Below are 57,671 nucleotides of genomic sequence, written 5' to 3'. Positions count from 1 at the left end.
ACCGCCGGAGACAATCCCGGTGACTACCGGCGCACCCGGCGCCTGGGTATCAACGATCAGGTTAACCGGCGTGCTTTCGCTGGTGTTGCCCGCCGCATCCCGCGCCACCACGGTAAAGGTGTGCGGGGCATCGGAGAGCGGGGTGCCGTCGGGGATCGGCAGCGTCCACTGGCCCTGGGCGTCGGTCTGCACCTCGCCCAGCGGTTGTCCGTCAACAGAGACGGTGATGATGCTGAGCGGCTCCCCGGTCCCGCTCAGGGTCGGGGTGCTGCTGTTGGCGTAGAGCTGGCCGCCTGCCAGGGTACTGTCGGAGATCGCCAGCAGCTGCGGGATGGCAGGAGGGAGGGTGTCAATGGTGAAGGCGAAGTCGCTCCCCGCCGCGCTGACGTTCCCGGCAGCATCCACCGCCGCCACGGTCAGGGTGGTGGGGCCATCTCGCAGTTCCGAAGTGGTGATGGTCCAGATGCCGTCAGTGACCTGGCCGCGTCCCACCTCAATGCCGTTGCTGTAGAGAATCACCGTGGTGCCGTTCTCTCCGGTACCGGTGACGGTTGGGGTATTGTCGTTGCTGCTGCCCCCCGCCGCAATGTTGCCGATGACCGGACCGACGTTGTCATCCACGATGCCGATAGTTGGGATCGCTGGCACGACGCTGTCAACGGTGACGGTCATGCTGCCAGATACCGGCGATGCGTTGCCCGCCGGGTCGGTGGCGGTCAGGGTGAAGCTGTGGGTGCCCTCCGTCAGCGGCAGGTCCGGACGCCACGTCCAGTTGCCGTTGATGTCGACCACCACTTCGCCCACCGGATTGTTTCCGTTGAGGGTCTCGTCATAGATGGTGATGATGTCGTCCGGCGTGCCTGTGCCGCTCAGCACCGGACGGGTATCGTTGGTGGCGCCGTTGTTGGCTACCGGGCCAGTAATATCGCTGACGTTATCCGTCACCACCGGCAGCGCTGGTGTCTCTGGCGCTTCGGTATCGATGGTGATGCTTACCGGCTGGGATGGCGCACTCTCGTTGCCCGCGCCGTCGCTGTTGGTCACGGTCAGGCTCAGATCGTAGGTGCCGTTAGGCAGATCCGCAGGCGGCGTCCAGGTCCAGGTCCCGTCCGGCTGCATGGTGGTTTCACCGATAGGGGTGGTACCGTTATAAATGGTGACGAGATCCCCCTCATTCCCGGTCCCGCTCAGGGTTGGGGTGGTATCACGGGTGCTGCCCCCGCCGGTAAGCGGGGTCTCGCCGCTGCCGTCCGGGTTGACGGTGATAGCCGGAATCTCCGGCGTAGCAGGCGGCACGTTATCCACCACCAGGTTAAAGGTGTCGGAGGTGGCGGTGTTGCCTGCTGCATCGATCACCGTGGCGGTCAGGGCGTGGGTGCCGTTCCCCAGCTGCGTGGTGAGCTGTACGCTCCATGCTCCCGTCGCGCTGGTGGTGGCGGTGCCCAGCAGGGTGGTGCCGTCATAGAGGTTAATCTGTGCGTTCGCCGGACCCGTTCCGCGGATCAGCGGCAGATTCTCATCGGTCGGCTGGTCGCTGAGCACGTCGCCGGTGACGCTGCCAGTGTTGTCCACGGCCAGGGTGATGACCGGTGCGGCTGGCGGTACGGTATCGACAGTGATGTTAAAGGCTGCGGAGGGCTCACCGGTGTTACCGGCGGCATCGGTCGCCACCACGGTGATCACGCGCAGCCCCTCGCCGAGCGCCTCCGGCGGTGTGAAGGTCCATTCACCCCCCGCGCCTACCTGGACAGTGCCCACTTCCTCGCCATCCACCCGAATGCTGAGGGTGGTGCCCGCCTCCCCGGTACCGCTCAGGGTTGGCTGGTTGTCGTTAGTGGCGCCGTTATTGTTGATGGCAACCGGGCTGCCGGAGAGATCGTTGATCGCCTGGGTGATAACCGGCGCGTCCGGGGCGGTGGCATCCACTACGATGCTCCAGCTGTTGGACGGCGCGCTGTTATTGCCCGCGGCGTCCGCCGACTGCGCGGTCAGGACATGGCCGCCATCAGGCAGCGGTGCCGTCAGCTGGATCTCCCAGGTTCCCTCTGCGCTGACCTGGGTGGTGCCAACCAGATCCGTGCCGCTGTAGAGCAGGATGGTGGTGTTGGCAACGCCGGTGCCGCGCACCAGCGGCGTGTTGTCATTGGTGGTCTGCCCGTCGTTGACGGTGCCGGTATACGCACTCACGTTGTCCACCACGTCGGTGATCGCCGGAACGGCAGGCGGCGTGGTGTCCGGGGCGACGATCTGGCCTTCCGCGCCGGTGTTCCCGGCCCGGTCGGTTGCTGTCACCGTCAGCAGTTCCCCGTTCTGTTTTGGCGTGGTGAGGGTGAGGGAGAAGTTGCCGGTCTCGTCAACGACCCCGGTGCCAATCACCGTGTCGCCATCGCGCACGGTGATGGTGCTGCCCGCTTCGCCCTGGCCGGTGAGGGTGTTGCCGTTGTTGAGCACGGTGAAGCTGCCCGGCGCACCCGGGGCGATAGTGTCAACGGTGATCGACGTGACCGGTGACCTCGCGCTGAGGTTGCCCGCAGTGTCGGTGGCAGTGGCGGTGAAGTTATGCACCCCGTCGTTGAGAGTGGTGGTGGTCTGCGCCAGGGTCCACTGGCCCTCGGCGTTAGCGATCGTCTCGCCCACCAGGGTGTCGCCGTCGTAAATACGCACGATGGCCCCCGCTTCGGCGGTGCCGTTGAGGGTCGGACGGGTATCGTTGGTCGGGTTGCCGTTGAGAACAGGCCCCTGTACCGAACCGATGTCATCCACAACCGAGACGATGGCAGGCGCTGGCGGCGCGATGGTATCCACGTTGATGACAAATCCGCTGGTCGGCGGGCTGACGTTGCCCGCCGCGTCGGTGGCGGTCACCGTCAGGGTGTGCAGACCGTCGCCCAGTGGGCTCTGCGGGGTAAAGATCCAGGCGTTGTCGGCCCCGACGAGCGCGGTGCCAAGCAGGGTGGCGCCATCGTAAATGTTCACCGTGGTGCCCGCCTCTGCCGTGCCGCGCAGCGTCGGGTTCGCATCGTTGGTCAGCTGGGCGTTGTCGAGGATGCCTCCGTCGCCGACATCATCAGTGACCGAAACCAGCACCGGCGCTGCTGGCGGCTGGGTATCGACGGTCAGGGTGAAGGCGACGGACGGATCGCTGGCGTTGCCCGCGGCATCAATGGCTACCGCCGTGAAGCTGTGCTGAGCGTCGCTGAGTGGCTCGGTGAGCGTGGCCGTCCAGTTTCCTTGCGCATCCGCCACGCCTTCACCCACCAGGGTTTCGCCTTCAAAGATCTGCACCCGGGCATTCGGCTCGCTGGTGCCGGTGAGCACCGGGAGAGTGTCGTTGGTGCTGCTTCCGCTGGCGAGCGCACCGGTGCCCGGGGCGATGTCATCCTGGGCCAGGGCGATCACCGGCGCAACCGGTTTAAGGGTATCGACAATCAGGGTGAAGCCCGGCGAGAGCTCGCTGACGTTGCCCGCCGCGTCGGTGGCGCGGGTGGTAAAGGTGTGGCTGCCGTTGTTGAGCGCCTGGTCTGGGGTGTATGTCCAGTCACCCGCTTCGTTAGCCTGCACGGTATCGATCAGTGCGCCGTTGTCATAAATATCCACCGTGGCATTGGCTTCAGCCCTGCCGCTCAGGGTCGGGGTGGTGTCGTCGGTGGTCTGGCCGGAGGTGGTGATCGGGTTCTGGATCGTTCCGACGTTATCGCTGATGGCGGTGAGGGTCGGTGCCGTTGGGGCCTGTGTGTCCACCGTCAGAACAAACGGCTCGCTGGCATCCCCGGTATTTCCGGCGACGTCAGTGGCGGTAAAGCGAATGCTGCGGGTGCCCTCTTCCAGGGGCTGATCGGGCGTGAAGGTCCAGTTACCCGCGGCGTTAACCACCGCGGTGCCGATCTCCTGATCGTCAACAAGGATACGGATCGTGGCACCCACTTCGCCGCTGCCGGTAAAGGTTGGACGGGTGTCGTTGGTGGTTTCGCCGCTTTCCAGCGTGGTGATCTCCGCGCCGACATCATCCGCCACGGTGATCACCACCGGCGCCAGCGGGGCGGTGGTATCCACGTTCAGCGTAAAGGCTGGCGAGGTGCCTGAGAGGTTGCCTGCGGCATCGGTGGCGCTGACGCGCAGATCGTGCGAGCCCTGCGTCAGATCGGTCCCAGGGATAAAGCTCCAGTTGCCGCTTTCGCTAACGAAGGCGGTGCCGATCTCCACGCCGTTATCCAGAATATGCACGGTGCTGCCCGCCACGCCGGTCCCGGTCAGTTCCGGGCGGGTGTCGTTGGTGACCTGGCCGTTGGTCAGCGGGCCGGTGCTGCCCTCCACATTATCATTGATGCTGACAATCACCGGGGTGGCCGGTGGGGTCATGTCCACGAACAGCGTGTAAGTACCAGATACCGGGCTGACGTTACCCGCGCTGTCGGTAGCGACTGCGGTAAAGCTGTGCTGACCTTCCGCCAGCACGCGGGTGGGGGTGAAGCTCCAGGCGCCCGTGGCGCTGGCGGTGACGGTACCCAGCAGCGTAATGCCATCGTAGATCGCCACGCTGCTGCCCGCCTGTGCTGTGCCCGAGAGGGTAGGGGTGTTGTCGTTGGTGCTGCCGCCGTTAGCCACGTTGCCGCTGACCGGATCGACATTGTCGTTAGCGCCGGTGATAAGCACTTCGCCCGCGCTGGTATCCACCACCAGCGTGAACGGTGCCGAGCGCGGACTTTCGTTGCCCGCCGGATCGGTGGCGCTGAGGGTCAGGCTGTAGGTGTCATCATCCAGCGGCTGGGCAAGGGTAATGCTCCAGGCCCCGGTGTTGCCCACCGTTGCCGTACCGAGCACAGTGTCGCCTGCATAGAGGGTAATGACGTCGCCCGGCGTCGCCGTGCCGTTAAAGGTCGGCAGGTCATCGTTGGTCGGTCTGCCGCTGACGATGGCGCCCGAAACCGGGCCCACGTCGTCCACCACGCTACCGAACGCCGGGACGGACGGCGGGGTGATATCGATATTGACCGTCGCCTCCGGCGACAGGCCACTGGTCTGGCCGTCAACGGTGGCGGTGACGCTGAAGCTATGGCTGCCCTCATCCAGGGCGGTTTCGATCGGGAACGACCAGGCGCCGGTGGTGACGTCGGCGGTGACGGTGCCCAGCGGCGTGGTGCTGCCGTCGAGATAGATTGTCACCTCGCTGCCCGGGATGGCGGTGCCGGTGAGGGTTGGCGTGGTGTCGTTAGAGCTGCCGCCTTTAACGTTGCCGCCGGTACCGTTGTCATCAACAATCTCGTTGATGGCCGGCACCTCCGGCAGCGCTGGCGTAGCCGGAACGTTATACGATCCCGGCTGGCTGGTGTTGCCTGCCACGTCGCTGGCGGTCAGGCTCAGGGTGACCTCGTCGCTTTGCGGCGGGGTCAGGGCGATGGAGAACTGACCCTGGGCGTTAGTGACCCCGGTGCCCAGCACAACGTTGCCCGGGCCGGTCACGGTAATAATGGAACCCGCTTCGGCGGTACCGTTCAGCGGCGTACCGCCGGAGACAATCCCGGTCACCACCGGCACACCCGGTGCCTGGGTATCAACGATCAGGTTAACCGGCGTGCTTTCGCTGGTGTTACCCGCCGCGTCGCGCGCCACCACGGTGATGGTATGGCTGGCATCGCTCAGCGTGGTGCCTTCCGGCAGCGGCAGCGTCCACTGGCCTTCGGCATCGGTCTGCACCTCGCCCACGGCGTTGCCGTCGATAACGACGGTGATGGTGCTGAGCGGTTCCCCGCTGCCGCGCAGGGTCGGGGTGCTGCTGTTGGCGTAAAGCTGGCCACCCGCCAGGGTGCTGTCAGAGATGTCAAGCAGCTGTGGGTTACCTGGCGGTTGGGTGTCGATGGTGAAGGCAAAATCGTTGCCCGCGCCGCTGACGTTCCCGGCAGCATCCACCGCCGCCACGGTCAGGGTAGTCGGGCCATCTCGCAGTTCCGGAGTGGTGATGCTCCAGCTGCCGTCAGTGACCAGGCTGCGTCCCACCTCCACGCCGTTGCTGTAAAGGATCACGGTGGTGCCGTTTTCGCCGGTGCCGGTGACGGTCGGGGTATTGTCGTTGCTGCTGCCGCCCGCCGGGAGGTTTTCATCCACGCTGCTGATAACCGGGATCGCCGGTACCTCGCTGTCGACGGTCACGGTGATGGTGTTTGAGATCGCCGAGACGTTACCCGCTTCGTCGGTGGCGGTCACGGTGAAGCTGTGCTGCCCCTGGGCCAGCTCGTCATCAGGTCGCCAGCCCCAGTTGCCGTTGATGTCGACCACCGCTTCACCCACCTTGACGTTGCCCGTGGCGGTCAGGTCGTAGATGCTGATGGTGTCATCTGGCGTGCCCGTGCCGCTCAGTACCGGACGGGTATCGTTGGTGGCGCCGTTGTTGCCAACCGGGCCGGTAATTTCGCTGACGTTATCGGTAATAACCGGGGCGGCGGGCTGATCCGGCGCGTCGGTATCTATGGTAATGCTCACCGGCTGCGACGGGGCGCTCTCGTTGCCCGCGCCATCTTTGTTGGTTACGGTCAGGCTGAGATCGTAGGTGCCGTTAGGCAGTCCCTCCGGCGGGGTCCAGCTCCAGCTCCCGTCTGGCTGGACGGTGGTTTCGCCGATTTTGGTAGTGCCGTCGTAGATGGTGACGATGTCGCCTTCCGTACCGGTACCGCTCAGGGTTGGGGTGGTGTCGCGGGTGCTGCCGCCGGAGGTGAGGATCGCTTCCTCGCCGCCTTCAGGATTGACGGTGATCTCCGGTAGCGCCGGGGTGTCCGGCGCGAGGGTATCCACCACCAGGTTAAAGCTCTCAGAGGTGGCGGTGTTGCCCAGCGCATCGCTGACGGTGGCGGTAATGGTGTGAGTGCCATTCCCCAGCGGGGCGGTCACTTGCAGGCTCCATTCGCCTTGCGCATTGGTGGTGGTGCCCAGCAGAGTGGTGCCTTCATAGAGGGCGATCTGCGCGTTCGCCGGGCCGGTGCCGTAGAACACCGGACGGGTTTCATCGGTGGGCACGTTGTTGCCCACATCACCCTGCACGCTGTCGGTGTTATCTGCCACCCGGGTAATGACCGGGGCGGCGGGGGCGGTGGTATCAACGGTCAGCGTAAAGGCGTCGGAGGCGGCGCTGTTATTCCCGGCGGTATCTTTCGCCACCACCGTGATGGCGTGCTCCCCATCTTCAAGCGCTGTCGTCGGGGTGAAGTTCCACTCGCCGCCTCCGCCCACCAGCGCGGTGCCCACCTCCACGCCATCCACCAGAATAGTGATGGTCGACCCGGCTTCACCGGTGCCGTAGAGGGTAGGGCGGTTGTCGTTGGTGGCGCTGTTGTTATCGATCACGCCAGCGGAGTCAGGCAGATCGTTGATCACCTGGACGATGGCAGGCGTACCCGGCGCGGTGGCATCGAGAATAATGCTCCAGGTGTTGGACGGGACGCTGCGGTTGCCTTCACTGTCCACCGCTTCCGCGCGCAGGACGTAGCCGCCGTCCGCGCCCAGCGTGACGTTGGTAGACCAGGTGCCGTCTGCGTTCACGTTGGCAGAACCGACCTCCTCGTCGCCGTTATAGATGTAAATGGTGGCGCCCGGCTCACCGGTGCCAGTGATGAGCGGTTGGCGGTCATTGGTGACCTGCCCGTCATTGACCACGCCGGTGATGTCGTCCATGTCATCCACCACGCTTACGATAACCGGCGCCTCGGGTGGGGTGACGTCCGGGGCGGTAACGCTGCTTTCCGGCCCGGTATTGCCCGCGGCATCGGTGGCGGTAACCGCCAGGTTCTCACCGTTCAGCCGCGGGGTGGTGAGAATAATGGTGAAGTTGCCGTCAGCGTCCGCCGGGCCTGCGCCAATCACGTCGTCGCCATCGCGGATGGTCACGGTGCTGCCCGCTTCCGCCTTACCGGTGACGGTGGCTCCGTCCAGGGAGATTTGAAGATCGGTTGGCGCGTCAGGCGGGGTGATATCGCTGATTACGGCGGTAGCTGGCCGGCTCTGGTTTCCGGCGGCATCGGAAGCTACCGCGCGGATGCCATCCCCCACGGCCTGCGTTTCAGTGAGGGTAATGCTGAACTGGCCGCGAGCGTTGGCTGTGGCGCTGCCAATCGACTCCCCGGACGCGTTGTAGATGGTGACGGTGCTGCCTGGCTCGGCGGTGCCTATGACCTGGGTGCCGTAAGGGATCTGGTCGATGGTCGGCTGGTCCGGTGGCGTACTATCGACAGTAAAAGCAAACGGCTCGGAGGGGGCGCTGGTGTTGCCGGTGAGATCCGTTTCCGTCAGGGTGAGGGAGTGTGGCCCGTCGGCAAGGGGCGTCTCCGGAGTAAAGCTCCAGGTGCCGTCTGTGCCGACAACGGTCTCGCCCACGAGCTGGCCGTTATCATAAATCCGGATGGTGCTGCCCGCTTCACCGCTACCGTTCAGGGAAGGACGGTTGGCGTCGGTGGTCTGCCCGGCGGCAATGACCCCCTGTATCGTGCCGGTGGTGTCATTCACCGTCACGCCGGATGGCGCATTCGGCGCGACGGTATCCACGGTAAAGCTGAAGGCCGGGGAGGCCGGTCCGGTGTTGCCCGCGCCGTCGGTGGCCCGGGTGGTGATCTGATGCGCCCCTTCGCCCAGCGCGCTGGCCGGGGTGAAGGTCCAGCTACCGTCGCTGTTGACCGGCGCGGTGCCGATGGCGTTGCCGTTGTCGTAAATCGTGATGGTGGTGCCGGGTTCACCGCTGCCGTTAAAGGTAGGGCGGGCGTCATCGGTGGTCTGGCCGCTGGTGAGTGACCCCGTTACGTTGCCCACGTCATCGACCACGCTGGCGACAACTGGCGCAGCAGGTGGGGTGGTATCTGCGGCGGTCACCGGGGTGCCCGGGCCGACGTTGCCTGCGCCGTCGGTTGGCGTGACGGTCAGGGTTTCCCCGTTGGTGTAAGGCTTGCCGAGATCGACGGTGAACTCGCCGTTGCCGTTGGCCTGGCCCCGACCGATGACGTTGCCGTTGGCATCGGTAACGGTGAGGGTGCTGTTGGGTTCGGCGCTCCCGCTAAGCTGGGTGCCATCTGCTGAGAATCGGAGGTTGGCGGGTGCGCCCGGCGGGGTAGTGTCGTTCGGGCTGCCCGGCAGGGTGGGGTTGCCGCCGTTGTCGCTGCCACCGCCGTTATCGCTGCCACCGCCATTGTTGCTCCCACCACCGTTGTCGCTGCCCCCGCCGTTATCAATGCCGCCGTCACCGTCGCCATTACTTCCGCCACCACCACCGCCGCCACCGCCACCAGCGGCCAGCGCAATGCCCCCTGCGACCGCCACTCCGCCCAGTGCCCACGGCCAGATCGCCGCTTCGCCCGCGGAGGCGGTTGTGGTTCCTGCCAGCAGGGCATCAATGGAGGCTATCGACTGGTAGTGCTCTGCTGCCATCGGATCAGCAATCCACCACAGCGCACCGTTGTCCTCTTCCAGCACCAGTTGGCTGATACCGTTATCGCCGCTGACGAAGAAGTTTTTAACGGTAATGGTTTCGCCGTCGGTCAGCTTAACGATCAGGTCATTCCCGCTGCGGTTGTACTCGAGAATGTCGGCCCGATCAGCGTTGATTTTTACAATGGAGGAATCCTTCAGCGTCACCTGAGACCCGTCTGTTACTGATTCAACGTGCGTCAGTTTGGAGATGACAGTGATTTTACTCATGTGTATTACTCCCGGCAGAGTGCAGAGAAATGGCGTGCAGTTTTTACCATTTCTTTTCAGCAGATTAAGCGCCACCCAAAGGGGAATTGTTTATTTCAAACAATGACCCTGGGTAATTATTTAAAAGTGATTAAAAGCTGCCGATATAGCGATGGTGGCAGCGACATTTAGCCTTTGTTACTCAAGAGATAATGCGGTTGGGAATATATTTTGGGTGGTAAAATCCTTGTCTTTAATAATGGTAAGAATTTGTGATTGACTGAATTTGATATAGCCAGAAAGTACCAGAAGTGCAAATTAAGCGTGAGTTAATAGTTGATTAGCCTTATTTAAAATATCGCTTTCTGTGAGGTGAAAATATCGGGATCAGGCGTGGCGCGGCTTGCGGGCGGTGGTTAAACGAGGCGCAAGTACGGGTTTTTGTTTTTAATTTAATGAGATAGGGATATTTGGTAAGGGGGCGTTTTTTTATGGGGGTATTTTAGCGTGGCTGTGTAAATAATTAAGCGGGAGTAAAGTTGATATTGAATATGATATATTTGAAGAGATTTTTAATATTGCCGGATGTGGGTTGAATTAATAAAGAGTTGTGCTATTTAGATGAGCGTATAAGTTAAGGCAACCAGGTTATTTGGTAGAAATGTTATTAGGGTGGGGGAGGTCACATTATTTTCTTTTTTGGGGAGTATATGTGGCGAAGGTAGGGGTTACGTTCACCTTACTTTCTCTGCTTTTCTGTAAACCACGTCACCAGTGAACGTGTTAAGGGGGCTATCGCCGCCCCCTTAACAATCCCGGCTCCCGGCAAGAAAATCGCCGCTTCGCGGTGCCTTCGGCTTATTCCCTTCGGCTATCGGGTCGGGCGTGATCCTACATCCATGTAGGTCACGCCCTCTCGGCGCATCCTTGCGCCTCGCCCCGGCCTGCGGTCAACGCCTCAGCGATTTTCAGCCGGACACGGTAGTTGCTGTAAGCTATTTATTTTATTTGACTTTTTCATTGCTGTTGTCGTTTTTGGGTTTTTGGTTTTGTAGGCCGGGTTAGGCGTAGCCGCCACCCGGCGGGGTTGAGTTAACCGGTGATAATATGATTCTGGTTCACCAGCTCCTCGTAGGTGGTCTGCACGTTATCGAGCGTCACCAGCGTGGCCGGGGCAAAGCTGGTGCCTGCACCATCCCGGTCGAGCGTGACTGTCGTGCTGCCATCGCTGTTGCTGGCGACATGGAGATAATCCCCCAGCGTGTTGCCATCGCCATTCCAGCCCACCAGCAGCTGGCTGATGTCGATTTTATCGCCCTGCGCCAGCGAGAAGTTGCTGACGTGTTCTCCGCCATTATCGCTGAGCACGTTGTAAATCAGCGTCTCGCCGGTGGTGCTGGCGCTCAGGGTGCTCACCATCGGCTCCTCGCTCTGGGCAAACGCCGCGGTTGCCACTGATGTCGTCGGTGGGTTCGGGGCCAGCGGGTCGACGTCAATCGTCCAGGTTTCGGAGATCAGGCTGTGATTGCCGCGGCGGTCAACCGCATCGGCGGTCAGGGAGTGGAGCCCATCGGTCAGACTGGCGGGCACCTGGAACGACCAGTTACCCGCTGAATCGACCTCCGTAAAGCCGATCTGCATCTGCTCGCTGTAGACATAAATTTTGGTGCCGATCTCACCGGTGCCGGAGATGAGCGGCGTGCGGTCGTCGCTTAACGAGCCGCTCGCGATGGTGCCGATGGTATCCGGTACGTTATCCACCACGTTGGTGATGAGCGGTGTGGCCGGTGGGGTCGTGTCGTCGGCTTCTACCGTACTGGGGGCGCTGGTGTTGCCCGCCTTATCGGTGGCGGTAAGACTCATGATCTCCCCGTTCAGCTTGGCGGTGGGCAGCGTGAAGGAGAAGCTGCCCGATTCGCCGACAGTCAGCTCGCCGAGTTTAGTGGTCCCTTCCATGATGACCACGGTGCTGCCCACTTCCGCCGTGCCGGTGAGCGCCAGGCCATTATCGGAGACATCCAGCTCTGCAGGTGGCGCCGGTGGCGTGGAGTCAAGGGCGGTGGCCTGCGCCGGCTGGCTCGGGTTTTGGGCGGTATCGAAGGCGTAGACCGTCAGCACTTCGCCGTTGAGCTGGTTTGGGGCGATATTGACGGTGAATTTGCCGTCGGCACCCACGGTGCCGGTACCTATCTCCTGGCCCGTGGCATCGCGTACCGAGATACGGGCATCCACTTCCGCTTCACCGCTCACGCTGTCACCCGTCGCGGCGACGGTGAGGGCTGTCGGTGCCGCTGGCGGGGTGATGTCCGGCACAGGCAGCGAAGAGGCCGGACCTTCGTTACCCGCCCGGTCAGTAGCCACGGCGCTCAGGGTTTCGCCATTGGTCTGCGGGGTGGTCAGGGTCAGCGAAAATGCCCCGTTGACGTCCGCGATGGCCTCACCCAGGCTGTCACCCACGTCGTTGGTGACCGTAACCGTCGAGTTGGGCTCGGCGCTACCGGTGAGGATAGTGCCAGTGGCATTGATGGCGAGGCCACTCGGCGCGGCAGGCGGCGTGCGGTCGACGGTAAATTCAAACGGCGTGGAAGAGGGGCTCAGATTGCCCGCAACATCCGTCTCCGTCAGGGTAAAGGTCTGTAGTCCTTCCGTCAGCGGCTCGGCAAGCTGGTAGCTCCAGGAGCCGTTATCCGCGACGATGATCTCCGCCACCAGCAGATCGTTGTGGTAGAGGGTAATGGTGCTGCCGGGATCGCCCGTGCCGCTCAGCACCGGTTGGTTGTCATCGGTAAACCCCCCGGAGGTGATGAATCCCTGGATGTTGCCCACCTCATCCATCACCTGTAGCACCGGCGCATTCGGAGCGATGGTATCGATGGTGAGGTTGAACGCGGGAGAGTCCGGGCTGGTATTGCCTGCCGGGTCGGTGGCGCTGGTGGTGATCTGATGCAAGCCGTTAGCGAGATCGGCGGTTGGGGTAAACGTCCAGCTACCGTCACTGTTCACTACCGTGCTGCCGATGTTCTTCCCGTTATCATACACCGTGATGGTCGAACCGGCCTCGCCGCTGCCGCTAAAGACCGGGCGCGGATCGTCGGTGGTCTGATCGCTGTTCAGCGCCCCGGTCAGGCTGCCGGCATTGTCGTCAGCGATAATAATCATGGGCGCATCTGGCGGGGTGGTATCCGCAGCGGTAAGGCTGGTGGGCGGGCTGACGTTGCCGGAGCTGTCGGCGGCTGTGGCCGTCAGGGTCTCGCCGTTGGTGTAGGGCACCCCCAGCTCGACGGTAAATTCGCCATTGCCGTTGGCTTTGGCTTTGCCCACCACGTTACCGCTGGCATCGGTGATGGTTACCATGCTGTTGGCTTCGGCGCTGCCGAGCAGCTGGGTGTTACCGTTGGCGAAATGCAGGTTAGTGGGCGCGTCGGGCGGCGTGGTATCCTGCGCTACCGGACCCGGATCGATGCGATCGTCACCGCCCCCACCGCCGCCGCCACCACCGCCTGCTGCCAGCGCAATGCCCCCCGCTGCGGCCACGCCACCCAGCACCCACGGCCAGATAGGGGTATCACCCGATGAGCTGCTGACGTTACCGGCAATCAACGCGTCGGTTGACGGGATCGACTGGTAACGCTCAACCGCCAGCGGATCTTCAATCCACCACAGCGCGCCGTTTTCATTCAGTACCAGCTGATGATCGTTGACGTAGTAGTTCTTCAGCGTCACGGTTTCGCCGTTGGTCATCCTGACCAGCAAATCGTTATTGCTGCGGGAATAACTGGCAATATCGCCCCTGCCTGCATCGAGCTCAACAACGGAATCCTCGCCCAGAATGATCTGGTTACCTTCTGCGACTGTTTGTTGATGCGTCAGTCTGGAGATAACAGTGAATTTACTCATTTGTATGACTCCCAACAGAGTGTAATGAATGCTGTGTGTAAAAATCGTTTTTCTTTCAGCAGATTTTAAGCGTCCCGAAGGAGACACTATTTGTCAGAAATAATGTCCTGCTGTAATAGTTTTTCTGCGACTTTTTTGTTTTTGCGCAGGCGTGATGATTGCCATCCCTGTTATTTATATTGCTGGCTTTTTATAAGTGCATTAAAGGATATAGTCAGAAAGAACCAAAAGCGCAAATGACGAAGCGGTGAAATAAAGTATAGCCGATTGCTAAACTGCGCTGAAACCCAATTAACAAGTGAGTAATTGGCAGGTTCATTGCTTAACTTGCTGTTTTATTGCGGTTTTATTATGTTTTGTTGACTTGTGTTAGTGCAGGTAATGAATCGGAGAATGCGAGAGATCACAAATTTCAGTGCTCGATTAGCTTTTTATTTATTAAATGTGAGGGCGCGATAACACTCTGTTCATGCTATTTTTGCAACGGGTAATAGAAGCGTTGCTGAATTTTTGAATAATACAAAGGTATGGTTTTTTCTCTCTTGGATAACGCCTTTCAGGAAATGCCCTACGACATTCGTACTATTTTTTTACGTGTTTATTATTTTCAGAAAGGCAGTATAGAACAGGCGGGATTTTTTACCGGGGCAATTATTAATAAATATTATTTCCTCAGGTCAAAAAATTACTGACGCCGCATCGCCTGGATCTCAATGGCAATGGCGATGCGATCGTCCACCACCAGCGCAAAGCGATCCATCTTGTACGCGGAACGGGAGATGGCGGTGGTGGCATGCAGCGCGATCGCCTCGCCAGGCAGACGATCGAGCGTGGCTTCGAGGATCACCGGGCGGCTGAGATCCCGGACGGTGAGAGTGCCGAACGCGCGGTAATGATCGTCCTTAACCTTCACCACCCGGGTGCTGGTAAAGGTGATCGTGGGATAGCGGGCGGCGTCAAAAAACATATCGCTTTTCAACTGCCAGGTGAGCAGATTGTTGGAGGCCTGAAGCGTGGCGACCGGCACCGACACCCGGATGCGATCGTCAAATTCATTGTCCGGGTTCAGCGTGACCGTCCCCGTCACCCCCTGGAGATGCGCCCAGGAGGGTATGCCGCCGAAGGCGCGCCACGACAGCTTGATGGCGGTCTTCTGCGTGTCGATGGCATAAACGACGGGGGCGGCGTAAAGCGACGGGCAAGCGAGCGTGAAGACCAGCAGAAGAATGCGGCGCAGCATTGGGGGCTCTCCCTTTCACAGGTTGCAAGTTAACGCATCAGCGCGCAGGCTTGTTTGGTGTAAGAGGGGTGTTGCCCTGCGTGAGAATAAGCGTAGAAACAGGGAAGCGCGTCGGCAAGGGTTAGCAGGATCCTTCCCCGCATCGCGGGTAAAAGAGCGAACCGGCTTGCCAGATACCCGGGGCAATCTGAATATCTTAACGGAGGGGTTATGTCGTTCCTTGAAGAACTGGATGCAAAAGTCAAAGCCCAGAGCGGGCTTATCGTATCGTGTCAGCCGGTACCGCACAGCCCGCTGGATAAGCCGGAGATTGTCGCGGCCATGGCGCTGGCGGCGGAGCAGGCGGGAGCCGTAGCGCTGCGCATTGAAGGTATTAAAAACCTGCGGGCGGTGCGTGCCGTGGTGAGCGTGCCGATAATTGGCATTGTGAAACGCGATCTGCCCGACTCTCCGGTACGCATTACGCCCTGGCTGGAGGATGTGGATGTTCTGGCAGAAGCGGGGGCCAGCATTATTGCTTTTGACGGTACGCAGCGCCCGCGCCCGGTACCGATTGACGCTCTGCTTGCCCGCATCCGTCACCATCAGCTGACGGCAATGGCAGACTGCTCCTCGCAGGAGGACGGGCTGTATTGCTACCAGCTTGGGGTTGAGCTGATCGGCACCACGCTGTCGGGCTACACCTCAGAGGTGACGCCCACTGCCCCGGATCTGGCGCTGGTATCGAGCCTGAGTCAGGCCGGATGCCGGGTGGTGGCCGAGGGGCGTTACAACTCGCCGGAACTGGCGGCGCAGGCCATTGAACATGGGGCATGGGCCGTGACGGTCGGTTCCGCCATCACCCGGCTGGAGCATATCTGTCAGTGGTATCGGGACGCATTACTGAGGGCGTCAGAATGAGCCCAAACGGCATTATCGCGCGCTGACTGAACTTCACATCACGCGTCATCTTCATGACTTGTCAGGCGTGCCCCGCGCGGACAGTATCCCATCTTCAAGTCGGGCCATTTTCATCTCCCGAGTACAAGTCTTATCGTCGCGAGGCTATTTTTCCCGTCATAGCTACGCTTTACCATCACATTATTGCGACACACACGATAAACGACGGAGAGATTATGAAAGCCATTGCCATTACCCGTTCTGCCCCTGACAACATCGCGTTCCTGCAGGATATCGAATTGCCGCAGCCGCAAGCGACAGGACACGATCTGCTGATTGAAGTGAAAGCCATCTCCGTAAACCCGGTAGATACCAAGGTCCGCGCCGGTTTTACCGGCGATACGCCGCGCGTTCTCGGCTGGGATGCTGTTGGCGTGGTGGCCGCGGTGGGCGAGGCGGTAACGCTTTTCGCGCCCGGGGATGAAGTCTGGTATGCCGGTGCGCTGGGACGGCCGGGCAGCAACAGCGAGTTTCAACTGGTGGACGAGCGCATTGTTGCCCTGAAGCCTAAAACCCTGGATAACGCCTCCGCTGCCGCGATGCCGTTAACCGCTATCACCGCATGGGAGATGTTGTTCGATCGCCTGGGCATTCAGGAGCAGGGTAATGAAGGCGACACGCTGCTGGTTGTCGGCGCGGCGGGCGGGGTGGGGTCCATCCTGGTGCAGTTGGCGCGCAAGCTGACGAAAATGACTGTGGTAGGTACGGCGTCACGCCCGGAAAGCCAGCAGTGGGTGCGGGAAGCGGGGGCGCATCACGTTATCGATCACAGCAAGCCACTGTCAGAAGAATTAGCCGCCGCGGGCATCAAAGAGGTCACTCATGTCGCCAGCCTGACCCATACCGCAGCGCACTATGATGAGATTATTAAGGCGCTAGCGCCGCAGGGCAAACTGGCGCTGATCGACGATCCCGATACGCTGGACGCCCGTCCGCTGAAGGCGAAGAGCATCTCCCTGCACTGGGAGTTTATGTTCACACGGTCCATGTTTGAAACCGCCGATATGATTGCCCAGCACCAGCTGCTGACCCGTGTGGCAAATCTCATTGACGAGCAGGTGCTTACCACGACGCTGGGTGAGCATTACGGGGCGATTACGGCGGCGAATGTGCAGAAGGCCCATGCGCAGCTCGAGACCGGGCGTGCGGTCGGGAAGATTGTACTGGAGGGGTTCTGAGATGGCCTCCTCTGACATTATCTCGCTTATAGCGGTTCTGAAGGCGAAACCCGGCAAGCGTGACGCGCTGAAGACGGCCTTACAGGCGCTGCTGCTGCCGACCCGTCAGGAACCGGGCAACGTTGAATATCAGCTGTTTCAGCTGCGCGATACGCCGGACTGTTTTTACGTCCGGGAAGCCTGGCGAGGCCAGGAGGCGTTAGAGGCTCACATTGCGCTGCCCCATTTCCAGGCCTTTACCCTGCAGATGGATGAGTTGCTGGCGGAGCCGCTGCGGCTGGATTACCTGACGGCGGTAGAGCCTTAAGGGTTCCGTTAAGGGACGTAGGTAAGGTTGGAGTACTGAAATAGAGGGACGGTAGAAACAAAAAAGCCCGCATTGCGGGCTTTCAGGACTTTGTATCAGGCTCTGGTGACCATCAACAAAGAATTTTGGTGGAGCTGGCGGGAGTTGAACCCGTGTCCGAAATTTCGTAACTGACTAATAAAAAAAGCTTAATTACTCGCGAAATTTGCCGCGGCTCCTTTACGGCTCCTTTCGCGTCCCGCCGCTGGCAAGGAGTGGTCTTCGCTCAGTGTTCCCGTCGTATTCTTTCAAATAAGATCCGTAATGCCTGAAGAGCATCTCTGGCCCCTTATGACCCATCTGTCCGGCGAGCCAGAAAAGGTTGGCGCCCTGGCTGATGTGGCGTGTCGCGAAAGTATGCCTGGTCTGGTATGGGTTACGGTATCTGATACCCGCTTTACGTAATGTCGGAACCCAGGCTTTTTTGCGGATTGCGTCCGCGCTGGCCCACGGCTTATTCGTTTTCGGATCCTCGAATATCGTGGCGTCTTTCATAAAGGTGAAGGTTTTCTGATTCGCCAGCACAGCCATCGCCGCATCGTTAAGTTCCACCTTGCGCGTTCCTGCCTTTGTTTTAGTCCCCTTAATAACCCCTACTACACTCGCGTTCTGAACGTGCGCCGTCTTCCCGATGAAATCTATATCGCGCCAGCGCAGCGCGCATAACTCCGAGCTGCGTAAACCTGTCTGGATCGCGAACATAAACAGGTTGCCCCACTGCTTATTTGTGGCAGAGGAGAGGAGGGCATCCACCTCTGCTGGTGAAAGCGGATCGACAATATAATCGCTGTCAGCAGTCGATTTGTCGCTTTGATACCGGGATGCCGTGACCAGGGATACCGGGTTGAGTTGGAGGACGCCATCTGTTACAGCCTCATCAAGCGCTGATCGCAAGAAAGAAAGTTGGTTGCGAATTGTCTTCAGCGTAGTGGTGCGGCTCTGGATCCACGCCTTCATTGCAGCCGGTGTAAGCTCGCTTGCAGGTAGTGAGTGAAGGGCTACCAGCGCGCTACGACATTTTTTATAACCGCCGATGGTGGACGGCGAAAGTTTTCGCGTTTCACAGATGTTAAGGTATTCGTCCAGGTACATTTTTACTGTCTTTCCAGCGGCCGCATTGCCAAATAATTTTAACCGTGCAGATCGCGGGAAATATTCTGCATAAACGAATGTTCCACGCTCGATTTGGTTATGAATTTCGCCGAGGGTCCGCTCGGCGTATTTCAAGTTTTTGACGCTCACATCTAAATTTGAAAGGGGTTCTCTACATTTCACCCCTTTATAAGTGAACGTGATATTTATGGTTTCACCCTGGCTGTGCTTCCTGATGGTCACGCCGCGCGGGAGTTTAGGCGACTCTGTCTTGCCCATTTAGCTACCTCACTTAGATCAATCCATCTCTCCTTAACGCCTTCCACCTTCAGCACCTGAACTCCCTCCCTCCATACACCACGTTGAACGCGTTTATTGATGGCATCGAGAGTCTCGCCAGTTTCTCTGCAATAAGTTGAGATAGGGACACAATCGAGGTTCAGCATAGTTTTCTCCACTAGCCCGGCTGCACCCGGGCGTTTATCTTAGGCAATATTATCGTTGGCGATCGGGGATAGCCGTTGCCATATTGCCGAAACATACTTGGCCTGGTGCCGTGCATCCGCCAGCGCGTTATGCATATCACCCTCGAAGGGAATCTCATAGCGCGGGTTATACCCAACAGCGCGGCCCAGCTCTACGATTGTTCGAACGTCGCGGTCATTCCAGAATTTCCATGGGCAGAAAAGGCCATGACGTTCAAACGAGGCCCGGGTGATCACATTGTCGAATGTCGCCCCGTTACCCCAGACCTGCAGGTGATCCGGTACGCAGTTTTCTTCAATAAGTCGTCTCAGCCCGCCCAGCGCGTTGGTGATATTCACGCGTTTATCGCTAGTGATTTCTGCCCGCGCCTCGGCGCTCTGCTTCATCCACCAGAGAATGGTGCTGGGGTCAGCTGCTGCATCCCGAACCATGGATGATTCCAGATCCACAACGGCGTAATACTCGAGACCCAACTCACCGGTAGAGGGCTCGAACAGTACGGCCCCGATCGCGATGATGGGTGCGGTAGGCTTATTGCCCATCGTTTCAAGGTCGATCATTAAGTGGTTCATGTTTTTCTCTCCTGCTGTGGCGCCGCAGCAATCATTGCAGCCCAGCATAACTTAGTCCGGTGCGCCGCCAGCTCGCAGCCGCTCATTTTTTCGTATGTTTCCAACGCTTCCGGGTCACGAAATTCTTCTCGTAGCTCTGCCTCAAAGCCGTTAATAATCATGTCCTCAGTTGGAATGATCGGCACCAGTGCATAACCATCCGGCACTACCGGCGCTGGCGGGGCATGGCGATAGAGCTTGTCACCAATCCGCAAAGCCCCTTCGTAAAGCTCATGCACCGCTTTCCTGGCTGGACACTCACCAACAAGCTGTGCCGCCGTCACATAATCGCTAGGCTCAACAATTGCCACCGGCTCAGCCCTCAGCGATGCCAGCGCCATTTCAGCCAGGCGCAGGCGTATAGCTGTTTGCTGAGACGGAATTAGCTCGTCACGCTCGCGCCAGAAAGCAACTTCTTCACGAGCCTGATTGATCAACTGCTCTTTGGTGAATTGCATTATTCAGTCTCCGGCAGGCGATACAGTGCGACTACCCGGTACTCATCACTCTCTACGCCGCGTGGCCCGTCGCCACCGCACGCCTCATCGTTCAGACAATCAACATTATCCTGTAGTATCCCCGCATCGCTGCCTACGCACTCTTCATCAAAATGCGGTACCCCGTCAGGGTCAGCAATGCCGTACATGAATGGCCTAGCAGTCAGTGCTGCGAGTGCGATAGCGAACAGCTCGTTATCCATCACCAGACCGGTGGCGTCAGGGTTGGCGTTGATGCGTCGGCGGTTGATTGCCGTGGCTTGCTTAACGCGTGCGATTAACTGCTCTTTGGTGAATTTGGTCATGGGTTAGTCCTCCCAGTAAGTGAGTTCTTCCGCCAGGCGGTCATCTGCCTCGGCCTGATTCGGGATATCAGCATCGGTTTCAATGCTGGCTCCTGCAAAATCACGAGCGCAGGCTTTCCGGTGCTTGCGGTTACCCATGCCCCATTCTGGGTTTTTCAGCTCTTTGTTCCATGCGCGCAGCATGAGTTTCATTGGTGACTTAGCCATATCAGCCCTCCCCGTTGATGCTGACGAGGATGCCAGCGGCTACCAGTTCTGCGGTGTTGGCATCCTGGCGAGCATTAGTCCGATTCGATCTGCATACCAGCGCCCAAAAATTCATATCGCAAATCAGTGCTACGCGCATTTCCGCCGTCAGGCGATAGCCGAGCTTGTTTGACTTGCCGACTGACCGCCGACGCTTGCGCATTAACTTGCGTACGTGCGCCGCGTTCACCTCAACCTGACGCTGCCTTGAGGCATAAACACCCTTCGGTGGAATCTTACGAGCTTGTTTTTGATAAGCGCTTAACAGATCATGCACGTCTGATGATTTAGATCTGCTCATGCTGATGCTCCTTTGCGAAGTTGGGCGGCGAACTCGATAGCATCGGCCTCGCTGATATCTGCGTGCATCTCCCGGGCAAACAACTCCACGCCCTGAGCGCGTACTTCAGCCAGGTAGGCGTCGGTGGCCGGGGTAGAAGGCATGCCATGACCAGCACAGGAATGATGTCCAGTCCTGACGTTCTCCACATAGCACTCCTCGCAAATGTATTTCTTCAGCCCGTCATTCTCAGCCGCCAGCGCATCTCGAAGCTTCGCTGTTTCGCGTTGCGCCACCAGTGCAACATCCAGTCGTGTGGCCAGCTCCCTTACCAGTTCAGCTGATGCTTTCGGCAAATAGCGTGCAGCGTGGTGGGCGGCGTGAATTAACTGAATATTGGTCAGGCGCATTTGCGGATCCCCGTCAGTTCGTTGAACCGGGCCATGAACAGACCATAAGCCTGACGTGGGCGAAGCGGGATGACGGTAAACAGGTCGGTCGTTGGGATGCCTTCGAGCACCGGCCACACGGTACCATCGTCGATATCCAGATCCCGGCGTTCGGTACCGAGCATGACCAAGTCGGCATACTTCACCATATCGTGCTGGTGAGCCGGTAATCCGAACTTAGCGCGGATCTCGCTATCGACATACGCCTCGATATGCTGGTAATCCGGGAGCAGACGTTTCAGTGGTGCCGGAATATCCTGGCAATACGCTTCAGCAGCATCATGCAGCAGCGCTTCGAGCGCGAACTCTGCGGGAACCAGCTGGCTGACAAGCACCGAGTGCTGCGCGACGCTGTAGAACTCCGGCAGGTGGCCGGCAAAGCGGCAGATGTGAGAAAGGGCAGTGGCAATATCCTCGATCACGATATCGTCGTGATGAATATTGAGGTAGTTAATATGCTTCCCGGATAGTGTCTGAATATATGACATTACGTGTTCTCCATTATTACGCGCTGCACCGCGCCTGATTTTTGGTTGCAGCAACCCAACCCATAGACATGGGGTAGGTCACTATTTAGGGGTTATCGTTGGGCTTCGCCGCCCAGCGCCGTCGTCAGGCTATTGAGAAGGGCAGTCAGCTCGCTGGTCATCAGGATAAAATCAGCGTCAAAGCGCGCGGCGGCATCTTCCCGATCGATATCGTCGTTCTGGTCGCGCAGCTCGTCGGCGAACCTGAGTCGCTTAATCGCGGCGGCATCGCTCAGCACGAAACTAATGCGCTGCTGCCAGTCCAGCGAAAGTTGAGTGACCATCTTGCCAGCATCGAGGTGAGTGGCGATTTCGTCGCTGGAAAGCTCCTGCTTTTTGAAGCGGCCGATGCCGCCATCTTCCAGTATTGCTTTCAGCTCGGCCTCATCGCCCAGCGCAAAACCTGATGGCGCTGAAGCGCTACGCACCCACTCGGTGAGGGTGATCTCGATTGGGGTTTCCATGGTCAACGGCACGACGGGCAGAGAACCAAGCGTTTTACGGAGCAGTGCCAGTGAGTCTTCGGCGCGGCGAGCGCTCGATGTATCGACCATCACCATCTCGGCGTTAAGGTTCACCCAGATGCGGATCATACTGCTACGGGTAAAAGCTCGCGGCAAAAGCGAGTGAAGCACTTCATCGCGCAGGGAGTCTTTCTCAGTTTTCTTGAGGCGACGACCCTGATCAGTTTCCAGCTTCGACACCTTCTTATTCAGCTCTTCTGCGATCACCAGCTTTGGCAGAATCTTTTCTTCACGACGGATAACGAGCAGCAGCTGGTCATTCACCAGATGAAAAAGCTGATCGGAATGCTGTCCCAGTGGCGGTACCCAGCCGACTTTTGCCATATCCTGGCTGCCGCACGGCGTAAACTGGAAGTTCTCCAGCTGGCGGGCCAGTTCCTCTGTCTTGCCGTCTTGAACGATGACAATGTCACGGCTGAGGCGGTAGATCAGTAGGTTTTTGAAGAACGGGGTAGACATTACTTTCTCCTCAGGGCGTGGCGGCCATCTGCACTGGCCGCCAGGTTAGTTTCTCCACACAACACAGAAGAGCATCTGCTGGTGGAACAGCCCGTGCGATTGGGTTATGAGCCGTCGCTACGGTGATGCTCTTGTGTGTTGCGTAAAAAAATTGCGGCATCCTCACGGGTAGAGACAGATGCCGCCAAAGACAGCAATGCAGCTTTTACAGGTCTTAGGTTGTGGTGGCCGGTGCCGATCTCCGGCTTTCGGGCTGGTTGTGCCAGTATCCGCACGGATTAAAAGTCCGCTGCACATCGGCCTGTGCATTCACCACAACTGAAAGAGCGCTACCGGTATCCGACTCGAACGGATCATTTGGCTGCCTAACCCCTCCCATCTAAGGGAGCTGTACGGAATCGCACCGTCACTTATGCCTTGCTCGTCAGCGCCCTTTCAGTTGTGTTGGTCTATTCACCCCTCCCGGTCCGGCAGCGCTACCTCGCCGGGAAGAATGAAAAGGGCAATTACGTTGCCAGTCGGCTTGTTGGTCTGGGCTGTAGCGTCAGGTGCAGCCACGCGGGGTTTGCTCACCGCCCCAGGTTCTCCCCGCTATTCTTTAGCGCGAAACCTGAGAGAAACGCCTTCAAGTCTTTCGGCTTTCGCCATGCTCAGCAGGTATCTTCGGGCGGGGTGCTAAGGGGGGGATAAGCCCTTACCCTTAACACTCCTGCTGGTTTTGGTATTCCTGGCTTGGGTATCGCCACCAGCTATAGGAATTTGACTACGAGTAGCGGTTTATCAGGCCGCGACTCTGTTACCCCTCCCGAAGACACCTGACAGCGAATCATCCGGTCATTCATGCGCCACCGGCGGCTACTGCGTGGGCGTCCTGCCTGTTCACTGTTGCTTTCAGGTACATTATGTACCGTTAGGGTACATTGTCAAGCACAAAAAAGCCCGCTTCCGCAGGCTTAAGATTAAAATTTAAATTTTGTTAAGGTACCTTCGCGGTTTTCCTGAAAAGATCACCGTACCGATTATGGAGCAGCTGCCGTCTATCTTAACGTAGGGTTCCGGCCAACTTTGATTCAAGGCCTTCAGGTACTTACTGCCGCCATCCTCAATTAACCTCTTGAAGGTGGTCTCTCCTGAATCGTGCATTAACGCGATAACGTCATCGCCATGGCATGCTGGGATTTCGGGATCTACAAAAATCATGTCGCCCGGACGGTACTCATCGATCATAGAGTCACCAATCACGCGCAAGATATACGTCATGGGTCCGCACGGCACAGGGCACGGATAAGTTTCAACACTACTCAAGTCAACCTCGGCAAAGCCAGCTTCCGTCCATGCTCCTGCCTGCACCCAGGATATAACCGGAACCAATGTTATATTTCTATTAGTGTCTGATACGTCAGGACTTTTTGCAACATTAGTGGTTTGGTGTTCCTGATCCAACCAGCCTAACGGCAAATCAAAGCATTTTTCAATATGACGAGCCATTGCATCGCCAATATTTTTAGACGCGCCATCCCCCATAAACCTGCTGGTTTGGGTAGGTTCTCTGTCGATCATGGTGGCGAAGTAAGTGTTTCCGCCGACACCGTCACGCAGCTTTCTGGCGTTTAACCGCCTAATTTCCTGAATCGTTTTCATCCCAGAATTAAACATTGTGTACCTTAAAGGTACAAGTACCTTGTAGGTTCATATTATTCATGTAATATGTACACAGGAGGTACATATTATGAAAGAGTATTGGGACTCTTTATCGAAAGAGCAGCAGTGCGAATTAGCAGTTAGCGTCAAATCAACCCCCGGTTATCTGCGTTTGGTTTTCAACGGCTACAAAAAGGCAGGATTCGCCCTCGCCAAAAAGCTCGAAGAGATCACAGCTGGCGCAATAACTAAATCTGATTTGCGACCTGACATCTACCCGAAACAGTAACCAAGAACACGAAGAAAAGACACCACAGCATCAAGGAGTTAACCGTGGATAACCAACAACACTGGCAAGTCGAAAAGCAACCCGCATGGCTGGTGGCGGCAATTAAAAAGACCATATCAAGCCTGCCGGGCGGTTACGCCGAGGCGGCTGAATGGCTGGGCGTGACAGAGGATGCGCTCTTTAACCGTCTACGCACTGGTGGCGATCAGATCTTCCCAATGGGCTGGGCGATGGTTCTCCAGCAGGCCAGCGGCACCAAGCACATCGCTGATGCGGTATCGCGTCAGTCGAACAGCGTCAATGTTCCGCTGGTGGATATCGAGGACGTGGATAACGCCGACATCAATCAGCGCCTGATGGAGTCTATCGAGTGGATCGGTAAACACTCGACATACGTTCGCAAGGCTACTGCCGATGGCGTGATTGACCAGGACGAACGCGAGCAAATCGAAGAGAACAGCTATCAGGTCATGCAGAAATGGCAGGAGCATTTAACGCTGTTATATCGCGTTTTTTGTGCGGCAGAAAAGAATGACGCCCGCGAGTGTGCAGCTCCGGGCGCCGTGGCGTGTCGTAACAGTGGAGAAACTAACGCATGAACAGTTTAACGGTAAAGAACCGCTTACCGCAACTTCGGATGATCCCGGTGCCGGGCCTTCCGCTGTTTCGGTATGAACGCAGAGTAGCAAACCGCTGGGTGGCATGTAACCACAGCCGCGCCACTGGAATCGTGGGTGTGTACTACCGGAGGGCAAAGGCCTTATGCGCGAACTCGACCGATGGTTTAAAGACCGCCGGGGGATCCCCGTTCGTGTCATCCGCTGGGAACCAGAAGCGCAGCGTGTTATTTACCTGCGATCTGGCTACCCATACGAGTGCTCAAGCCCACTCCAGGTCTTCAAGCGCGATTTCAGGGAAATTGAGGTAGGTCCAGATGAGCATGGAATTAATGGTCAGAGCCATGAAAGCAAAAGTGGGTAACCCGCTGCGCAAGCTCGTGCTGATCAAACTAGCGGATAACGCCAGCGATCAGGGCGAATGCTGGCCCTCCGTTCCCTATATCGCAGAGCAATGCGAGATATCAGAGCGCTCTGTGCAAAACCATATCAAACAGCTGGTTGAGGATGGTCTGGTATCGGTTGAAGTCCGCAAGGCGGCTACCGGCCTGAACCGCACCAACGTTTACAAACTTAACCTTCCTAGTGGTGCAAATGCTGCACCCTCTGGTGCACGTCCTGCGCCTGGTGGTGAATCTCCTGCACCAGGTGGTGAATCTGCTGCACCGGTTGGTGGTGCAGGAGCTGCACCCGGAACCAGTCAGTTCTCTGAACCAGTCAATGAACCAGTCAATGAAAACTTATTTGATCTGGCCTGGGGGTTATATCCGAAGCGGGCAGGTGGTAACTCGAAAAGCGCTGCGTTGAAAGCCTGGGATGCCCGTGTTCGCGAAGGCGTTTCGCCTCTTGCCATGCTGGAGGGCGTTAAGCGCTATGCCGGGTTTGTCGCTCAAACAGGCAAGACCGGTACCGAGTTCGTCAAACAGGCCAAAACCTTCTTCGGTCCTGACAGGCACTACGAAGACGACTGGATGACTCCAGCAAGTTCCGGCCTCAAAGAGGATCCGCTTTTTAAATCCAGCTATGTCGGCACCGATTATTCGCAGGGAGCCAAAGGCTTCCGGGTGGTGAACGGATGAGATGCGCATCTGTTTGTGACGGTATTACAGCCACACTGCCATCTGAGGAGCCGTCACCGCGAGCCTGGCAGCGTCCGTTCCTCAAGTGGGCTGGTGGCAAATACCACCAGTTGCCTGATATCGACCGCTTGATCCCCGCAGCGCAGCGCCTGATTGAGCCGTTTGTTGGTGGAGGTTCTGTGTTCATCAACTCCCGTAAGCACGACTCTTTCCTGCTGGCGGACATCAACGCAGACCTGATCCACCTGTACCAGATGCTGGCTGTGGTACCGGATGTCGTGATTCATCAAGCCCGCCTGTTGTTCAGCACCAGGAACAGCGCCGCCGGGTATGCCGAAGTGGCTGATGATTTCAACGGGCAGCTGCTGGCCGGGCCGGAACGCGCCGCAGCTTTCCTGTACCTGAACCGGCACTGCTTCAACGGGCTTATCCGTTACAACCTCGGCGGAAAGTTCAATGTTGGCTGGGGCAAATACCCCAATCCATATTTCCCCGAAAAAGAGATCGAGGCGTTCACTGCGCTGGCGAGCAAATGCGTGTTCATGAATGCCGGGTTCCGCCGCACGCTTTCTCTGGCTGGCGAGGGCGATGTCGTTTACTGCGATCCACCGTATGAGCCGCTGCCGGGTACCAGCGGGTTCACCAGTTATGCGCCAGGCGGTTTTAGCTGGGAAGACCAGATCACCCTGGCGGAATGTTGTGTTGCCGCCCATCAGCGCGGCGCCCGGGTGGTGATAAGTAACTCATCAGCGCCACGCATCATTGAGCTGTACCAGCAGCACGGCTTTGAACTCAAATACGTCCGCGCCCGGCGCGCGATATCCAGTAAATCCAGTACACGCGAAACCGTCAGCGATATCGTTGCGGTTCTGTAGGGGGTAGCAGTGGTCAATAAATCATTAACGGTGCGCCAGCAGGAGGTTTTCGATCTGCTGGTGAAATACCAGAGCGAGCACGGTTATCCGCCGACTATTTCAGAGCTGTCCCGCCTGATGGGAGTTGTGTCGCCGAATGCGGCCGCCCTGCAGTTACGTGCGTTGCAGCGCAAAGAGGCAATAACGATAGTCCCGGGCGCGCATCGCGGCATAAAAATCAACAGCCAGCCATCGCAGATGATCCCGGAGGGTAAATGAAACTGGTGCTGCCGTTCCCTCCGAGCGTAAACACCTACTGGCGCGCCCCGAATAAGGGGCCGCTGGCCGGTCGCCACCTCATCAGCGCCAAAGGGCGTGCGTACCAGAGCGATGCTTGCGCTGCGATCATTGAGCAACTGCGCAGATTACCGAAGCCCAGCAGCGCGCCAGCGGCGGTGGAGATCATTCTTTTCCCGCCGGACGCGCGGCGCCGCGACATCGACAACTACAACAAAGCGCTGTTCGATGCGCTGACCCACGCAGGCATCTGGGAGGACGACAGTCAGATTAAGCGAATGCTGGTGGAATGGGGGCCGGTAACGCCCAAAGGCAAGGTTGAGATAACGATCGGCCTGTATGCATAGACAGTGGGGGTGTTGAAAATTATTCAAATCAGCAGTAATGTCAAAAAGTGCAAGCGAAGCGGGCGTGCAGGCCCCTCGCAATACAATCAGTGGAGAACAAAATGAGTCAATTACTCGTAATTGACGGCGTTTCCGTACGCCGTGATATTTTTGGGCGTTACTGCCTTAACGATCTTCATCGTGCTGCTGGTGCTCAGGATAAGCACAAGCCAGCGTTCTGGCTTCGCAACGAGCAAACTGAACAACTAATAAGCGAGTTGCAAATTAGCAACTCGGAAACGCCGGACCCGGTCAGCGTTATCCGCGGCGGCAAAGAGCAGGGCAGCTACGTCTGTAAAGAGCTGGTCTACTCCTACGCGATGTGGATCAGCCCGCAGTTTAGCCTGAGGGTGATCCGTACGTTTGATGCCGCTGTAAATCAGCCTGCCACTCTTCAGAGCCAGGCGGCAGATAAGATGCAGGCAGGCGTTATCCTGCTCGATTTTATGCAACGATCTCTTAATCTCTCCAATTCCTCTGTTCTCGGTGCATGCCAGAAGCTGCAGGATGCTGTTGGTCTGCCTAATCTCGCCCCGCAGTACGCCATTGACGCACCAGTCGGTGCGCCTGATGGCTCCAGTCGCCCCACGCAGTCGCTGAGTGCCCTGCTCAAAGCTAACGGGATCCGCATGTCGGCAACGCTGGCTTACCAGCAGCTGGCCAAGCTGGGGATCGTCGAGCATAAGGAACGCCGCAGCCGTTCGGGTGTGAATGGTGTTAAACGCTTCTGGGCGATGACAGCGAAGGGATGCATGTACGGGAAGAACATCACCAGCCCGGCGAACCCGCGTGAAACGCAGCCGCATTTCTTCGAGTCAAAATTTCAGGAGCTGCTGCGCCTGCTCGAAACCGTACATTGAGGTGTCTGTGAGAGCGTTATTAACCCCTGTCGTCGTAAAAGAGTTCGGGATCGTGGCTTTCCGGCCTGGTCCTGAACTCATGCCGCATTTCCATCGCGGGCGCATTCTGCTGGAGAACGAACCGGAGCGCCTGGCCAACCTGCCAACCGGCGAACTTCCAGCGGCAGGCCAGCCGCTGGCAGAGGACCCATTAATGGTGCCTGTCTTTGAGCATGCCGATGTCATTCAGCGGGCTGGTGGCCTGTCATGCCTTGAGGCCTGGCTAATGCGTGAATCTGGCTGCCAATACCGCCACAGCGACTATCACCATCACGAAATGGTCACCATGAGGCATGCACCCGGCGCGCTGCGGTTGTGCTGGGCCTGTGATATCCGGGTGCGAGAGCAATTTACTGCCGAACTGTCGGGCATTGCACGAAAGAACCTGGTAGCCTGGGTATTGTCGGTTGTTCGCGCCGGTCTGGGTTTCGATGATGCCCACCCGGTGACTCTTCCAGAACTTTGCTGGTGGCTGACGATCAATAAGCTGGCCCACGTCATCCCGGAGGCGGTAGCACGCAAGGTCCTGCGTATCCCGGCTGAGAAATTCCAGTCGGTGACGCGTGAGGCCGACATTGTGCCGTCGGTACCGCCCACCAGCATGGTGGAGGAGGCCGTTGAAAAGGTGCTGGCGCTGCAGGTGGATCCAGAGACGCCGGAATCCTACATGCTGAGGCCGAAGCGCCGACGCTGGCAGAACGAGAAGTACACCTGCTGGGTAAAGGCGCAGCCTTGTGCGTGTTGCCAGAAACCAGCAGACGACCCCCACCACCTTATCGGCCACGGCATGGGTGGGATGGGTACCAAAGCGCATGATTTGTTCGTGATCCCGCTGTGCAGAGCGCACCACGATGAATTACACGCTGACGCCGTGGCATTTGAAGCGAAATACGGCACGCAGCCAGAGCTGCTGCTGAAAACATTAGACCGGGCGCTGGCTATCGGCGTACTGGCGTAGACGGAGTGGAGAACGCGATGAATCTGGATGGAGTTTTAAAATTTTTTGCACCGAAAGGTATGCACATTTCGGACAGCGTCCGCGCAACAGCGGGCGATCAGTTAACCGTAACCGACATTATGGCGGCGCTGGGCATGACTCAGGCAGATGCCGGGATCGGCCTCGCCATGTATCTGGGGAAGGCAGGCATCAGCCCACAGGATAAAGAAGCCGCGATATCCTGGCTGACCGAGTACGCCAAACAGCATGCGCCGATGGCGGTGCGTAAAGCTGCGGGTAAAAAGTTCCCGCTGTGCATGCGGATCCTCGCCCGCTTCGCCTTCAAAGACTACGCCTCATCAGCAGCTGACAGTGTCGACTGTCCAAAATGCCAGGGTAAAGGCATCATCACCAAAACCAGCGTGATTACCAAAAGCCATTACACCATGCGCCTGCCTCAGTTTGCTAAGGATCTGGGCCAGTCTCCATCTGACTTTGAGGTCTTCCGTCAGGTTAAGGATGTGGACCACCAGCTGTGCGGCAAGTGCAACGGCACGGGCCAACTGAGTAAGCGCTGCCAGTGTGGTGGAACGGGGAAAACCCTCGACCGTAAAGAAACTGAGTTTCAGGGCGTACCCGTTTATAAGGAGTGCAAACGTTGCGAGGGAAGAGGGTACAGCAGACCTAAATCCTCAGTGGCGTACCGCGGCGTTCTGGCCGAGCTGGACAGCCTTCCCGATCGTACATGGCGCTACAGCTGGAAGCCGTTCTATGAAAGCCTTGTGACGAAATGCTTTCAGGAAGAGAGCAACGCTGACGCTCAGCTGAAGAAAGTAACAAGAGCGCATAATTCGATATAAATCTCACTATTTAGCGTCACGTTACTTGCAAAGTTGCCGTTTTTGTGTAAATTTGACGTTAACGATGGGCATTGTATGTTCAGAGTTAAGAAACCCGCCACCGAGCGGGTTTTTTTATGCCTGTAATTCTCCGCGCCACGCTCGGCGCAATTCAACCACAGAGCCTTTCAGGGGTGAGCCATAGGGAACGGTCGGTGTGACTGTCTCTGTGGGCTGATCATTCCTGAGCGCTGGCTCACCCGCTAAAAGGAAAGTCACTATGTTCGGTTTCGGTAAAAAAGCCCGTAAAGCAGTAAGCGACATCAAAAAGTTCGAAAAGCGCGATCTGGCGCAGGCGGTCGTTAACGCTGCTTACCTGGTGGCGTATGCCGATGGGGAATGCGAAGCATCAGAAAAAGCGAAGATTGAGCAGGTGCTGCGCAATCAGCCCTCACTGGCGGCGTTCACCTCTGAAATCAACGCTATCAGCGCAACGATCGTCGGTCAGTTGGATACGAACTTCAAGATTGGTCGCCGTGCTGCGCTGCGTGAGATTGAAGATGTTAAGCACGACACCCGTGAAGCTGAAGACGTTCTCGATGTGGCCGTGGCCATCGCAGAGGCTGATGGTGAAGTAGAGCCAGAAGAGCGCAAGGTGCTGGAAGAGATCGCTAACGTCCTCGGCCTTCGCCTGGAAAACCATCTGTGATCGGCAATCTCCGCTGGGTCGCTGCCGGGGTGCTGTTGTTCCTGGTCGTGGCCATCGACTTCACCAGCAAGATGATGTCGATTCTGGCAGATGGTGTGCTGGTGGCTGGAGTGATTGCTCTGCTCTGGCCGCTGATTAAACCCAGTAAATAACACTGTGCAAAAGGTCGCTGCCGGCGGCCTTTGACAGAGTGCATTTGGTTGCCTGCTGGTGGCCACTCTATAACTCCTTCACACAGCACTTCCGACCCCTAAAACGGAGGTGAGAGAAATGCTACGAATGAATACCCAAAACGGATTCTGGTCTTATTTCTGGTCAGCTATTACAGGATTCTTTGCCATGTTGACGCTGCAGGACGTTCTCTTTGCGCTGGGATTCTTAATCACTGGCATTTTTACCTGGCTGACTTATCGGTCCAACAACAGGCGAAACCTCACAGCTGAAGAGGAAGAGCGCAAGCGTACGAAGATTCTCGAAGCAGCGTATGCGCGGGGCGACGTCAGCAATATCCCCGAGGCTGCGAAGGTTGTCAGTGACATCGAGGCGGTGATGCAGCCGCAGGAGAAATAGCATGGCAATGTCTTCTGTACTGAAGCAGCGGATAGTTGCTGCAATCGCTGGTGGCGGCGGTGCCATTGCTATCGCGACAGTGATGGTCTCCGGCAAAGGCAGTCTTGAGGGACGTGAGTATGTGCCTTACCGTGATGTCGTTGGCGTTCTTTCCGTTTGTGATGGGCACACCGGCAGCGACATCATACCCGGTAAGCGCTACACCGACCGGGAGTGTGACGCCCTGACGCGCGCCGACATTACTCGCATCGCCCGGCAGGTTGATCCGCACATCAAAGTGCAAACCACGGATACCCAGAGGGCAGCAATCTATTCGTTCGCTTATAACGTAGGTGCGACAGCTGCTATCAAGTCCACGCTGCTGAAGAGACTGAACGCCCGGGATTACGCTGGCGCGTGCAACGAACTGAAGCGCTGGATCTACGCTGGTGGCAAAAAGTGGAAAGGACTGATGAATCGTCGGGATGTTGAATATCAGGTTTGCACGTGGAGCCAGAAATGAAGATCCGCTACGTGATTGCCCTCTGTGCCGCGCTCTGCGGTTTAACGGGACTGTTCAGCTGGCGATCCGGGTGGAGCGCTCACGCAGAACACATCAACGCCCTGGTCGCCGATAAGCGCGCCAAAGCAGAGAAGTCGCTCCAGCCCGTTGAGCAGAAGGCCGCGCAAGCCAGCGACGAAGGCCGCATCATCTACCGAACCATAACCCGCGACGTGGTGAAATATGTCCAGGATCCGAATCGTACCAGGTGTAATTTTGATGATGAGTCTGTCCGGCTGCGGCAACAGGCTATCGACGCTGCCAACTCCATCAGCGGATTTGATGCAGGAGCCGTGCAGGGCCAGTGACGCTGGCACCAATAGCGACGAAGACCTGCAGGCCGATATCGAGACTGCTGAATGCCTACGCCAGCTGCGGCTTAATACGTATCGCTGGCAGGCCTGGTATAAAGCGGTTAAGTGAGCAGCCCCAGGCGCTTTAGAGTAGAGCGCCTGATGATGTTCCCCACTCTGCACAACACGGTTAGCCACGCTGTGAAGCGTCGCGAAGCTGGCCTTTCAACCAACAGGTAAATCAATGAGCGAAGCTAAACCCCAAGATGGCAGCACTGTTAAGGGCTACCGCACACTAACCCCTGGCGATATTGAACGAATGAACCGCCTGAAAGGTGTCAGTCGTCATTTTTGCAGTCTGCTCGATACCGAACGTGGAGAGCTGCTGGCTGTCCGTAATGGCCCGGCGACGCTTAGCACTGAGCAGGCACGCGAGATTGATGACGCCCTGCGCTGCCTGTCTATTGCACGCACCAAAATGCAGGAAGCGTGTATGTGGGCCTGTCGTGCGGTTGCACGCCCTGACGCTGATTGCTAGCCATTACAAAGCCCATCTGCTGGTGGGCTTGATAATGGATTAAAAAAACAAATCACCAAAGGCACTAATTAGCGTACTGACTGAAACCATGACCGTACCGATAACTATATTCATCGATAACTTTCTGGACTCAGCAGTCGTAACGGAATACTTCCCGTCACTTCCTTTCGGGGGCTCCCACATTTCAGCAGGGTATTGTGGAAACGCCCTATACACCCCTTTATAAAAGATTGGAGCCATTGTTAATAAAATGCCTGGCAATGTGCTAAGAGTTCCAAACTTAGGAAGCCAGGAAGGTTCATGCAAAGTCGCAGTCAGTATAACTCCTGTAAATAATATAAATATTTGCAGGCCAAGCATGAATAATGGCTTGGAGAAGGAAATAAACAGCCAATCGTAGGGGTGTGAGTCATCTTTGCTAGATTCCACAGTGTTCTCCAATAAACATAAGCAATGAGTGTGTGCAATTATAAAACCACGTATTTAACTGAATGAAAACATTGACGAATTCGTCAATAGCACTTTTTGCCATTACCATGGGCAGACCCATCGTAATGGCTACAGGGGATAAATCGTAAATATACCCTATAGGGGATAAATCACAGCCTCGCTTACGCGGGGCTTTTTTATTGGAGCCAACAATATGCCAGCAGCTATCCCGCGCGCCTGCCGTAAACGCGGGTGCTCCGGTACTACAACAGATCGCTCGGGCTACTGCGAGGGGCACCGCAATGAAGGCTGGCAGCAGCACCAGCAGGGCCGCAGTCGCCACCAGCGAGGCTATGGCAGTAAGTGGGACATTATTAGAGCTCGCATCCTGACGCGTGATCGACATCTGTGTCAGGAGTGCCTGAGGAATGGAAAGCCCGTTCCTGCATCAACAGTTGACCATATCAAACCCAAAGCTCACGGCGGCACAGACGACGACATCAACCTGCAAGCGTTGTGCTGGCCATGCCACAAGACCAAGACGGCGAAGGAGCGAAATGGTTCAAATTGAAATCATTTTGATGCAAATGATATCGATTGTCATCAACGGGGAGGGCGGGGCAAAAGTTCAGGGCCATGCCTACTAAGGACCGCCGCCTCAGTCAGATTTTTACACCCGCGAAATATAAAATTTAACTGGAGCGTCTATGGCTGGAGCGACGGGCCGATCCGGACGCCGCGCCAAGCCGACTGCCCGGAAGTTGCTGGCAGGCAATCCGGGTAAGCGCGCCCTCAATAAAGAAGAACCCTCCTTCACACCCATAACCGGCGTTGACCCGCCCGAGTGGCTCAGCGAATCCGCTGCGACAATGTGGAGAATGGTCTCTAATGAGCTGTGCGCGCAGGAGGTTTTGTGCGCCACGGATTTACACAACCTCGAAATGTTTTGTGTGGCCTATGCCAATGCCCGCGCTGCGCAGGTGGACGTTGCTAAAAACGGAATCACCGTAACCGGCGCAATGGGCGGTGTGATCAAAAACCCGGCGCTGACCGTGCTGAATGAAGCAATGCGGCAGATGGCCTCCTTCGGAGGCATGCTCGGGCTGGACCCCAGCAGCAGGCAGCGTCTGATTGGTGGGAACAAAAAACAGTCGGACAACCCCTTTAAAAACCTATGACGCGCAAAGCCTACCCTAACGTGAACGCCGCAAATCAGTATGCCCGTGACATCGTCCGGGGGAAAACTGTGGCGTGCCGCTACGTCATCGATGCGTGCCAGCGGCACCTTGATGATCTGGCGAAAGAGAAAACTAAAAAGTTTCTTTACCGGTTCGATAAAGATCTGGCGGAAAAGGCGGCAAAGTTTATCCAGCTTCTGCCGCATACGAAAGGCGAGTGGGCCTTCAAACGCATGCCCATCACCCTTGAGCCCTGGCAGCTGTTTATCGTCTGCTCGGCGTTCGGCTGGGTACGCAAGGGGTCGAAGCTGCGGCGTTTCCGCGAGGTTTATACCGAGATCCCGCGTAAGAATGGTAAGTCGGCGATCTCTGCCGGTGTGGCATTGTTCTGCTTCACCTGTGACGACGAGTTTGGCGCGGAGGTTTACTCCGGCGCCACGACGGAAAAGCAGGCGTGGGAAGTGTTCCGCCCGGCGCGCCTGATGTGTAAACGCACCCCGGCGCTTTGTGACGCGTTTGGCGTGGAGGTTAATGCCTCCAACATGAACCGGCCGGAAGATGGTGCCCGTCTTGAGCCGCTGATCGGCAACCCTGGCGATGGTGCTTCTCCGAGCTGCGCCATTGTGGACGAATATCACGAACACGATACCGACGCGCTCTACACCACCATGCTGACAGGTATGGGCGCCCGGCGTCAGCCGCTGATGTGGGCCATCACCACTGCGGGCTACAACATTGAGGGGCCGTGCTACGACAAGCGCCGGGAAGTTATTGAAATGCTGAACGGCACGGTACCTAACGATGAGCTGTTCGGTGTGATTTACACCGTTGATGAGGGTGACGACTGGACCGATCCGGCAGTGCTGCGCAAGGCGAATCCCAATATGGGTATTTCTGTCTACAGCGATTTCCTGCTGAGCCAGCAGAAGCGGGCCATGAACAACGCCCGCCAGGCCAACGTTTTTAAAACCAAGCATCTGAACATCTGGGTATCAGCCAGGGCGGCTTACTTCAACCTCGTCAGCTGGCGCAACTGCGAGGATGAAACGCTGACGATCGAGCAGTTCGAGGGTCAGCCTTGCTACCTTTCGTTCGACCTGGCGCGAAAGCTCGATATGAACAGCATGGTGCGCATCTTCAGCCGTGATATTGATGGCAGGCGGCACTATTACTGCATAGCGCCTAAGTTCTGGGTGCCTTATGACACGGTATACAGCACGGACACCGATCATCAGCGTACTGCTGAACGCTTCCAGAAGTGGGTGAACTCCGGCCACCTGGAGGTAACCGAAGGTGCAGAGATCGACTACCGCGTCATCCTGGAGGAAGCGAAGGCGGTCAACCGGCAGAACCCGGTAGAGGAATCGGCCATCGATCCCCACGGCGCCACGAACCTGTCCCACCATCTGGCCGATGAGGGTCTCAGCCCGATAACCATCGTCCAGAACTACACCAACATGTCGGACCCGATGAAGGAGCTTGAGGCGGCGATAGAGGCCGGACGCTTCCACCATGACGGCCATCCCATACTGACATGGTGTATCTCTAACGTAGTGGGCAAGCACCTCCCCGGTAACGATGACGTTGTGCGGCCCATTAAGGAGCACAGCGAGAACAAAATCGACGGGGCCACTGCCCTGATCATGGATATAGGTCGGGCCATGCTGCCGGAGACCCGACAGGATCTTAACGGCTTCTTTGAAAATCCCATCATGGTAGGTTTCTGATGAAGAAAAATAAGCAGCCGGGCAAGGTAAAAAGCGCCTTGCTCAACTGGCTGGGCGTGCCCGTCAGCCTGACTACCGGAACGTTCTGGCAGGAGTGGTATGGCACGAGCAGCAGCGGCAAGGTGGTGACTGCAGATCGGGCGATCCAGCTTTCTGCGGTCTGGGCCTGCGTCCGGCTTCTGAGCGAGTCGGTATCCACACTGCCGGTTAAGATTTACACCCGGCAGGCTGATGGCTCGCGCAAGCTGGCGCAGAATCATCCGGTTTACCAGGTGCTTTGCCGCCGTCCGAATCTGGAAATGACGCCGTCGCGCTTTATGCTCATGGTGGTGGCTAGTATCTGCCTGCGCGGTAATGCCTTTGTCGAGAAGCTGTTTATCGGCAATAAGCTGGTGTCGCTGGTGCCACTGCTGCCCCAGAACATGGTGGTGAAGCGGCTGGATACTGGAAGGCTGGAATACACCTACACCGAGGACGGCAATAAACGCGTTATCTCCGAAAAGAACCTGATGCACATCCGTGGGTTCGGCCTTGATGGTGTCTGCGGCATGATGCCAATGATGACGGGTCGTGACGTGATCGGCGCGGCGATGGCCGTCGAAGAGTCTGCTGCAAAGATTTTCGAAAATGGCCTGCAAAGCTCGGGGTTTCTTTCAGCTGACGCGGCGCTTGATAAGGATCAAAGAGAGCGACTTCGGGGCTATATGCAGGCCTTTACCGGCTCTAAAAACGCCGGAAAAATTATGGTTCTTGAGGGCGGACTGAAATATCAGAACGTCACCATGAACCCGGAAGCCGCGCAGATGCTTGAGTCTCGGTCGTTCAGCATCGAGGAAATCTGCAGATGGTTCCGCGTGCCGCCTTTTATGGTCGGTCACACATCGAAGCAGAGCAGCTGGGCATCGAGTCTTGAGGGGATGAACCTCCAGTTCCTGACCCACACGCTGCGCCCGCTGCTGGTGAATATCGAGCAGGAGATCTCCCGTTGCCTGCTAAATGGCGAAGAGGACCTCTTTGCTGAGTTCTCAGTTGAGGGCCTGCTGCGCGCCGACAGCGCTGGCCGGGCTGCTTACTACACCAGTGCGCTGCAGAACGGCTGGATGTCCCGCAACGACGTACGCCGCCTGGAAAACATGCCACCGATTGAGGGCGGCGATCTTTATACGGTGCAGCTCAATCTGACGCCGCTTGAAGACCTGAAACAAAACAGTCAGGCAGCACAGGCTTTCGCGCTGCGACAGGTTCATAACCACGTATTCCCCGACATCCCCTTCGAACAGTCCCCGCTGAAACAAGCGGCTTAGGAGCATCCATGACAATTAAAAGCCTTCCGGCGGCGCCGGAGGGGCGACCTTTTGCGCGCGAAAAACCTGACCTGCCAGCGGCGGCAATGGAGCGCTGGAACGGCGGCATCCGCGCCGCCCGGGACGGTGACAACAGCATTTCTATCTTCGACGTGATCGGCGCGGACTACTGGGGCGACGGGGTGACGGCCAGCCGCATTGCCGGGGCGCTTCGCTCCCTTAATGGCGCTGACGTAACGGTAAACATCAACAGCCCCGGCGGCGACATGTTCGAGGGCCTTGCGATTTATAACCTGCTGCGCGAGTACGAAGGCAGGGTCACTGTGAAGGTGCTGGGCCTGGCAGCGTCGGCGGCGTCGGTCATCGCGATGGCCGGTGACGACGTGCAGATCGGGCGCGGTGCATTCCTGATGATCCACAACTGCTGGGTTTACGCGATGGGCAACCGTCACGACCTGGCGCAGATCGCCGCTGACATGGCGCCGTTTGATAACGCCATGAGCGATATCTATCAGGCGCGCAGCGGCCTCGATGCCACTACGGTCAACAGGATGATGGACGGCGAAACTTATATCGGCGGCAGCGAAGCGGTGGAGAAAGGTTTTGCTGACAGCCTGCTTTCTGCCGACGAAATCGCGGACGATGACGAAAGCCCAGCTGCAGCGCTGCGTAAGCTCGATGCGTTACTGGCGAAAGCAAACACCCCCCGCTCTGAGCGGAGAAAACTTCTTAAAGCCTTATCAGGCAGCACGCCGGGCGCTGCTGTCACCCCTGACGGTACGCCGAGCGCTGCCACCATCGAAAACGAAACTATAGACCGACTGGAAGCCGCACTCAGCGGCCTGAAAGCGGCTGCCCAGTAAAAACGGAGATGTTATGTCTGATGTAAATGAGATCCTGAAAAAAGTTAGCGCCAGCATTGAAGAGGCGACCGGCAAATTTAATGCCAAGGCAGAAGAAGCACTGAAAGAAGCAAAGAAAAACGGCGAGCTGTCAGCGGAAACCAAAGACACCGTCGACAAAATGGCAGTGGAATTTAATGCCCTGAAAGATGCTGAAAAAACGCTTAAGGCGGCGCTCGGCGAACTTGAGCAGCAGGTTGCTCAGATGCCGCTGGCCAACGCTGCAAAGATTATCGAGACCGTTGGCCAGACCGTTATCAGCAGTGAAGCGCTGAAAGCGTTCGCGGCAAGCGTTGAAGGCGGCAAGCGCGTCAGCGTGCCGGTGAACGCCGCGTTGATTTCCACGGATGTCGCCACCGGCGTGGTTGAGCCGCAGCGTCTGCCGGGTATCGACACCGCACCGAAACAGCGCCTTTTCATCCGCGATCTGATCGCACCTGGCAGAACCTCGGCACCAGCCATCTTCTGGGTGCAGCAGACCGGATTCACCAATGCGGCGAAAGTCGTGCCGGAAGGCACCGCCAAGCCGTACAGCGATATCCAGTTCGCCACGCAGATCACTCCGGTGACCACCATCGCGCACATGTTCAAGGCGTCCAAACAGATCCTGGATGATTTTGCACAGCTGCAGTCCACTATCGACGCTGAAATGCGTTACGGCCTGAAATATGTCGAAGAGCAGGAGATTCTCTTCGGTGATGGTACCGGCGCGCACCTGAAAGGCATCGTCCCACAGGCATCTGCTTATGACGCTGCCTTTACCGTTGAGCAGCAGAACGGCATCGATGATCTCCGCCTCGCAATGCTGCAGGCGCAGCTGGCGCGCTTCCCGGCTTCCGGCCACGTCCTGCACTTCATCGACTGGGCGAAGATTGAACTCACCAAAGACACGCTGGGCCGCTATATCCTGGCGAACCCGGCGGCCCTGACCGGTCCGACCCTGTGGGGCCTGCCGGTGGTTGCGACCGAAGCTGCAGCATTCCAGGGCAAATTCCTGACCGGTGCATTCAACGCTGCTGCCCAGCTGTTCGACCGTGAAGATGCCAACGTGGTGATCTCCACTGAGAACGTCGACGACTTCGAGAAAAACATGATCTCGATTCGTTGCGAAGAGCGTCTGGCGCTGGCGGTGAAACGCCCGGAAGCATTCATCTACGGAGCCTTCACTGCGCCTGCTGCAGGTGGCGGTGCGTAATCCTTAACGGCGGCCTGCGGGCCGCTTTTCTTTTCCTTTAAGGAGACAGCCATGAAGCTGATCGCTATCAAGCCCATTTATTTTGAAGGTAACGTGCTTACCGAAGGCACCGAGTTCGAGACGCTGGAGCAGCATGGTCGCGAGCTGGTGGCGCGCGGTTATGCCTCAGAACCCGGTGCCAAAAAACCGGGACCGGATAAAGACCCCGATCCAAAAGGAAAAGGCAAAGGTAAGTAAGGGGCGCGCATGCTGACTAAAGAGCAGGTGAAGCAACACTGCAATATCGAACAGGATTTCACGGAAGACGACGCCTGGATCGATACGGGCATAAAAGCCGCGGAACGTTACGTTGAAAAATGGACCCGCCGTCGGCTTTATGAAAAGGCTGATGATCCGCTTTATATGGCCGATCCTGACGCTCTGCTTTATGGCGAGGATATCGAAATGGCTATGTTGATGCTGATTGCCCACTGGTACACCAACCGTGAAACGGTCAGCACCGGCAGCACGACATCTGCGCTGGCTTTCTCTACTGAAGCACTCCTTCAACCCTACCGGATTTATGGCCTATGAAAGCGGGACGTCTACGGCACAGGGTAACCCTTCAGAAACCGGCAACCGGGCGATTACCGTCCGGACAACCTGCAACCGGCTGGGTGGATGTTGCTTCGGTTCGGGCAGAAGTCGTGGATGTATCGGGCCGGGAGATGATGGACGGCGGCGCAGAGTTGAGCAGCACCACAACCCGGATCTGGATGCGTCGTTATCTAGGCATTCCCGTAACCACGGGATGGCGAGCCGTTCATCTGCCGCCTACCGGAGGCGGTGAGACATATGACATCAAGTCGGCTATCTCAGCAGAGAACGGCACCAGGCTCGAATTGCTTTGCGAGAAGGGGGTGAAACAGTGATTTCAACGAGTCTTGATTTTTCGGGTCTGGCCGATATCGCGAAGGATCTGGAGACGCTCAGCAGGGCTGAAAATAATAAGGTTCTGCGTGATGCCACGCGTGCTGGTGCAGAAGTTCTGCGACTGGAGGTAGAAGATCGTGCGCCCGTCCTTACCGGGAAACTGAAAAAAAACGTGGTGGTGGTGACCCAGAAGGGTCGCCGTCGCGGCGAAATCGCTTCCGGCGTGCATATCCGGGGCGTTAACCCTGACACCGGCAACAGCGACAACAAAATGAAGGCCAGCAATCCGCGCAACGCTTTTTACTGGCGCTTCGTTGAACTCGGTACATCGAATATGCCTGCGCACCCCTTCGTTCGCCCGGCATTCGATACCCGGCAGGAAGAGGCTACGCAGGCAGCGCTGGCCCGCATGAATCAGGCCATTGATGAGGTGCTGGCGAAATGACAGAGGCTGACATCTATCAGCGGCTCAGTGCGCTGGCAGGCGGAAATGTTTTTCCGTACGTTGCGCCGCAGGGTACCACGGCGCCGTGGGTGATTTATCTGCTCCCGGGTTCAGTCAGCGAGGATGTTTTCTGCGGTCCGGCAGAAACAGCAAGCACGGTTCAGGTTGATGCCTGGGCCTCGTCGATTGATGATGCCCGGGCGCTACGTGATCAGGTTAAAGCGGCTCTGGCCGATCTGCATCCTGCCGGACTAAACGAGATTAACGGCTACGAGCCGGATACCGGACTTTACCGGGCCACGCTTGAAGTTCAGATCTGGCAATAACTCCACACTTCATATTAACTCTGCCGCCTCCAGGCGGCTTTTTTATATCCGGAGATCACTATGTCCTCTAAGTATGAAAAAACGCAGGGTACGAAAATTAACATTTCGGAAAATCCTGCAACCGAACCAAACCCCACTGGCGCCACCTGGCAATCCATCAACTGCTCGACCAAGGAGCTTAGCTACACCGGAGGGCAAAAGTCAGACATCGACACCACCACGCTATGTTCCACCGAGCAGGAAATGACAAACGGCCTGGCCGCGCCAGGTGAAATGACGGTTTCCGGGAACTGGTCTGCTGATGAAGAGGGGCAGAACACATTACGCACCGCTTACGACACTGATACGCTGCACGCTTTTCAGGTGATCTTCCCATCCGGCAACGGTTATGCATTCCTGGCTGAAGTTCGTCAGAACAGCTGGAGCCTGGGCACTGCCGGGGTGGTGACCGCATCGTTTACGCTGCGCATCAAAGGTAAGCCCGTCCCGATCGTTCCGGCACCTTCTGCAGGCTAATAACAGCGGCGAAAGCCGCTATTCCTGATTACAAACTGAGAAAAAATGAAATGGGAAAACAGGTTTCACAGAGTTCACTTCGCTCGCTCGCGTTGGCACCTATGGCAGGCTTTCGCACAAAAATCGTCACCGTTCCGGAGTGGGAAAACGCCAGGGTAAAACTGCGTGAGCCATCAGCGCAGGCCTGGCTTGAATGGCAGCAGGTGCTTAATCCGATGCAGGGAGAAAGCGAGCCAGAAAATCTGACGGCGGCAGAACGTGCGCTGCGCAACAAGAGCGCTGATGTGGTGCTGTTTATTGATGTGCTACTGGAAGAAGATGGCACGCAGGTCTTCAGCGAAGAGGATAAGCCGCAGGTCGAGCAGTTTTACGGCCCGGTGCATTCCCGTCTTCTCAAGCAGGCGCTCGACCTGACCACTTCGGCGGCCGAGGTGGAAAAGCTGTAAGCCAGCCCGGCACGTTCTTCCTTATGACGCTGGCGCTCCGTCTGGGGCGCACTCTGCATGAACTGAAGCAAACCCTGACGGCCAGGGAGTTGCGCATGTGGATCGAATTTGACCGAATCAATCCAATTAGCGATCGGCGCGGCGATATTCAGGCGGCGCAGATTTCCGCTGCCGTGCTTAACTCGCAGGGTGCCAAGGTCAGCATGGATGATGTGATCCTTCAGTGGAGCGCTGAGGAACAGGAAGAGGAAGGCGCCGGGCTGGAGGGGTTCTTTGCGGGACTTGCGGGTTAATAGACATTATTGGTGTGAGGCGCTTTATTTGTTTAACCTCGCGCTCCTGAGAACTTTTGCATAATTCACAATAGTTAACAGTGAAAACATAAACCCGCTTTGGCGGGTTTTTTATTGGGTGAAATATGGCTACTCTGCGCGAACTGATAATTAAAATTTCAGCTAACTCACAGTCATTCCAGACTGAAATAGCTCGTGCTTCGCGCATGGGGCAAGACTACTACCGCACTATGCAAAGCGGTAGCAGACAGGCTACAGCTGCAGCAAAAGAGAGCGAGAAAGCTTTATCTGATTTAACAGATGGATTTGCTTCGGCAGGAAGAGCCGCTGCTACCGCTACGGCAGCATTTGCTACTGGCAAGATTATCCAGATTGCCGACGAGTGGAATTCTGTAAACGCTCGTCTTAAGCAGGCATCATCCTCTGCTGATGATTTTGCTGCATCTCAGCGCCAGTTAATGGAAATCAGCCAAAGAACTGGCACGGCATTTTCCGACAACGCAAACCTTTTTTCACGCGCAGCTGCTTCAATGCGTGAATATGGGTATAGCTCTGACGAAGTTCTGAAAATTACCGAAGCTGTATCTACCGGCCTCAAACTTTCGGGGGCTAATACTCAGGAAGCGAGTTCTGTTATCACCCAATTCAGCCAGGCTCTGGCGCAGGGCGTTCTTCGCGGTGAAGAATTTAACGCCGTTAACGAAGCAGGTGATCGCGTCATCCGCGCACTTGCCGCCGGAATGGGCGTGGCCCGCAAAGACCTGAAGAGCATGGCTGACCAGGGGCAACTTACTATTGATAAGGTTGTTCCTGCATTAATGAGCCAGTTGGGCTCATTACAGGGTGAGTTTGCCAGCATGCCGCAAACAGTTTCCGGATCCCTGCAAAAAGTCACCAACTCCTTCATGGCATGGGTTGGAGGTATCAACCAGGCTACTGGTGCTACTGATGCGCTATCTGGTGGCCTGGACGGAGTTGCCCAGACGCTTGATTCTTTAACCTCTTCGGCAGTAAGTGGCGCACTGAGTGATGTGGCAGACAATATGTCCACGATCACAACGGTGGCGGGAGCGCTTGTTGGCGTCGGGCTGGCAAGATACCTCAGCGGAGTGGTAACCAGTGCCACAAGTGCAACAGGTGCATTAATTTCAGCTGCGAAATCTGAGGTTGCTCTCGCTGTTGCACAGGACAAAGCCGCTCAGTCTGCTATTGCAGCTTCGAGGGCTGAAGTTTATCGAGCCCAGCAAGCTGTTCAGCGAGCGCGAAGTGCGGATGTGCAAGCCGCTCAGCATGAAAAAATCGCAGCAGCTGAAGCAAGAGTCACTGCAGCCCAGACCAGGCTCACTGCCGCTCTTGCAAGTGGCACCGCTACAGAAAAAGTCAGGGCCAGAACAGCGCTTGATCGTGCGCAGGCAGGGCTAGTGGCTGCAAAAAATGCCGATGTCCAAGCTATTGCTGAAAGACGACTGGCTTCTGCTGAGGCTGCCAGAGACCGGAATCTTGCAAATCGTGTTACCACCCAAAGCAACCTCAATAGTGTGACATCTGTAGGTACTCGCCTTATGGGCGGTGCCCTCGGGCTTATTGGCGGCGTGCCGGGGCTGGTTATGCTGGGGGCTGGTGCCTGGTATGCGATGTATCAAAATCAGGAGCAGGCTCGCCGTTCTGCTCAGGAATATGCCAGTACGATCGATGAAGTAAGTAAAAAGTCGAGGGCAATGACTCTGCCTGAAGCTTCAGATAATGCAGAGAAAACTCGTGCCGCTCTGAATGAACAGAACAGGCTGATTGATGAACAAAAAAGCAAGATTGAAAGCCTGAAAGAGGAGATAGCTGGTTATCAGTCAGTGATCAGTAACCCTGGTCCGACCACCAGCGGTGGTTTCATGATTAACCACCTGACATCTTTGGATACTGTGACTCGTGGACTGGCTACGGCTACAGAGCAGTTATCTGTTGAGCAAGAAAGGCTTGCTCAGATGCAGGAAAAATCCGCTTCTATTCAGCAGGTTCTTGAGGGGCTTGAGCATCGACGGGTGGCACTCATCCGAGAAGAGGCGGCCAATCAAAACCGGGCTTATCAATCTCTCCTGCTGATGAATGGGCAGCATGACGAATTTAACCGTTTATTGGGGCTGGGTAATCAACTTCTTATGGCCCGGCAGGGGCTGGCGAACGTTCCAGTAAGGCTTCCTCAGGCAGATCTCGATAAAAAGCAAACCGACGCTCTTGAAAAGAGTCGCCGGGATCTGGAGCTGTCACGACTGAAGGGTGAGGCTAAGGAGCGTTTACGGCTGAGTTATGCCGCAGACGATCTGGGGTTAACCAGTGACCCGCAATTCCAGACTGGCCGTCAGGAGTTGATTAATAACGGTCTGTCTGAATGGCGAAATAATGAGGCCAATAAACCTAAGGCGAAAGGGGTTAAAACCGAAGGCGAAAAAACAGAGGATGTGTATAAGCGCCTTATAAAGCAGCAAAAAGAGCAGATCGCGTTACAGGGTCAGAATACCGAACTGGCGAAGATTAGATATCAGGTTAGCCAGGGCGAACTTGCTTCACTGACCGAGGCTCAGAAAAAGACTGTATTACAAAACGCCGCACTAATTGACCAGGTCAAATTGCGTGAGCAATTACGAAATTACGAAGCAAACCTTGCAGACAATAACGCCAGCGCCCGCGCAGCCAATGATGCACAGCTTCTTGGTTACGGGCAGGGCAGCCGATTTCGCGAGAGGCTTCAGGAGCAATTCAACCTACGTAAGGAGTTTGAGCAAAAGAATAACGATCTTCTCCGCCAGCGACAGGCTGGCGAAATTGATGAGGCATTCTATCAACAAGGGCTGGCGCTTAATAAGCGCTACCTGGAAGAGCGACTTAGTGATCAGAATGGGTATTACGCCGCTTCTGATGCCCAGCGCGGGGACTGGATGACAGGCATGTCCGAAGGTTATGCAAACTGGGTGGATGAGGCGACAGATTATTCCTCCATGGCCGCTGACGGTATGAAGCAGGCGATAGGTGGTGCCGTCACTACGATTACCGATATGCTCAATGGTAACGTCGATAGCTGGAAGGACTGGGGCGTCAGTGTTCTTAAGATAATCCAGAACGTCCTTGTAAATATGATGGTGGCGAATGCGGCCAGTTCTATCGGATCCCTATTCAGTTTCGGCGCTTCTTCTGCGGTAACTGCCAGCAGTGGCGCAGCTATTCAGAATGCCGGTGCGAACTTCACTTTCAACGCTAAAGGCGGAGTTTACGACTCACCTTCGCTCAGTGCATTCAGCAACAGCATTGTCGATACACCGACATTCTTCGCCTTTGCAAAAGGAGCTGGCGTCATGGGCGAGGCGGGGCCGGAGGCGATCATGCCGCTGACCCGCGCTGCTGATGGGTCGCTGGGCGTACGTGCTGTGAGAAATGGCGGCGTAACACCTGGCGGCGGCGGTGCGCCGCAGGTCAATATCCATATCGATGGCAACGGCAATACCCAGACCCAGGCGAGTGGGGGTTATGAGCAGTTCGGGCGTGAAGTGGGCAACTTTGTCGATCGACGTTACCGCGAGCTGATTGGGCGTGATATGTCCCCGGGTGGCGCGCTCTGGAATCTGGCAAAAGGAGGTCGCTGATGGCTCTTGAAACGTTCAGCTGGTGTCCACGAATCAATGCGGAACAGGAGGTGAATTTTCGCCGTCGTACCGCGCAGTTTGGTGATGGGTACCAGCAGGTGTCCGGGGACGGGATTAATCCCCGGTCGCAAAAGTGGAATCTTCAGTTCACCGGTACCGAAGCGTACATCGCGGCGATTAAAGCCTTTCTCGATCGCCATCAGGGTGTGAAAGCATTTCAATGGCACCCGCCACTTGAGTCAATGGGGTTATATCGTTGCGACACCTACACTCCGACTTCGTTGGGCGCCGGACTCTTCAACCTTTCCGCAACTTTTGAGCAGGCTTATAAACCATGAGCTTAAACAGTGATTACCAGAAACTTGAGCCGGGCAATGAGGTCCGGCTTTTTTCTGTAGATGGCACGGCGTTCGGCACCGGAGAAGTGCTGCGTTTCCACAGCTACAACGTTCCGCATACAGAAGCAGAGATTGTGACTGCTGGCGGTGATGAATCGAAACTACCCGCCAAAAGCATATGGTGGCAGGGGCAGGAATACAAAGCATGGCCGTGCCAGATTGACGGGGTCGAAGCGTCAACCAGCGGCAGCAGCGCACAACCGAAATTATCGGTCGCTAACCTGGACGGCTCTGTCACCGCACTATGCCTGGCGTATGACGACCTGCTTCAGGCTAAAGTGACGATTCACGACACACTGGCCCATTACCTTGATGCACGTAATTTCGCCGGAGGAAACCCGGCGGCAGACGCCACTCAGGAAAAGCTGCAGGTCTGGTATATCGACGCAAAAACGTCTGAAACAAACGAAGTGGTGGAGTTCGCATTATCCAGCCCGATGGATCTGCAGGGCCTGATGATACCGACACGCCAGCTCCATTCTCTTTGCACCTGGTGCATTCGTAATAAATACCGTACCGGTGATGGTTGCGATTACGCCGGGTCCCGCTATTTCGATAAAAACAACAATCCGGTCAGTGATCCTTCTCTGGACGAATGCAACGGCACTCTTTCTGCCTGCAAACTTCGGTTCGGTGAAAATAACGAACTCTCATTCGGCGGTTTCCCGGGCACCTCTTTGATCAGGAGTTAACATGCGTAAAAAGACTGTCACGGCCATCATGGCGCACGCTGCGCAGGAGTATCCGCGCGAGTGCTGCGGCGTGGTAGCGCAGAAGAGCAGGGTAGAGCGATATTTTCCCTGCCGTAATCTGGCCACGGCTCCAGAGGACAATTTTGTCCTTTGCCCGGAAGACTACGCCACCGCCGAAGAATGGGGACCCGTGACCGCCATCGTTCACAGCCACCCCGATGCAACCACCCAGCCTAGCGAAATGGATAAGGCACAGTGTGATCTCAACGGGCTACCCTGGCACATCGTCAGCTGGCCGGAAGGTGACTTACGTACCATCTTACCGCGGGGAGAGATCCCCCTCATAGAGCGGCCTTTCGTCCTGGGCGTGTACGATTGCTGGGGGCTGGTGATGAGCTATTTCAGGCAGACGCACGGCATCGAGCTGCATGACTACAGGGTGAATTATCCCTGGTGGGAGGACGAGTACGCGGATAACTTCTACCAGCAATGCTGGTATGAATGCGGTTTCCGTGAGTTCGACGGGCCACCACAGCCTGGTGATATGGTGATCATGCAGGTTCAGGCTAATAAGTGGAATCACGCAGGCATCCTGCTAGAAGGCAATATGCTTCTGCACCATCTGTACGGACATCTGAGCCAGCGCGTGCCCTATGGAGGCTACTGGCAGGACAGAACGATGAAGGTTCTACGTTATAAGTCTCTATGTTAATCTTTCTAAAAATGATTCTAGGGACTAGCTAATGAAAAAAATCATCATTCCACTATTAGTTTTTGGTTTATTTGGCTGCTCGACTGAACCTGTTCCACCTGAAAATGCTAAAGACGTGCAAGCATCATCTCAATTTTTGGAAAAACCAAACACTACTGGCGTTACCATTATTCGTGATAAAGGATATGTTGCTAGTGGTTGTGCCATTACCTCTTACATTAATGGGGTTCGGCTAGCGGAACTTGAACCTGGCGAAAAGGTAACGGCTTTTCTCCCGGCAGGGCAGGTTAACGTTGGGGCAGGTTTCGCTGGCCGCGGCTTGTGCAGCGGACCTCCAAAGAAAGAGCGTGAATTTATAATCAAGGAGAATTCTCCTCGCGTGTTGAGAATTTTTACTGACCAAAGCGGTAACGTAGATATTTTGCCGACGACGATAAATTAAAGGTTTAAACCTTTAATAAGCCTCCATCTGGGGGCTTTTTTTATTTTTGGAGTAAGACATGCAGGAAATCATGGCACGAATAGAGCTTGGTGGCGTTTTGGGTAAAACCTTCGGGAAAGTTCATCATCGCTTGATTAGTACCACACATGAAGCAACCCGCGCACTGGCCGCAACTATCAAGGGATTTGAACAATACATGATTTCAAGCCAGCGTCGCGGATTAACGTATGCTGTATTCAGAGGGAAGACGAATATAGGAGAGAAAGACCTCAGCTACCCAATTAAGGAAGATGTAATCCGTATCGTTCCGGTTATCATCGGCAGCAAAAAAGCTGGTGTTTTTCAGACGATACTTGGCGCTGTTCTAGTTGTGACGGGTGTAGTGTTGAGTTTTACTCCCCTCGCAGCTGCATCACCATATCTGATTTCTGCAGGTGTAAGCATGGTCGCCGGTGGCGTAATTCAGATGCTGTCCCCTCAGCCTTCCGGTTTAGCCAGTAAGCAGGATGCCGATAACCGGGCCTCATATGCGTTCGGCGGCGTAACGAACACCGCAGCACAGGGTTATCCGGTTCCCCTGCTTTACGGACGTCGGCGCATCGGCGGCGCGATCATCTCCGCAGGCATTTACGTCGAAGATCAGCAGTAACAATAATCCTTTCATTCAGGCCACCCCAGTGTGGCTTTTTTTATGGGCGCAATATGGTAAACGCAACCGCTATCAGGGGCCGCAAAGGCGGTGGCTCTAAATCACGCACACCCACCGAACAACCCGATGATCTCCAGTCTGTAGCGAAGGCCAAAATTCTGATAGCTCTGGGAGAGGGAGAGTTCTCCGGCCAGCTCACCGGTAAAAATATTTATCTGGATGGTACCGCGCTGGAGAACGCAGACGGATCGCCAAACTTTAGCGGGGTGGTGTGGGAGTTTCGCCCGGGTAACCAGGCACAGAGCTATATCCAGGGCATACCGGGTACAGAAAACGAAATCACCGTCGGTACCGAAGTATCAAGTGCCACCGCCTGGACGCGCACGTTTACCAATGCCCAGATCTCGGCTGTTCGTCTTCGCCTGAAGTGGCCATCGCTTTTCAAACAGGAGAACGACGGCGATCTGGTCGGTAACTCTGTTAACTATGCGATTGACCTGCAGACCGACGGCGGAGCCTGGCAGACGGTGCTGAATACCAGCGTGACCGGTAAAACCACATCCGGCTATGAGCGCAGCCACCGTATCGATCTGCCTCAGGCGGGCAGCACCTGGACTATTCGCCTGCGCAAGCTGACCGCTGATGCAAACAGCGCGAAAATCGGCGACACGATGACCCTTCAGAGCTTCACCGAGGTGATCGACGCCAAACTGCGCTACCCCAACACAGCCCTGCTGTATATCGAATTCGATTCAAGCCAGTTTAACGGCTCTATCCCGCAGATCTCCTGTGAGCCGCGCGGGCGTGTGATCCGCGTACCTGACACCTACAACCCGGAAACCCGCACCTACACTGGTACCTGGACCGGTGCGTTTAAGTGGGCGTGGACCGATAACCCGGCGTGGATTTTTTACGACCTGGTTGTATCCGACCGGTTCGGCCTGGGGCACCGGCTCACGGCAGCGAATATCGACAAATGGATGCTGTACCAGGTGGCCCAGTATTGCGATCAGCCGGTACCGGACGGGAAGGGCGGCAGCGGTACCGAGCCGCGGTACATCTGCAACGTATACATTCAGGACCGGAACGATGCCTATACCGTTCTTCGTGACTTTGCGGCCATATTCCGGGGTATGACGTACTGGGGCGGCGATCAGATCGTGGCCCTGGCAGATATGCCCCGGGATGTGGATTACAGCTACACCCGCGCCAACGTCATTGATGGCCGATTTACCTACGCCAGCAGCACCACGAAAACGCGCTATACCACGGCGCTGGTGTCCTGGTCCGATCCCGCTAACGCCTACGCTGACGCGATGGAACCGGTGTTTGAGCAGGCGCTGGTGGCGCGCTACGGATTTAATCAGCTGGAAATGACGGCCATTGGCTGCACACGGCAGTCGGAGGCGAACCGTAAAGGCCGCTGGGGCATTCTCACCAACAACAAGGATCGCATCGTATCGTTTGACGTTGGTCTGGATGGCAACATACCTCAGCCCGGGTACATCATCGCCGTCGCTGATGAAATGCTGTCAGGGAAGGTCACCGGCGGGCGAATCAGCGCGGTGAATGGCCGGGTGATCACACTGGACCGCGCACCGGATGCCACGGCAGGGAATCGCCTGATTCTGAACCTGCCTTCCGGGGCATCCCAGAGCCGTACCATTCAGGCGGTAAATGGCAGGGCCGTAACGGTCAGCACGGCATACAGCGAAACGCCGCAGGCAGAAAGCGTCTGGGTGGTGGAATCTGACGAACTCTACGCCCAGCAGTACCGGGTTATAAGCGTCAAAGATAATAACGATGGCACATTCTCGATTGCCGGAGCATGGCATGATCCAGATAAGTATGCCCGTATTGATACTGGCGCCATCATTGACCAGCGTCCGGTAAGCATGATCCCTCCCGGTAACCAGTTTGCTCCGGGAAACATTGTCATCAGTTCCTACTCGATGGTGAATCAGGGAATCAGCATCGAAACCATGCGCGCCAGCTGGGACCCGGCACCGAACGCCATTGCCTATGAGGCTCAGTGGCGCCGCAATGACGGAAACTGGGTAAACGTACCGCGCAGCTCCACCACCTCGTTTGAGGTGGCTGCCATTTATGCCGGGCGCTATCTGGTGCGCGTCCGGGCCATCAATGCAGCCGAGATTTCCTCGAGCTGGGCCACATCGCTGGAAGTCACGTTAACAGGTAAAACAGGAGCGCCACCGGTACCCGTTAACTTTCGGACCACGCCATTACTCTGGGGCGTACAGCTGGACTGGGATTTTCCTGCGAATACAGCGGATACCCTGCAGACGGAGATTCAGTATTCAACGGATGCGGCCGGCACGAATGCGATGTTGCTTACGGATGTGCCTTATCCACAACACATGTATCAGCAGCTGGGCCTGAAAGCCGGGGTGGGATTCTGGTACCGCGCGCGCCTTATCGACCGTACCGGTAACCAGTCGGCCTGGACTGACTTCATTCAGGGCAGCAGCAGCTCGGTTGCAGCTGATTACCTTGTGGATATCGACAACCAGATCAAACAGACAGACGCGTATAAGGAACTCACCGCGGATATCGCCGATCTCAGCGACGATATTCAGTCAGCGCGCGACGACATCAGCAAAGTTACGACAGAGTCGGCGGCAACCAAAGCAGGCCTGGCACAGGAGGTCACGGACCGTAAGAAAGCCATCACCGACGAGGCAACGGCGCGCGCCCAGGCGCTGCTGACCGAGAAGAACGAGCGCGTCGCGGATATCAGCAACGTCAATCAGACGATCCAGACCACCACCGAGTCACTGGCGCAGCAGATTGGGCAGATTTCTGCTGGCACCGGTTCGCAGTTCGACCCGGCAAAAATCTGGTATTTCGATTCGACAGTGGAGGGCTGGACCGGGAACGGGACCCCGACCATCGTTGACGGCTGGATACGCCCGGCGAACCATGCCACCGATCCGTGGGTGCAGTCTCCCGGTTCACTGGGTGTTAACTCGTCGTCCTATCGCTTCGTTAAATTGCGTATCAGGAAGTTCGGGGCACCGGGCTGGGCTGGGCAGCTGCGGTGGCGGGGTACCGGTGGCTTCAACGACACCAATATGGTCACCGTCGCCGAGCCTGCTTATGACGCGAACGGGATCGCCACGCTGGAGTTCGACAATATCCCCTGGCTGACTGAAACCACGATGAATCAGTTCAGGCTGGATCTGTCCACTAAGCAGGACGCGACGAATTATTTCCTGATCGACTGGGTTGCGCTCGGACGGCCTACTCCCGGCGCGGGTATGGCGGCACTGCAGGCGGAAACGACCGCCCGTGTCCAGGGCGACCAGGCGGAAGCCACAGCGCGCGAGACGCTGGCGGCGCAGATCCGGGGCGGTTATACCGGTGATGATCCGTCGAAGCTGGCCTCGGGCTTGCTCTACACCGAACGCCAGGCGCGCATCACGGCGCAGGAAGCGGAAGTGACAGCCCGGACGGCGCTGGAAGCGACCGTTAATGCCAACAAAGCTGCTGTAACGCAGGAGCTGGCAACGCTGACGACAGAACAGGAGGCGCAGGCCACCACGCTGTCGGGCCTGCAGACTACTGTCGGGAAAAATACCGGCGATATCACGCGCATCGATAAAGCCGTCGCTGATAACAACAAAGCGCAGACTTCCGCTCTGGCTGCTGTTAAGGCGACAACCGACCAGAACACGGCTGACATCAGCACGGAAACCACGGCCCGCACGGATGCAGACAGTGCGCTCGGTCGCCGTATCGACAGCCTGAAAGTGGATGTGGACAGTAACACAGCCAGCCGCGACGCAGGCATTGTCGGTAGTGTCAGTAACGCGCTCGCCAACTTCATGGCTTTCTCTGATCAGCGCGTCACGTTTGCTGTTGGCGAAACGAAAACGATGGCCGAGATCACCGAGACCCGGAAGACCGCCGCGGATGCCACAAGCGCTGTGGCGGAGCAGGTTACGACGCTTAAGGCCACGGTTGAGCAAAACGGCCAGACCAACGCCGCCGCCATCACCCGCATTGATAAAGCCGTAACGGATCTGGAGAGAGCTACCGCGACCAGCATTGAGCAGGTGACGGCTGCAATTGGCGATACCAATGCCAGTGTACAGACGACCAGCGAGGCTGTTGCTGATATCAATGGCAAGCTCTCCGCGCAGTGGGGCGTTAAAGTCCAGGTGGAGGCGAACGGTGTTAAACGCATCGCGGGTATCCAGCTGGGCATTGACGGCACAGGGGCCTCAAACTTCCTGATTTCTGCTGACACCTTTGCGGTTTATAACCCGACGACGAACGGACAGGAGCTGGTGTTTGCTTCGACCGGCGGCCAGATGTTCATGCGTTCGGTGTTCATCCAGGACGGTTCCATCGACAACGGCAAGATTGGCAATTATATCCAGTCCAGCAACTGGGACGGGACTGGTAATGTCGGCTGGCATATCAATAAATCCGGGTATGCCACGTTTAACGGCGTGACCGTTCGCGGGACGATTTATGCCACCGACGGGAGTTTCAGAGGCAGGGTTGAGGCGACCAGCGGGAGCTTCAGGGGCACGGTTGAAGCGACATCTTTCATTGGAGATGTCGCCAACACAGGGGTGTATCCCGACTCCAGCAACCGGTCTAACAATGCCGTTTCTACCAGTGTAGCCATGGCATACACCGACTCCAGCAATAACGGGCTGAATAAAAACGCCGTCGTGGAGGCGTTGATATATGTCAGAGGGACTACAGGCGCGGTCGGGAGTACAGTTAACATAACTATCGCGGGTAACGTTCGCACGTTCACTTTTGACGTTCCTGTTGGTGGGCTTTGGTTCACTGCACGTCATGCTGCAACTGGGTTGACCGGGCAACGTATCGACGCAAGCATTTTCGTTTCTTCCAGTAATGCAACCGTGGCAATTTATGCGCCAACTATCACTGTGACCCGCGGTACCGGCTCCTTCTCCTGATCCCTACAACCTCAGACCATCCAACCCAGCTCCGGTTGGGTTTTTCATTTTAAGGACATCACGAATGGCCACACTTGATGACGATTTAGCAAAAGCCGTCTCGGAAGGGTTTCGCCTGGCGCAAAGCAGTATCATCAACCAGGATCTGATTTTATCCGGGACAGGTGACGTCACCGTAACCCTGGCTGACGGGTCTAAAAAAACAGGGCCGAGCTGGTCGAAGCTGATCGCTGCAGCGACCGCAGCAGGAACCAGCGCCGCTGCAGCCAAAACTTCCGAAACGAATGCCCTTGCGTCAAAAAACGCAGCTGCAACCAGCGCCACGAACGCGGCAACGTCTGAGGGTAACGCTCTCGCATCGAAGAACGCTGCCAAAACCAGCGAAACCAACGCGAAAACGTCTGAGACGAATGCTAAAACGTCAGAAAACAATGCAGCATCAAGCGCCAGCAGCGCCGCCGCATCGCTGGCTGCCGCGCAGTTGCTGACGTCCGTACCCTTCGAAACCGCGCCTTTCCCGGATGTTTGGCTGCCGTTTAATGACGATTTGCGCCTGCTGGCAGGGTTCGCACCTTATGACCGGCTGACTATTTCCGGGAAGGTGCTGGAGCTGCCATCGAAGTCAGCGACCTTTATCCGGCAAACAGCTGCGACGTATTTTGACAAATCGGGCGTATTGCAGACCGCTGATATTAATGAGCCTCGCTTCGAGAAAGAAGGGTTATTAATAGAGCCTCAAATCACTAACCTGTATACCTATTCCGAGCAGTGGGGGGCGGGGCAGAGAGCCACCATGACTAATAATAGTGGTAACTCCCCCCGTGGCGATAAAACAATGGGGCTACTGATTGAGGATACCGCAAGTAGTGAGCATTACGCGCAGGATCGCAATATTGTTTTAACAGCGGGAACTACTTACTGTTATTCAGTTTATGTAAAGGCCCATACAAGCTCCCGGCTTTTATATTTGCGCGTCGCATCAGGAAGTACATCAGGGGTTTTTTTCAACCCTGAAACGGGAACATTTACAGGGAGTGGCGGGGTTGGCTCTCAGTACATTGTCCGCGGCTTCGAGGATGTGGGGGGCGGGATTTATCGCGTCTGGATGACGTTCACCGCCGCAGCAAGCCAGAGTACAGTCATTCGCCTGCAACTGGCTAAAGATGGCGTTACAGCGAGCTACACCGGTGATGGGAAGTCAGGCTTATATGTATGGGGCGCGCAATTAGAAGATAGCCCCTTTCCAACATCATATATCCCAACAGCAGAGGCTACAGTTACAAGGGGGGCTGATTACTGGCAAATTCCGAAAGAAAACTGCGGATATAACTCTCTGGCAAATCTATTTAATCGAACTGTGGCGTTTGAATTTTCCCCTAAATATTTTCAAGACGGCGCTGGTTATATTGAGATTGTTAAGGTTCAAGGCCCAAGTAATGATATTGTTTGCCGATGGGTTAATGACAACACTTTAAAAGCATACCGCAGCAGCGGAGCTATAAGCGTGCCTTGTAAAAAAGGCGAAGGCGGGGTGTTCGTTCATGCAATCGAAGGTAACAAAGTATCAACGTTCTACGGGGGGAACACTTCTTCCGCTGATAACGTACAGCCTAACGGTACAACGCAATCCGTTTCTTATATTGGCAATTCGAATCAAACCACATCCGTAAGATTTGTCTACCACATCCGCAACTTCCGCATCTGGCACCGTGTCTTAACTCCTAACCAAATTAATGGACTCCGCTAATGAGAGACTTATATCTGCGCTTTAATGACGCCGACGAAATGCGCACGCAATTAATCGCGGCGGGGTTTGTGGATGATGAAGAGCAGGGTGGTTTATATCACCCGGACATTAGCCTGGATATCATCGGCGTTATCACTGTCCCTGCTGAAGTTATCAATCCCGGTGAAGAAAACGAAATCATTAAGTACACCACCGAACCCGGCTATCACGTCAATTTGCGGGTTATGAATGACTCGCTCGATTTATCCGGGCTGAACGACTTTGTGGTTAAACCGAAAACACCGGCTCGCGTCTGGGCGTAAGGAATTAAGTTATGGCAAACAGAATAGACACGGCTGAATTAAGCAGGGCCATTGCTGCCTGGACATCCACCATCAATGACGCGTCTCTGCCGGGGGTCGGGAGTACGGTTTATGGCGGATACATAAAGTCACAGTACACCGTAAATGGCGTTGAGAAGATATCCGCCCAACTCCAGATCGTGAAACGCATCGAATGGAACTACTCCATTGCCAGACTGGTGGTGTTGCAAAATGCGGGGGGTACTGACTCCGCGCAGAACAACTACTTCGACTTCATGTCCAACGGCAATGTGCAGATCCCGGGACGTTTGTATATGGGCGGTCCAGCCGTGAGTTCGTGGTGGAACTCAGCACAGGCCCACTATGCCTCTTATTACGCGGAGACCGCCACGGATTCTCCGGGTAACGGGGCTATAGCTGGTCTTTCCTGGGGGTATCAACATGGCGGTGGTTATAACCTCCGATCGATGTGGGGTAATGTTGGTAACGGGCTGAGTTCCTGGGCTAACACTGCACTAACACAGTTCGGAGATAGTGGGTCCAAGATACGGTACTGGTACTTCACCCCAGCCAACGGGGACTTTGTAACCTCAGTCAGCGGGGATGGCGGCTTTGCGGGCAACTATACGTATCAGAAGGCCGCAACCTCAGATGCGACGTTGAAACACGATATTGCATATGACGACGGAAAGGCCTCTTACGAAAACATCAGGAAGCTGAAACCCTGTACGTTCGTGTATAACGGCGATTACTTAGAGCGTGTGCGCCGGGGGATCATAGCCCAGGACGCTTTGCGGGATATCGACAGCGAGTATGTGAAGCTGGTTCCTGCGGCGCCTGAATTTGACGAAGAGGGAAATCGTTGTGATAAAGATGACACACTGGCTTTGGATAACAACGTCGTCATGATGGATACGGCGCTGGCGCTGCATCACGCGATTGCCAAAATCGAAACACTGATCGCGCAGGTCGCGCAGTTGCAGGCTGAGGTTCAGGCGCTGAAAGCATAACGGCAGCCGGATGTTCAGATGTAATTATCATTAGCCGCATTCTCGATCACTCTGAAGTAGAGAAAAAAAGCCCGTACGGGAACGGGCACAAATCTCTTAGTTTTGTTATCAACCCCGCGCTCATGACGCAGGTCGTTAACATATCGGCAGCATCAGCCATTACTTTAGGTAGGTAGCATCAACACTTCGTTTAAAATCATCTACCTTTAATGAAGGTGAATCCCCCTTTGCGGCGGGGCA

The 57,671-nt window shown here is 56.6% G+C and carries 57 protein-coding genes and 1 pseudogene (1 of these 58 running past the window's edge); 43 read left to right on the top strand and 15 right to left on the bottom strand.

All coding sequences use genetic code 11. The annotated features are described in order from the left end of the window. The 3 genes from C3406_RS25955 to C3406_RS05065 form a co-directional block, all read right to left on the bottom strand. A protein-coding gene (locus C3406_RS25955) for a BapA/Bap/LapF family large adhesin (protein ID WP_146052337.1) crosses the window boundary here: on the bottom strand, positions 1-9,672 show its 5' portion. Its footprint begins 6,531 nt before the window's first position; 9,672 of the gene's 16,203 nt are visible here — the first part of the coding sequence; its start codon is at positions 9,670-9,672; its stop codon lies beyond the left edge, outside the window. A 1,071-nt stretch (positions 9,673-10,743) separates the two neighbouring features. After that, the gene (locus tag C3406_RS05070) at positions 10,744-13,548 is read right to left on the bottom strand and encodes an Ig-like domain-containing protein (protein WP_103822593.1); all 2,805 of its coding nucleotides are present in this window, start codon (positions 13,546-13,548) and stop codon (positions 10,744-10,746) included. A 685-nt stretch (positions 13,549-14,233) separates the two neighbouring features. After that, entirely contained in the window at positions 14,234-14,788 is a 555-nt protein-coding gene (locus tag C3406_RS05065; RefSeq protein WP_103822592.1) for a YceI family protein, read from the bottom strand. A 210-nt stretch (positions 14,789-14,998) separates the two neighbouring features. On the opposite strand from C3406_RS05065, the gene C3406_RS05060 reads away from it, so the two are divergent. From C3406_RS05060 to C3406_RS05050, 3 genes are all read left to right on the top strand, one after another. Beyond that, positions 14,999-15,688: an N-acetylmannosamine-6-phosphate 2-epimerase gene (locus tag C3406_RS05060; RefSeq protein ID WP_103822591.1), complete on the top strand. Its 690-nt coding sequence runs from the start codon at positions 14,999-15,001 to the stop codon at positions 15,686-15,688. A gap of 215 nt (positions 15,689-15,903) precedes the next feature. Next, positions 15,904-16,905, top strand: coding sequence for a zinc-binding alcohol dehydrogenase family protein (locus C3406_RS05055; protein ID WP_103822590.1), 1,002 nt, complete (start codon positions 15,904-15,906; stop codon positions 16,903-16,905). 16 nt (positions 16,906-16,921) lie between these two features. Beyond that, positions 16,922-17,212, top strand: a complete 291-nt coding sequence (locus C3406_RS05050) for a putative quinol monooxygenase (RefSeq protein WP_199182721.1) — start codon at positions 16,922-16,924, stop codon at positions 17,210-17,212. Positions 17,213-17,431: 219 nt separating this feature from the next. Here the strand turns inward: C3406_RS05050 and C3406_RS05045 are convergent, their stop codons facing one another. The 11 genes from C3406_RS05045 to C3406_RS04995 form a co-directional block, all read right to left on the bottom strand. Then, on the bottom strand, positions 17,432-18,622 hold the full coding sequence (locus C3406_RS05045; RefSeq protein WP_103826509.1) for a site-specific integrase: 1,191 nt from the start codon (positions 18,620-18,622) through the stop codon (positions 17,432-17,434). After that, a complete protein-coding gene (locus C3406_RS26425) occupies positions 18,583-18,789 on the bottom strand; it encodes an excisionase (RefSeq protein ID WP_103826510.1) in 207 nt (68 codons plus the stop codon). Before C3406_RS26425 ends, C3406_RS05045 begins: the two co-directional genes overlap by 40 nt. A 39-nt stretch (positions 18,790-18,828) precedes the next feature. Next, entirely contained in the window at positions 18,829-19,401 is a 573-nt protein-coding gene (locus tag C3406_RS05035; protein ID WP_103826511.1) for a 3'-5' exonuclease, read from the bottom strand. Beyond that, positions 19,398-19,898, bottom strand: a complete 501-nt coding sequence (locus C3406_RS05030) for a hypothetical protein (protein WP_103826512.1) — start codon at positions 19,896-19,898, stop codon at positions 19,398-19,400. The genes C3406_RS05035 and C3406_RS05030 overlap by 4 nt, the downstream gene beginning before the upstream one ends. Continuing rightward, positions 19,898-20,242 (bottom strand): hypothetical protein, encoded by a 345-nt coding sequence (locus tag C3406_RS05025; RefSeq protein ID WP_103826513.1) that lies wholly within the window; start codon positions 20,240-20,242, stop codon positions 19,898-19,900. The genes C3406_RS05030 and C3406_RS05025 overlap by 1 nt, the downstream gene beginning before the upstream one ends. 3 nt (positions 20,243-20,245) lie before the next feature. Beyond that, positions 20,246-20,449: a hypothetical protein gene (locus C3406_RS05020; protein WP_103826514.1), complete on the bottom strand. Its 204-nt coding sequence runs from the start codon at positions 20,447-20,449 to the stop codon at positions 20,246-20,248. A gap of 1 nt (position 20,450) precedes the next feature. Then, positions 20,451-20,789: a hypothetical protein gene (locus C3406_RS05015; protein ID WP_233210538.1), complete on the bottom strand. Its 339-nt coding sequence runs from the start codon at positions 20,787-20,789 to the stop codon at positions 20,451-20,453. Then, entirely contained in the window at positions 20,786-21,178 is a 393-nt protein-coding gene (locus tag C3406_RS05010; RefSeq protein ID WP_103826515.1) for a hypothetical protein, read from the bottom strand. Before C3406_RS05010 ends, C3406_RS05015 begins: the two co-directional genes overlap by 4 nt. Continuing rightward, positions 21,169-21,705, bottom strand: a complete 537-nt coding sequence (locus C3406_RS05005; RefSeq protein ID WP_103826516.1) for a hypothetical protein — start codon at positions 21,703-21,705, stop codon at positions 21,169-21,171. Before C3406_RS05005 ends, C3406_RS05010 begins: the two co-directional genes overlap by 10 nt. 92 nt (positions 21,706-21,797) lie before the next feature. Beyond that, a complete protein-coding gene (gene rdgC / locus C3406_RS05000; RefSeq protein WP_103826517.1) occupies positions 21,798-22,727 on the bottom strand; it encodes a recombination-associated protein RdgC in 930 nt (309 codons plus the stop codon). A 966-nt stretch (positions 22,728-23,693) separates the two neighbouring features. Continuing rightward, positions 23,694-24,368, bottom strand: coding sequence for a LexA family protein (locus tag C3406_RS04995; RefSeq protein WP_103826553.1), 675 nt, complete (start codon positions 24,366-24,368; stop codon positions 23,694-23,696). An 88-nt stretch (positions 24,369-24,456) separates the two neighbouring features. Here C3406_RS04995 and C3406_RS04990 point away from each other — a divergent pair, with 88 nt between their 5' ends. The 16 genes from C3406_RS04990 (at position 24,457) to C3406_RS04915 (ending at position 33,216) form a co-directional block, all read left to right on the top strand. Further along, on the top strand, positions 24,457-24,657 hold the full coding sequence (locus tag C3406_RS04990; RefSeq protein ID WP_103826518.1) for a helix-turn-helix domain-containing protein: 201 nt from the start codon (positions 24,457-24,459) through the stop codon (positions 24,655-24,657). Between the two features lie 44 nt (positions 24,658-24,701). Further along, positions 24,702-25,256, top strand: coding sequence for a YmfL family putative regulatory protein (locus tag C3406_RS04985; RefSeq protein ID WP_103826519.1), 555 nt, complete (start codon positions 24,702-24,704; stop codon positions 25,254-25,256). 163 nt (positions 25,257-25,419) lie between these two features. Continuing rightward, positions 25,420-25,638, top strand: a complete 219-nt coding sequence (locus tag C3406_RS04980; RefSeq protein ID WP_103826520.1) for a DUF4222 domain-containing protein — start codon at positions 25,420-25,422, stop codon at positions 25,636-25,638. Continuing rightward, positions 25,592-26,353, top strand: a complete 762-nt coding sequence (locus C3406_RS04975; protein WP_103826521.1) for a helix-turn-helix domain-containing protein — start codon at positions 25,592-25,594, stop codon at positions 26,351-26,353. Before C3406_RS04980 ends, C3406_RS04975 begins: the two co-directional genes overlap by 47 nt. Further along, positions 26,350-27,228: a DNA adenine methylase gene (locus C3406_RS04970; RefSeq protein WP_103826522.1), complete on the top strand. Its 879-nt coding sequence runs from the start codon at positions 26,350-26,352 to the stop codon at positions 27,226-27,228. Before C3406_RS04975 ends, C3406_RS04970 begins: the two co-directional genes overlap by 4 nt. 9 nt (positions 27,229-27,237) lie before the next feature. Then, a complete protein-coding gene (locus tag C3406_RS04965) occupies positions 27,238-27,486 on the top strand; it encodes a LexA family protein (RefSeq protein ID WP_103826523.1) in 249 nt (82 codons plus the stop codon). Then, positions 27,483-27,851, top strand: coding sequence for a RusA family crossover junction endodeoxyribonuclease (locus C3406_RS04960; RefSeq protein ID WP_103826524.1), 369 nt, complete (start codon positions 27,483-27,485; stop codon positions 27,849-27,851). The genes C3406_RS04965 and C3406_RS04960 overlap by 4 nt, the downstream gene beginning before the upstream one ends. A gap of 101 nt (positions 27,852-27,952) precedes the next feature. After that, entirely contained in the window at positions 27,953-28,750 is a 798-nt protein-coding gene (locus C3406_RS04955) for a KilA-N domain-containing protein (RefSeq protein ID WP_103826525.1), read from the top strand. A 7-nt stretch (positions 28,751-28,757) separates the two neighbouring features. Further along, positions 28,758-29,747 (top strand): DUF968 domain-containing protein, encoded by a 990-nt coding sequence (locus C3406_RS04950; RefSeq protein WP_103826554.1) that lies wholly within the window; start codon positions 28,758-28,760, stop codon positions 29,745-29,747. A gap of 17 nt (positions 29,748-29,764) precedes the next feature. After that, on the top strand, positions 29,765-30,586 hold the full coding sequence (locus C3406_RS04945) for an antitermination protein (RefSeq protein ID WP_103826526.1): 822 nt from the start codon (positions 29,765-29,767) through the stop codon (positions 30,584-30,586). Positions 30,587-30,845: 259 nt separating this feature from the next. Next, a complete protein-coding gene (locus C3406_RS04935; protein ID WP_063160072.1) occupies positions 30,846-31,274 on the top strand; it encodes a tellurite resistance TerB family protein in 429 nt (142 codons plus the stop codon). After that, positions 31,271-31,426: a DUF3927 family protein gene (locus tag C3406_RS25950; RefSeq protein WP_146052604.1), complete on the top strand. Its 156-nt coding sequence runs from the start codon at positions 31,271-31,273 to the stop codon at positions 31,424-31,426. The genes C3406_RS04935 and C3406_RS25950 overlap by 4 nt, the downstream gene beginning before the upstream one ends. A gap of 118 nt (positions 31,427-31,544) precedes the next feature. After that, complete coding sequence (locus tag C3406_RS04930) at positions 31,545-31,844, top strand: hypothetical protein (RefSeq protein ID WP_191968296.1); 300 nt, start codon at positions 31,545-31,547, stop codon at positions 31,842-31,844. 1 nt (position 31,845) lies between these two features. Continuing rightward, positions 31,846-32,346 carry a lysozyme gene (locus tag C3406_RS04925; RefSeq protein ID WP_420899186.1) on the top strand — a complete coding sequence of 167 codons (501 nt, stop codon included), beginning with the start codon at positions 31,846-31,848 and terminating at the stop codon, positions 32,344-32,346. Continuing rightward, positions 32,343-32,693, top strand: a complete 351-nt coding sequence (locus C3406_RS04920; protein WP_103826529.1) for a hypothetical protein — start codon at positions 32,343-32,345, stop codon at positions 32,691-32,693. Before C3406_RS04925 ends, C3406_RS04920 begins: the two co-directional genes overlap by 4 nt. 229 nt (positions 32,694-32,922) lie before the next feature. Then, the gene (locus C3406_RS04915) at positions 32,923-33,216 is read left to right on the top strand and encodes an Acb2/Tad1 domain-containing protein (RefSeq protein WP_103826530.1); all 294 of its coding nucleotides are present in this window, start codon (positions 32,923-32,925) and stop codon (positions 33,214-33,216) included. A gap of 39 nt (positions 33,217-33,255) precedes the next feature. Here C3406_RS04915 and C3406_RS25945 read toward each other — a convergent pair whose 3' ends face one another. Next, positions 33,256-33,645, bottom strand: a complete 390-nt coding sequence (locus tag C3406_RS25945) for a hypothetical protein (RefSeq protein ID WP_146052605.1) — start codon at positions 33,643-33,645, stop codon at positions 33,256-33,258. Positions 33,646-33,859: 214 nt separating this feature from the next. On the opposite strand from C3406_RS25945, the gene C3406_RS04905 reads away from it, so the two are divergent. The 24 genes and pseudogenes from C3406_RS04905 (at position 33,860) to C3406_RS04795 (ending at position 57,431) form a co-directional block, all read left to right on the top strand. Continuing rightward, positions 33,860-34,216, top strand: a complete 357-nt coding sequence (locus tag C3406_RS04905; RefSeq protein ID WP_103826532.1) for an HNH endonuclease — start codon at positions 33,860-33,862, stop codon at positions 34,214-34,216. Between the two features lie 136 nt (positions 34,217-34,352). Then, positions 34,353-34,823, top strand: coding sequence for a phage terminase small subunit P27 family (locus tag C3406_RS04900; RefSeq protein ID WP_063160069.1), 471 nt, complete (start codon positions 34,353-34,355; stop codon positions 34,821-34,823). Next, positions 34,820-36,550, top strand: a complete 1,731-nt coding sequence (locus C3406_RS04895; RefSeq protein ID WP_063160068.1) for a terminase large subunit — start codon at positions 34,820-34,822, stop codon at positions 36,548-36,550. Before C3406_RS04900 ends, C3406_RS04895 begins: the two co-directional genes overlap by 4 nt. Next, on the top strand, positions 36,550-37,854 hold the full coding sequence (locus C3406_RS04890) for a phage portal protein (protein ID WP_103826533.1): 1,305 nt from the start codon (positions 36,550-36,552) through the stop codon (positions 37,852-37,854). Before C3406_RS04895 ends, C3406_RS04890 begins: the two co-directional genes overlap by 1 nt. 8 nt (positions 37,855-37,862) lie before the next feature. Further along, positions 37,863-38,717, top strand: a complete 855-nt coding sequence (locus C3406_RS04885) for a head maturation protease, ClpP-related (RefSeq protein WP_103826534.1) — start codon at positions 37,863-37,865, stop codon at positions 38,715-38,717. Positions 38,718-38,730: 13 nt separating this feature from the next. Further along, positions 38,731-39,951 (top strand): phage major capsid protein, encoded by a 1,221-nt coding sequence (locus C3406_RS04880; protein WP_103826535.1) that lies wholly within the window; start codon positions 38,731-38,733, stop codon positions 39,949-39,951. Positions 39,952-40,002: 51 nt separating this feature from the next. Further along, positions 40,003-40,188, top strand: coding sequence for a DUF7210 family protein (locus tag C3406_RS04875; protein ID WP_103826536.1), 186 nt, complete (start codon positions 40,003-40,005; stop codon positions 40,186-40,188). A 9-nt stretch (positions 40,189-40,197) separates the two neighbouring features. Next, positions 40,198-40,524, top strand: coding sequence for a head-tail connector protein (locus C3406_RS04870; RefSeq protein ID WP_103826537.1), 327 nt, complete (start codon positions 40,198-40,200; stop codon positions 40,522-40,524). After that, positions 40,521-40,862, top strand: coding sequence for a phage head closure protein (locus C3406_RS04865; protein ID WP_103826538.1), 342 nt, complete (start codon positions 40,521-40,523; stop codon positions 40,860-40,862). The genes C3406_RS04870 and C3406_RS04865 overlap by 4 nt, the downstream gene beginning before the upstream one ends. After that, complete coding sequence (locus C3406_RS04860) at positions 40,859-41,308, top strand: HK97-gp10 family putative phage morphogenesis protein (protein ID WP_103826539.1); 450 nt, start codon at positions 40,859-40,861, stop codon at positions 41,306-41,308. The genes C3406_RS04865 and C3406_RS04860 overlap by 4 nt, the downstream gene beginning before the upstream one ends. Then, entirely contained in the window at positions 41,305-41,634 is a 330-nt protein-coding gene (locus tag C3406_RS04855; protein WP_103826540.1) for a DUF3168 domain-containing protein, read from the top strand. Before C3406_RS04860 ends, C3406_RS04855 begins: the two co-directional genes overlap by 4 nt. A 60-nt stretch (positions 41,635-41,694) precedes the next feature. Beyond that, a complete protein-coding gene (locus tag C3406_RS04850) occupies positions 41,695-42,150 on the top strand; it encodes a phage tail tube protein (protein ID WP_103826541.1) in 456 nt (151 codons plus the stop codon). Positions 42,151-42,200: 50 nt separating this feature from the next. Then, positions 42,201-42,596 (top strand): phage tail assembly chaperone, encoded by a 396-nt coding sequence (locus C3406_RS04845; RefSeq protein WP_103826542.1) that lies wholly within the window; start codon positions 42,201-42,203, stop codon positions 42,594-42,596. Positions 42,597-42,619: 23 nt separating this feature from the next. Beyond that, entirely contained in the window at positions 42,620-42,889 is a 270-nt protein-coding gene (locus C3406_RS04840) for a phage tail assembly protein T (RefSeq protein WP_103826543.1), read from the top strand. A gap of 125 nt (positions 42,890-43,014) precedes the next feature. Further along, positions 43,015-46,521 (top strand): phage tail tape measure protein, encoded by a 3,507-nt coding sequence (locus C3406_RS04835; RefSeq protein WP_103826544.1) that lies wholly within the window; start codon positions 43,015-43,017, stop codon positions 46,519-46,521. After that, positions 46,521-46,859 carry a phage tail protein gene (locus C3406_RS04830; protein ID WP_103826545.1) on the top strand — a complete coding sequence of 113 codons (339 nt, stop codon included), beginning with the start codon at positions 46,521-46,523 and terminating at the stop codon, positions 46,857-46,859. Before C3406_RS04835 ends, C3406_RS04830 begins: the two co-directional genes overlap by 1 nt. Further along, positions 46,856-47,611, top strand: coding sequence for a phage minor tail protein L (locus tag C3406_RS04825; protein ID WP_103826546.1), 756 nt, complete (start codon positions 46,856-46,858; stop codon positions 47,609-47,611). Before C3406_RS04830 ends, C3406_RS04825 begins: the two co-directional genes overlap by 4 nt. Before the next feature lies 1 nt (position 47,612). Then, complete coding sequence (locus C3406_RS04820) at positions 47,613-48,323, top strand: C40 family peptidase (protein ID WP_103826547.1); 711 nt, start codon at positions 47,613-47,615, stop codon at positions 48,321-48,323. Between the two features lie 31 nt (positions 48,324-48,354). Further along, a complete protein-coding gene (locus C3406_RS25940) occupies positions 48,355-48,765 on the top strand; it encodes a hypothetical protein (protein ID WP_146052606.1) in 411 nt (136 codons plus the stop codon). 58 nt (positions 48,766-48,823) lie between these two features. Continuing rightward, a complete protein-coding gene (locus C3406_RS04815; RefSeq protein WP_103826548.1) occupies positions 48,824-49,414 on the top strand; it encodes a tail assembly protein in 591 nt (196 codons plus the stop codon). A 53-nt stretch (positions 49,415-49,467) separates the two neighbouring features. Further along, positions 49,468-53,916 (top strand): annotated as a pseudogene (gene gpJ / locus C3406_RS04810) (TipJ family phage tail tip protein); the annotation flags it as partial. A gap of 520 nt (positions 53,917-54,436) precedes the next feature. Further along, a complete protein-coding gene (locus tag C3406_RS04805; RefSeq protein ID WP_103826550.1) occupies positions 54,437-56,119 on the top strand; it encodes a phage head spike fiber domain-containing protein in 1,683 nt (560 codons plus the stop codon). Then, entirely contained in the window at positions 56,119-56,421 is a 303-nt protein-coding gene (locus tag C3406_RS04800; protein WP_103826551.1) for a hypothetical protein, read from the top strand. The genes C3406_RS04805 and C3406_RS04800 overlap by 1 nt, the downstream gene beginning before the upstream one ends. Before the next feature lie 11 nt (positions 56,422-56,432). Further along, entirely contained in the window at positions 56,433-57,431 is a 999-nt protein-coding gene (locus C3406_RS04795) for a tail fiber domain-containing protein (protein ID WP_103826552.1), read from the top strand. Positions 57,432-57,671 lie beyond the last annotated feature (240 nt).

Origin of the sequence: Leclercia sp. LSNIH8 (assembly GCF_002920195.1) — a bacterium.
GTDB lineage: Bacteria > Pseudomonadota > Gammaproteobacteria > Enterobacterales > Enterobacteriaceae > Enterobacter.
The sequence above is the reverse complement of the archived record's forward strand: the minus strand, read 5'-3'. Positions and strand labels throughout refer to the sequence as shown.

Excerpts from the sequence above, each read along its gene's own strand:
- C3406_RS05070 (WP_103822593.1), bottom strand. The coding sequence starts at position 13,548 with ATGAGTAAATTCACTGTTATCTCCAGACTGACGCATCAACAAACAGTC.
- C3406_RS05065 (WP_103822592.1), bottom strand. The coding sequence starts at position 14,788 with ATGCTGCGCCGCATTCTTCTGCTGGTCTTCACGCTCGCTTGCCCGTCG.
- C3406_RS05060 (WP_103822591.1), top strand. The coding sequence starts at position 14,999 with ATGTCGTTCCTTGAAGAACTGGATGCAAAAGTCAAAGCCCAGAGCGGG.
- C3406_RS05055 (WP_103822590.1), top strand. The coding sequence starts at position 15,904 with ATGAAAGCCATTGCCATTACCCGTTCTGCCCCTGACAACATCGCGTTC.
- C3406_RS05045 (WP_103826509.1), bottom strand. The coding sequence starts at position 18,622 with ATGGGCAAGACAGAGTCGCCTAAACTCCCGCGCGGCGTGACCATCAGG.
- C3406_RS26425 (WP_103826510.1), bottom strand. The coding sequence starts at position 18,789 with ATGCTGAACCTCGATTGTGTCCCTATCTCAACTTATTGCAGAGAAACT.
- C3406_RS05035 (WP_103826511.1), bottom strand. The coding sequence starts at position 19,401 with ATGAACCACTTAATGATCGACCTTGAAACGATGGGCAATAAGCCTACC.
- C3406_RS05030 (WP_103826512.1), bottom strand. The coding sequence starts at position 19,898 with ATGCAATTCACCAAAGAGCAGTTGATCAATCAGGCTCGTGAAGAAGTT.
- C3406_RS05025 (WP_103826513.1), bottom strand. The coding sequence starts at position 20,242 with ATGACCAAATTCACCAAAGAGCAGTTAATCGCACGCGTTAAGCAAGCC.
- C3406_RS05020 (WP_103826514.1), bottom strand. The coding sequence starts at position 20,449 with ATGGCTAAGTCACCAATGAAACTCATGCTGCGCGCATGGAACAAAGAG.
- C3406_RS05015 (WP_233210538.1), bottom strand. The coding sequence starts at position 20,789 with ATGAGCAGATCTAAATCATCAGACGTGCATGATCTGTTAAGCGCTTAT.
- C3406_RS05010 (WP_103826515.1), bottom strand. The coding sequence starts at position 21,178 with ATGCGCCTGACCAATATTCAGTTAATTCACGCCGCCCACCACGCTGCA.
- C3406_RS05005 (WP_103826516.1), bottom strand. The coding sequence starts at position 21,705 with ATGTCATATATTCAGACACTATCCGGGAAGCATATTAACTACCTCAAT.
- rdgC (WP_103826517.1), bottom strand. The coding sequence starts at position 22,727 with ATGTCTACCCCGTTCTTCAAAAACCTACTGATCTACCGCCTCAGCCGT.
- C3406_RS04995 (WP_103826553.1), bottom strand. The coding sequence starts at position 24,368 with ATGAAAACGATTCAGGAAATTAGGCGGTTAAACGCCAGAAAGCTGCGT.
- C3406_RS04990 (WP_103826518.1), top strand. The coding sequence starts at position 24,457 with ATGAAAGAGTATTGGGACTCTTTATCGAAAGAGCAGCAGTGCGAATTA.
- C3406_RS04980 (WP_103826520.1), top strand. The coding sequence starts at position 25,420 with ATGCGCGAACTCGACCGATGGTTTAAAGACCGCCGGGGGATCCCCGTT.
- C3406_RS04975 (WP_103826521.1), top strand. The coding sequence starts at position 25,592 with ATGAGCATGGAATTAATGGTCAGAGCCATGAAAGCAAAAGTGGGTAAC.
- C3406_RS04970 (WP_103826522.1), top strand. The coding sequence starts at position 26,350 with ATGAGATGCGCATCTGTTTGTGACGGTATTACAGCCACACTGCCATCT.
- C3406_RS04960 (WP_103826524.1), top strand. The coding sequence starts at position 27,483 with ATGAAACTGGTGCTGCCGTTCCCTCCGAGCGTAAACACCTACTGGCGC.
- C3406_RS04955 (WP_103826525.1), top strand. The coding sequence starts at position 27,953 with ATGAGTCAATTACTCGTAATTGACGGCGTTTCCGTACGCCGTGATATT.
- C3406_RS04945 (WP_103826526.1), top strand. The coding sequence starts at position 29,765 with ATGAATCTGGATGGAGTTTTAAAATTTTTTGCACCGAAAGGTATGCAC.
- C3406_RS04935 (WP_063160072.1), top strand. The coding sequence starts at position 30,846 with ATGTTCGGTTTCGGTAAAAAAGCCCGTAAAGCAGTAAGCGACATCAAA.
- C3406_RS04930 (WP_191968296.1), top strand. The coding sequence starts at position 31,545 with ATGCTACGAATGAATACCCAAAACGGATTCTGGTCTTATTTCTGGTCA.
- C3406_RS04925 (WP_420899186.1), top strand. The coding sequence starts at position 31,846 with ATGGCAATGTCTTCTGTACTGAAGCAGCGGATAGTTGCTGCAATCGCT.
- C3406_RS04920 (WP_103826529.1), top strand. The coding sequence starts at position 32,343 with ATGAAGATCCGCTACGTGATTGCCCTCTGTGCCGCGCTCTGCGGTTTA.
- C3406_RS04915 (WP_103826530.1), top strand. The coding sequence starts at position 32,923 with ATGAGCGAAGCTAAACCCCAAGATGGCAGCACTGTTAAGGGCTACCGC.
- C3406_RS04905 (WP_103826532.1), top strand. The coding sequence starts at position 33,860 with ATGCCAGCAGCTATCCCGCGCGCCTGCCGTAAACGCGGGTGCTCCGGT.
- C3406_RS04900 (WP_063160069.1), top strand. The coding sequence starts at position 34,353 with ATGGCTGGAGCGACGGGCCGATCCGGACGCCGCGCCAAGCCGACTGCC.
- C3406_RS04895 (WP_063160068.1), top strand. The coding sequence starts at position 34,820 with ATGACGCGCAAAGCCTACCCTAACGTGAACGCCGCAAATCAGTATGCC.
- C3406_RS04890 (WP_103826533.1), top strand. The coding sequence starts at position 36,550 with ATGAAGAAAAATAAGCAGCCGGGCAAGGTAAAAAGCGCCTTGCTCAAC.
- C3406_RS04885 (WP_103826534.1), top strand. The coding sequence starts at position 37,863 with ATGACAATTAAAAGCCTTCCGGCGGCGCCGGAGGGGCGACCTTTTGCG.
- C3406_RS04880 (WP_103826535.1), top strand. The coding sequence starts at position 38,731 with ATGTCTGATGTAAATGAGATCCTGAAAAAAGTTAGCGCCAGCATTGAA.
- C3406_RS04875 (WP_103826536.1), top strand. The coding sequence starts at position 40,003 with ATGAAGCTGATCGCTATCAAGCCCATTTATTTTGAAGGTAACGTGCTT.
- C3406_RS04870 (WP_103826537.1), top strand. The coding sequence starts at position 40,198 with ATGCTGACTAAAGAGCAGGTGAAGCAACACTGCAATATCGAACAGGAT.
- C3406_RS04865 (WP_103826538.1), top strand. The coding sequence starts at position 40,521 with ATGAAAGCGGGACGTCTACGGCACAGGGTAACCCTTCAGAAACCGGCA.
- C3406_RS04855 (WP_103826540.1), top strand. The coding sequence starts at position 41,305 with ATGACAGAGGCTGACATCTATCAGCGGCTCAGTGCGCTGGCAGGCGGA.
- C3406_RS04850 (WP_103826541.1), top strand. The coding sequence starts at position 41,695 with ATGTCCTCTAAGTATGAAAAAACGCAGGGTACGAAAATTAACATTTCG.
- C3406_RS04845 (WP_103826542.1), top strand. The coding sequence starts at position 42,201 with ATGGGAAAACAGGTTTCACAGAGTTCACTTCGCTCGCTCGCGTTGGCA.
- C3406_RS04840 (WP_103826543.1), top strand. The coding sequence starts at position 42,620 with ATGACGCTGGCGCTCCGTCTGGGGCGCACTCTGCATGAACTGAAGCAA.
- C3406_RS04835 (WP_103826544.1), top strand. The coding sequence starts at position 43,015 with ATGGCTACTCTGCGCGAACTGATAATTAAAATTTCAGCTAACTCACAG.
- C3406_RS04830 (WP_103826545.1), top strand. The coding sequence starts at position 46,521 with ATGGCTCTTGAAACGTTCAGCTGGTGTCCACGAATCAATGCGGAACAG.
- C3406_RS04825 (WP_103826546.1), top strand. The coding sequence starts at position 46,856 with ATGAGCTTAAACAGTGATTACCAGAAACTTGAGCCGGGCAATGAGGTC.
- C3406_RS04820 (WP_103826547.1), top strand. The coding sequence starts at position 47,613 with ATGCGTAAAAAGACTGTCACGGCCATCATGGCGCACGCTGCGCAGGAG.
- C3406_RS25940 (WP_146052606.1), top strand. The coding sequence starts at position 48,355 with ATGAAAAAAATCATCATTCCACTATTAGTTTTTGGTTTATTTGGCTGC.
- C3406_RS04815 (WP_103826548.1), top strand. The coding sequence starts at position 48,824 with ATGCAGGAAATCATGGCACGAATAGAGCTTGGTGGCGTTTTGGGTAAA.
- C3406_RS04805 (WP_103826550.1), top strand. The coding sequence starts at position 54,437 with ATGGCCACACTTGATGACGATTTAGCAAAAGCCGTCTCGGAAGGGTTT.
- C3406_RS04800 (WP_103826551.1), top strand. The coding sequence starts at position 56,119 with ATGAGAGACTTATATCTGCGCTTTAATGACGCCGACGAAATGCGCACG.
- C3406_RS04795 (WP_103826552.1), top strand. The coding sequence starts at position 56,433 with ATGGCAAACAGAATAGACACGGCTGAATTAAGCAGGGCCATTGCTGCC.